Annotated in this window: 57 protein-coding genes and 3 riboswitches (2 of these 60 only partly in view); of the genes, 37 read left to right on the top strand and 20 right to left on the bottom strand. The window is 67.3% G+C overall.

Annotated elements, in window-relative coordinates; all coding sequences use genetic code 11:
* Positions 1-401, top strand: the final stretch of a protein-coding gene (locus tag QO207_RS05780; protein ID WP_301531558.1) for a 3-deoxy-7-phosphoheptulonate synthase. The gene continues 697 nt to the left of window position 1, outside the view; 401 of the gene's 1098 nt are visible here — the last part of the coding sequence; its start codon lies beyond the left edge, outside the window; it ends in the stop codon at positions 399-401.
* 209 nt (positions 402-610) lie between these two features.
* On the opposite strand, the gene cobN is transcribed toward QO207_RS05780, so the two are convergent.
* Both cobN and cobW read right to left on the bottom strand, forming a co-directional pair.
* Complete coding sequence (gene cobN / locus QO207_RS05785) at positions 611-4342, bottom strand: cobaltochelatase subunit CobN (RefSeq protein WP_301531559.1); 3732 nt, start codon at positions 4340-4342, stop codon at positions 611-613.
* 104 nt (positions 4343-4446) lie between these two features.
* The gene (gene cobW, locus QO207_RS05790) at positions 4447-5499 is read right to left on the bottom strand and encodes a cobalamin biosynthesis protein CobW (protein WP_301531560.1); all 1053 of its coding nucleotides are present in this window, start codon (positions 5497-5499) and stop codon (positions 4447-4449) included.
* A gap of 94 nt (positions 5500-5593) precedes the next feature.
* Positions 5594-5789, bottom strand: a riboswitch (cobalamin riboswitch).
* A 60-nt stretch (positions 5790-5849) separates the two neighbouring features.
* A riboswitch (cobalamin riboswitch) is annotated at positions 5850-6069 on the top strand.
* A gap of 100 nt (positions 6070-6169) precedes the next feature.
* Here cobW and QO207_RS05795 point away from each other — a divergent pair.
* The 4 genes from QO207_RS05795 to cobM all read left to right on the top strand — a co-directional run bounded on the left by QO207_RS05795 (position 6170) and on the right by cobM (position 8483).
* The gene (locus QO207_RS05795) at positions 6170-6358 is read left to right on the top strand and encodes a CbtB-domain containing protein (RefSeq protein WP_301531561.1); all 189 of its coding nucleotides are present in this window, start codon (positions 6170-6172) and stop codon (positions 6356-6358) included.
* Between the two features lie 163 nt (positions 6359-6521).
* On the top strand, positions 6522-7232 hold the full coding sequence (locus tag QO207_RS05800) for a CbtA family protein (RefSeq protein ID WP_301531562.1): 711 nt from the start codon (positions 6522-6524) through the stop codon (positions 7230-7232).
* Positions 7233-7308: 76 nt separating this feature from the next.
* Positions 7309-7725 (top strand): cobalamin biosynthesis protein, encoded by a 417-nt coding sequence (locus QO207_RS05805; protein ID WP_301531563.1) that lies wholly within the window; start codon positions 7309-7311, stop codon positions 7723-7725.
* Positions 7722-8483 (top strand): precorrin-4 C(11)-methyltransferase, encoded by a 762-nt coding sequence (cobM, locus tag QO207_RS05810; protein WP_301531564.1) that lies wholly within the window; start codon positions 7722-7724, stop codon positions 8481-8483. Before QO207_RS05805 ends, cobM begins: the two co-directional genes overlap by 4 nt.
* A gap of 121 nt (positions 8484-8604) precedes the next feature.
* On the opposite strand, the gene QO207_RS05815 is transcribed toward cobM, so the two are convergent.
* From QO207_RS05815 to ccoG, 3 genes are all read right to left on the bottom strand, one after another.
* On the bottom strand, positions 8605-10386 hold the full coding sequence (locus tag QO207_RS05815; protein WP_301531565.1) for a hybrid sensor histidine kinase/response regulator: 1782 nt from the start codon (positions 10384-10386) through the stop codon (positions 8605-8607).
* 293 nt (positions 10387-10679) lie between these two features.
* On the bottom strand, positions 10680-12089 hold the full coding sequence (gene mapR, locus QO207_RS05820; RefSeq protein WP_301531813.1) for a GntR family transcriptional regulator MpaR: 1410 nt from the start codon (positions 12087-12089) through the stop codon (positions 10680-10682).
* An 86-nt stretch (positions 12090-12175) separates the two neighbouring features.
* Positions 12176-13585 (bottom strand): cytochrome c oxidase accessory protein CcoG, encoded by a 1410-nt coding sequence (ccoG, locus tag QO207_RS05825; protein ID WP_301531566.1) that lies wholly within the window; start codon positions 13583-13585, stop codon positions 12176-12178.
* A gap of 345 nt (positions 13586-13930) precedes the next feature.
* On the opposite strand from ccoG, the gene QO207_RS05830 reads away from it, so the two are divergent.
* The 4 genes from QO207_RS05830 to QO207_RS05845 all read left to right on the top strand — a co-directional run bounded on the left by QO207_RS05830 (position 13931) and on the right by QO207_RS05845 (position 18138).
* Positions 13931-15595: a nitrite/sulfite reductase gene (locus QO207_RS05830; RefSeq protein ID WP_301531567.1), complete on the top strand. Its 1665-nt coding sequence runs from the start codon at positions 13931-13933 to the stop codon at positions 15593-15595.
* Positions 15592-16173, top strand: coding sequence for a DUF934 domain-containing protein (locus QO207_RS05835; RefSeq protein ID WP_301531568.1), 582 nt, complete (start codon positions 15592-15594; stop codon positions 16171-16173). Before QO207_RS05830 ends, QO207_RS05835 begins: the two co-directional genes overlap by 4 nt.
* Positions 16174-16313: 140 nt before the next feature.
* Positions 16314-17198: a sugar nucleotide-binding protein gene (locus tag QO207_RS05840; RefSeq protein WP_301531569.1), complete on the top strand. Its 885-nt coding sequence runs from the start codon at positions 16314-16316 to the stop codon at positions 17196-17198.
* Positions 17191-18138, top strand: a complete 948-nt coding sequence (locus QO207_RS05845; protein ID WP_301531570.1) for an NAD-dependent epimerase/dehydratase family protein — start codon at positions 17191-17193, stop codon at positions 18136-18138. The genes QO207_RS05840 and QO207_RS05845 overlap by 8 nt, the downstream gene beginning before the upstream one ends.
* Here the strand turns inward: QO207_RS05845 and QO207_RS05850 are convergent.
* The 6 genes from QO207_RS05850 to QO207_RS05875 all read right to left on the bottom strand — a co-directional run bounded on the left by QO207_RS05850 (position 18119) and on the right by QO207_RS05875 (position 22519).
* Positions 18119-18475: a SirB2 family protein gene (locus tag QO207_RS05850; protein WP_301531571.1), complete on the bottom strand. Its 357-nt coding sequence runs from the start codon at positions 18473-18475 to the stop codon at positions 18119-18121. The genes QO207_RS05845 and QO207_RS05850 overlap by 20 nt on opposite strands.
* A gap of 56 nt (positions 18476-18531) precedes the next feature.
* Positions 18532-19236, bottom strand: coding sequence for an OmpW family outer membrane protein (locus tag QO207_RS05855; RefSeq protein ID WP_301531572.1), 705 nt, complete (start codon positions 19234-19236; stop codon positions 18532-18534).
* Positions 19237-19373: 137 nt separating this feature from the next.
* Entirely contained in the window at positions 19374-19907 is a 534-nt protein-coding gene (locus tag QO207_RS05860) for a DUF3299 domain-containing protein (RefSeq protein WP_301531573.1), read from the bottom strand.
* 24 nt (positions 19908-19931) lie between these two features.
* On the bottom strand, positions 19932-21197 hold the full coding sequence (locus tag QO207_RS05865) for an ABC transporter permease (protein WP_301531574.1): 1266 nt from the start codon (positions 21195-21197) through the stop codon (positions 19932-19934).
* Between the two features lie 2 nt (positions 21198-21199).
* Positions 21200-21907, bottom strand: a complete 708-nt coding sequence (locus tag QO207_RS05870) for an ABC transporter ATP-binding protein (protein WP_301531575.1) — start codon at positions 21905-21907, stop codon at positions 21200-21202.
* A gap of 15 nt (positions 21908-21922) precedes the next feature.
* Positions 21923-22519, bottom strand: a complete 597-nt coding sequence (locus tag QO207_RS05875; protein WP_301531576.1) for a DUF2796 domain-containing protein — start codon at positions 22517-22519, stop codon at positions 21923-21925.
* A 124-nt stretch (positions 22520-22643) separates the two neighbouring features.
* Here QO207_RS05875 and QO207_RS05880 point away from each other — a divergent pair, with 124 nt between their 5' ends.
* Positions 22644-23000 (top strand): hypothetical protein, encoded by a 357-nt coding sequence (locus tag QO207_RS05880; RefSeq protein WP_301531577.1) that lies wholly within the window; start codon positions 22644-22646, stop codon positions 22998-23000.
* A gap of 234 nt (positions 23001-23234) precedes the next feature.
* On the opposite strand, the gene trxA is transcribed toward QO207_RS05880, so the two are convergent.
* The 3 genes from trxA to QO207_RS05895 form a co-directional block, all read right to left on the bottom strand.
* Complete coding sequence (gene trxA, locus QO207_RS05885) at positions 23235-24104, bottom strand: thioredoxin (RefSeq protein ID WP_301531578.1); 870 nt, start codon at positions 24102-24104, stop codon at positions 23235-23237.
* Between the two features lie 208 nt (positions 24105-24312).
* A complete protein-coding gene (locus QO207_RS05890; RefSeq protein ID WP_301531579.1) occupies positions 24313-24969 on the bottom strand; it encodes a methyltransferase in 657 nt (218 codons plus the stop codon).
* Positions 24966-25433: a YbaY family lipoprotein gene (locus QO207_RS05895; RefSeq protein WP_301531580.1), complete on the bottom strand. Its 468-nt coding sequence runs from the start codon at positions 25431-25433 to the stop codon at positions 24966-24968. Before QO207_RS05895 ends, QO207_RS05890 begins: the two co-directional genes overlap by 4 nt.
* A 137-nt stretch (positions 25434-25570) precedes the next feature.
* Between QO207_RS05895 and nrdR the strand changes: the two genes are divergently transcribed.
* From nrdR to QO207_RS05960, 13 genes are all read left to right on the top strand, one after another.
* Positions 25571-26035: a transcriptional regulator NrdR gene (nrdR, locus tag QO207_RS05900; protein ID WP_169888447.1), complete on the top strand. Its 465-nt coding sequence runs from the start codon at positions 25571-25573 to the stop codon at positions 26033-26035.
* Positions 26032-27132, top strand: a complete 1101-nt coding sequence (gene ribD / locus QO207_RS05905) for a bifunctional diaminohydroxyphosphoribosylaminopyrimidine deaminase/5-amino-6-(5-phosphoribosylamino)uracil reductase RibD (protein WP_301531581.1) — start codon at positions 26032-26034, stop codon at positions 27130-27132. The genes nrdR and ribD overlap by 4 nt, the downstream gene beginning before the upstream one ends.
* A 122-nt stretch (positions 27133-27254) precedes the next feature.
* Positions 27255-27417, top strand: a riboswitch (FMN riboswitch).
* Between the two features lie 154 nt (positions 27418-27571).
* Entirely contained in the window at positions 27572-28240 is a 669-nt protein-coding gene (locus QO207_RS05910; RefSeq protein ID WP_301531582.1) for a riboflavin synthase, read from the top strand.
* Between the two features lie 16 nt (positions 28241-28256).
* Complete coding sequence (gene ribBA, locus QO207_RS05915) at positions 28257-29354, top strand: bifunctional 3,4-dihydroxy-2-butanone-4-phosphate synthase/GTP cyclohydrolase II (protein WP_301531583.1); 1098 nt, start codon at positions 28257-28259, stop codon at positions 29352-29354.
* A gap of 97 nt (positions 29355-29451) precedes the next feature.
* Positions 29452-29928: a 6,7-dimethyl-8-ribityllumazine synthase gene (gene ribE / locus QO207_RS05920; RefSeq protein WP_138216901.1), complete on the top strand. Its 477-nt coding sequence runs from the start codon at positions 29452-29454 to the stop codon at positions 29926-29928.
* Positions 29925-30407, top strand: a complete 483-nt coding sequence (nusB, locus tag QO207_RS05925; protein WP_152220013.1) for a transcription antitermination factor NusB — start codon at positions 29925-29927, stop codon at positions 30405-30407. Before ribE ends, nusB begins: the two co-directional genes overlap by 4 nt.
* 3 nt (positions 30408-30410) lie before the next feature.
* Positions 30411-31370, top strand: a complete 960-nt coding sequence (gene thiL / locus QO207_RS05930; RefSeq protein WP_301531584.1) for a thiamine-phosphate kinase — start codon at positions 30411-30413, stop codon at positions 31368-31370.
* A 2-nt stretch (positions 31371-31372) separates the two neighbouring features.
* On the top strand, positions 31373-31888 hold the full coding sequence (locus QO207_RS05935; RefSeq protein ID WP_081517128.1) for a phosphatidylglycerophosphatase A: 516 nt from the start codon (positions 31373-31375) through the stop codon (positions 31886-31888).
* A gap of 9 nt (positions 31889-31897) precedes the next feature.
* Positions 31898-32665, top strand: a complete 768-nt coding sequence (locus QO207_RS05940; RefSeq protein WP_301531585.1) for an ABC transporter substrate-binding protein — start codon at positions 31898-31900, stop codon at positions 32663-32665.
* Positions 32666-32669: 4 nt separating this feature from the next.
* Positions 32670-33317 carry a TIGR02281 family clan AA aspartic protease gene (locus QO207_RS05945; RefSeq protein ID WP_301531586.1) on the top strand — a complete coding sequence of 216 codons (648 nt, stop codon included), beginning with the start codon at positions 32670-32672 and terminating at the stop codon, positions 33315-33317.
* 137 nt (positions 33318-33454) lie between these two features.
* Positions 33455-34084 carry a GTP cyclohydrolase II gene (gene ribA / locus QO207_RS05950; protein WP_301531587.1) on the top strand — a complete coding sequence of 210 codons (630 nt, stop codon included), beginning with the start codon at positions 33455-33457 and terminating at the stop codon, positions 34082-34084.
* Positions 34081-34497, top strand: a complete 417-nt coding sequence (locus QO207_RS05955; protein WP_301531588.1) for an MFS transporter — start codon at positions 34081-34083, stop codon at positions 34495-34497. The genes ribA and QO207_RS05955 overlap by 4 nt, the downstream gene beginning before the upstream one ends.
* Positions 34497-35303: a cobalamin-binding protein gene (locus tag QO207_RS05960; protein ID WP_301531589.1), complete on the top strand. Its 807-nt coding sequence runs from the start codon at positions 34497-34499 to the stop codon at positions 35301-35303. Before QO207_RS05955 ends, QO207_RS05960 begins: the two co-directional genes overlap by 1 nt.
* A gap of 207 nt (positions 35304-35510) precedes the next feature.
* Here QO207_RS05960 and QO207_RS05965 read toward each other — a convergent pair whose 3' ends face one another.
* Together QO207_RS05965 and QO207_RS05970 are read right to left on the bottom strand one after the other, a co-directional pair.
* On the bottom strand, positions 35511-36524 hold the full coding sequence (locus QO207_RS05965) for a zinc-binding alcohol dehydrogenase family protein (protein ID WP_301531590.1): 1014 nt from the start codon (positions 36522-36524) through the stop codon (positions 35511-35513).
* 9 nt (positions 36525-36533) lie between these two features.
* The gene (locus QO207_RS05970) at positions 36534-36821 is read right to left on the bottom strand and encodes a putative quinol monooxygenase (protein WP_184594089.1); all 288 of its coding nucleotides are present in this window, start codon (positions 36819-36821) and stop codon (positions 36534-36536) included.
* Positions 36822-36924: 103 nt separating this feature from the next.
* Between QO207_RS05970 and QO207_RS05975 the strand changes: the two genes are divergently transcribed.
* Positions 36925-37839, top strand: a complete 915-nt coding sequence (locus QO207_RS05975; RefSeq protein ID WP_301531591.1) for a LysR family transcriptional regulator — start codon at positions 36925-36927, stop codon at positions 37837-37839.
* 7 nt (positions 37840-37846) lie between these two features.
* On the opposite strand, the gene QO207_RS05980 is transcribed toward QO207_RS05975, so the two are convergent.
* Together QO207_RS05980 and QO207_RS05985 are read right to left on the bottom strand one after the other, a co-directional pair.
* Positions 37847-39163 carry a bifunctional DedA family/phosphatase PAP2 family protein gene (locus QO207_RS05980; RefSeq protein WP_301531592.1) on the bottom strand — a complete coding sequence of 439 codons (1317 nt, stop codon included), beginning with the start codon at positions 39161-39163 and terminating at the stop codon, positions 37847-37849.
* Positions 39160-39879 (bottom strand): DNA-3-methyladenine glycosylase, encoded by a 720-nt coding sequence (locus QO207_RS05985; RefSeq protein WP_301531593.1) that lies wholly within the window; start codon positions 39877-39879, stop codon positions 39160-39162. The genes QO207_RS05980 and QO207_RS05985 overlap by 4 nt, the downstream gene beginning before the upstream one ends.
* Before the next feature lie 63 nt (positions 39880-39942).
* On the opposite strand from QO207_RS05985, the gene QO207_RS05990 reads away from it, so the two are divergent.
* Complete coding sequence (locus QO207_RS05990) at positions 39943-40797, top strand: class I SAM-dependent methyltransferase (protein WP_301531594.1); 855 nt, start codon at positions 39943-39945, stop codon at positions 40795-40797.
* A gap of 315 nt (positions 40798-41112) precedes the next feature.
* Here the strand turns inward: QO207_RS05990 and QO207_RS05995 are convergent, their stop codons facing one another.
* Positions 41113-42339 (bottom strand): alpha/beta fold hydrolase, encoded by a 1227-nt coding sequence (locus QO207_RS05995; RefSeq protein ID WP_301531595.1) that lies wholly within the window; start codon positions 42337-42339, stop codon positions 41113-41115.
* A 345-nt stretch (positions 42340-42684) separates the two neighbouring features.
* On the opposite strand from QO207_RS05995, the gene QO207_RS06000 reads away from it, so the two are divergent.
* The 12 genes from QO207_RS06000 (at position 42685) to lipA (ending at position 53968) form a co-directional block, all read left to right on the top strand.
* Complete coding sequence (locus QO207_RS06000) at positions 42685-43950, top strand: glutamate-5-semialdehyde dehydrogenase (RefSeq protein WP_301531596.1); 1266 nt, start codon at positions 42685-42687, stop codon at positions 43948-43950.
* On the top strand, positions 43950-44606 hold the full coding sequence (gene nadD, locus QO207_RS06005; protein WP_301531597.1) for a nicotinate-nucleotide adenylyltransferase: 657 nt from the start codon (positions 43950-43952) through the stop codon (positions 44604-44606). The genes QO207_RS06000 and nadD overlap by 1 nt, the downstream gene beginning before the upstream one ends.
* A gap of 19 nt (positions 44607-44625) precedes the next feature.
* Positions 44626-44979: a ribosome silencing factor gene (gene rsfS, locus QO207_RS06010; RefSeq protein WP_301531598.1), complete on the top strand. Its 354-nt coding sequence runs from the start codon at positions 44626-44628 to the stop codon at positions 44977-44979.
* Between the two features lie 7 nt (positions 44980-44986).
* Positions 44987-45454, top strand: coding sequence for a 23S rRNA (pseudouridine(1915)-N(3))-methyltransferase RlmH (rlmH, locus tag QO207_RS06015; RefSeq protein WP_015475414.1), 468 nt, complete (start codon positions 44987-44989; stop codon positions 45452-45454).
* 15 nt (positions 45455-45469) lie between these two features.
* Positions 45470-47359 carry a penicillin-binding protein 2 gene (mrdA, locus tag QO207_RS06020; protein WP_301531599.1) on the top strand — a complete coding sequence of 630 codons (1890 nt, stop codon included), beginning with the start codon at positions 45470-45472 and terminating at the stop codon, positions 47357-47359.
* Positions 47360-47403: 44 nt separating this feature from the next.
* A complete protein-coding gene (rodA, locus tag QO207_RS06025; protein WP_088421436.1) occupies positions 47404-48507 on the top strand; it encodes a rod shape-determining protein RodA in 1104 nt (367 codons plus the stop codon).
* 8 nt (positions 48508-48515) lie between these two features.
* Positions 48516-49538, top strand: coding sequence for a lytic murein transglycosylase B (gene mltB, locus QO207_RS06030; RefSeq protein ID WP_301531600.1), 1023 nt, complete (start codon positions 48516-48518; stop codon positions 49536-49538).
* Positions 49535-50578, top strand: a complete 1044-nt coding sequence (locus QO207_RS06035) for a septal ring lytic transglycosylase RlpA family protein (protein ID WP_301531601.1) — start codon at positions 49535-49537, stop codon at positions 50576-50578. The genes mltB and QO207_RS06035 overlap by 4 nt, the downstream gene beginning before the upstream one ends.
* 96 nt (positions 50579-50674) lie before the next feature.
* Positions 50675-51832 (top strand): D-alanyl-D-alanine carboxypeptidase family protein, encoded by a 1158-nt coding sequence (locus QO207_RS06040; protein WP_184594118.1) that lies wholly within the window; start codon positions 50675-50677, stop codon positions 51830-51832.
* 191 nt (positions 51833-52023) lie between these two features.
* Positions 52024-52323, top strand: coding sequence for a DUF493 domain-containing protein (locus QO207_RS06045; RefSeq protein ID WP_301531602.1), 300 nt, complete (start codon positions 52024-52026; stop codon positions 52321-52323).
* Positions 52323-52976: a lipoyl(octanoyl) transferase LipB gene (lipB, locus tag QO207_RS06050; RefSeq protein WP_301531603.1), complete on the top strand. Its 654-nt coding sequence runs from the start codon at positions 52323-52325 to the stop codon at positions 52974-52976. Before QO207_RS06045 ends, lipB begins: the two co-directional genes overlap by 1 nt.
* The gene (gene lipA / locus QO207_RS06055; RefSeq protein WP_301531604.1) at positions 52973-53968 is read left to right on the top strand and encodes a lipoyl synthase; all 996 of its coding nucleotides are present in this window, start codon (positions 52973-52975) and stop codon (positions 53966-53968) included. Before lipB ends, lipA begins: the two co-directional genes overlap by 4 nt.
* A gap of 48 nt (positions 53969-54016) precedes the next feature.
* Here the strand turns inward: lipA and QO207_RS06060 are convergent, their stop codons facing one another.
* On the bottom strand, positions 54017-54588 hold the end of the coding sequence (locus tag QO207_RS06060; RefSeq protein WP_301531605.1) for a lytic murein transglycosylase. 691 nt of this gene lie beyond the right edge of the window; the window shows 572 of its 1263 coding nt (coding positions 692-1263); the start codon falls outside the window, past its right edge; the stop codon is at positions 54017-54019.

The following is a 54588-nucleotide window of genomic DNA, read 5'->3' on the forward strand; positions in this document are numbered from 1 at the left end:
TGGGTCGCCCGTCGCTGGTGCAGACCCAGGGCAACCCGGACACTCATCTGGTATTGCGCGGCGGCCATGCCGGCCCGAACTTCGACGCGGCCAGCGTGCAGCAGATTCGCCAGGGGCTGGAGAAGCTCGGTCTTGACCCGAGCATCATGGTGGACTGCAGCCACGCCAACAGCGGCAAGGACCCGCTGCGCCAGCCGGCCGTGCTGGACAGCGTGCTCGACCAGCGCCTGGCCGGCGATGCCGCGCTGCGCGGCGTGATGCTGGAGAGTCACCTGTTCGACGGCTGTCAGCCGCTGACCGGCGAGCTGCGCTACGGTGTATCGATCACCGATGGTTGCCTGGGCTGGACCGGCACCGAGGCGCTGCTGCTGAATGCGGCGGAGCGCCTGCGCAGGGGCTGACGCCGAGCGTCTGGCGCTTTTCGTAGGAGCGAGCTTGCTCGCGAACATTGCTCCGCTGCTGAGGCGGGTTCGCGAGCAAGCTCGCTCCTACACGCAACCCTGTCGCAGGGTGCGGAGACAATGTAGGAGCGGACTCTGTCCTCGATAGGTCTGCATCGCGCCGGACACCATCGCGGACGAAGTCCGCTCCTACGCGCGCTGGAATTCCGTCACTGTTCTTCGCTATCCACCAGCAGGTTTTCCAGCGTCTCGCGGTACTCCCCCGGTTCTTCCCACAACCCACGCTGCTGCGCTTCCACCAGGCGTTCGGCGATGTCGTGCAGGGCTTCGGGGTTGTGCTGGCGGATGAACTCGCGGGTGTCGTCGTCGAGCAGATAGGCGTCGGCCAGCAGGCGGTACTGGTGGTCGTCCACCAGTTCGCTGGTAGCGTCGAAGGCGAACAGGTAGTCCACCGTCGCCGCCAGTTCGAAGGCGCCCTTGTAGCCGTGGCGCTTCATGCCGGCGATCCATTTCGGGTTCACCGCGCGGGCGCGTACCACGCGGCCGAGTTCTTCCTTCAGGGTGCGGATGCGCGGGTTGTCCGGCTGGCTGTGGTCGCCGTGGTAGCTGGCCAGCGATTGCCCCTGGATGACCTCGGCGGCGGCGAGCATGCCGCCCTGGAACTGGTAGTAGTCGTTGGAATCGAGGATGTCGTGCTCGCGGTTGTCCTGGTTGTGCAGCACCGCCTGCAGGCCGGACAGGCGCTGGGCGAAGCGTTCGCGCGCCGGAGTACCGTCGTCGCTGGCGCCATAGGCGTAGCCGCCCCAGTTCAGGTAGGCCTCTGCGAGATCGGCGCGGCTGTCCCACTGGCGTGATTCGATCACGCCCTGCACGCCGGCACCGTAGGCGCCGGGCTGGGCGCCGAAGATGCGCCAGCCGGCCTGGCGGCGGGCTTCATCCCGCTCCAGTCCCTCGGACTGCAAGCGTGACTGGTCGGCGCGTACGCGAGCGGCCAGCGGGTTCAGGTCGTCCGGCTCATCCAGCGCGGCGACGGCCTGCACGGCGGCGTCGAACAGGCGGATCAGGTTGGCGAAGGCATCGCGGAAGAAGCCCGAGACGCGCAGCGTCACGTCGACCCGCGGGCGGTCGAGCAGGGTGATCGGCAGGATCTCGAAGTCTTCCACGCGCTGGCTGCCGGCCTGCCACACCGGGCGCACGCCGAGCAGCGCCAGGGCCTGGGCAATGTCGTCGCCGCCGGTGCGCATGGTCGCCGTGCCCCACACCGACAGGCCGAGCTGGCGCAGGTGGTCGCCGTGGTCCTGCAGGTGRCGTTCGAGCAGGCGGCTGGCGGACTGGAAGCCGAGGCGGAAGGCGGTGGGCGTGGGCAGGTTGCGCACGTCCACGGTGAAGAAGTTGCGCCCGGTGGGCAGCACGTCGACCCGCCCGCGGCTGGGCGCGCCGCTGGGGCCGGGCGGGACGAAGCGACCGTCGAGGCCGGCAAGCAGGTGGCCGATTTCGCTGGCGCCGCAGGCGTCCAGGGTCGGAGCGATCTGCTGGTGAAGTTGCGCGAGAACCGCCGCGCTGGCGCTGCCCGGCGCGCCGGCCGAGCCGTCGATCAGGCGCAGGGCGAACAGTTCCAGGCGCTCGCGGGTGTCGCCATTGCTGCGCCAGGGTTCGTCGCTCACGCCGAGCAGCACGTCCGGGCGCGGACCTTGCCAGGCTTCGGCGAAGGCTTCGTCCAGCGGATCGCGCCCCAGTTGCAGGTCCTCGCCCAGTGCGCGCAGCAGGCTGGCGTTGCTGCCACGCCCATCGCCGCGCGGGAGGCGCACCAGAGAGAGCAGCGTGTCGCGGCGCAGCTCGCCCAAGGGCGACTCGCCGAACACATGCAGGCCATCGCGAATCTGTGATTCCTTGAGGTCGCACAGGTAGGCGTCCAGCTGCGGCAGCCAGCTTTCTGCATCGTCGCTCAGCTGCAGGCCCAGCTCGCGGTCCAGCGCGGTTTCGCGCACCAGCGTGAGGATGTCGCCGCGCAATTCGGCGGCGCGGCGCGGGTCGAGCAGGGAGGCGTCGTAGTACTCGTCGGCCAGGCGTTCGAGGTCGCGCAGCGGGCCGTAGTTTTCCGCGCGGGTCAGCGGCGGCATCAGGTGGTCGATGATCACCGCCTGGGCGCGACGCTTGGCCTGCGCGCCTTCGCCGGGGTCATTGACGATGAACGGGTAGAGGTTCGGCAGCGCGCCGAGGATCGCGTCCGGCCAGCATTCCTCGGAGAGCCCGACACCCTTGCCCGGCAGCCATTCGAGGTTGCCGTGCTTGCCGACGTGGATCACCGCGTCGGCGCCGAACACTTCGCGCAGCCAGAAGTAGAAGGCGAGGTAGCCGTGGGGCGGCACCAGCGACGGGTCGTGGTAGATCGCCGCGGCGTCGAGCTGGTAGCCGCGCGCCGGCTGGATACCGACGAAGCCGAGGCCGAAGCGCAGGCCGGCGACCATCATGCGGCCGCTGCGGAACATCGGGTCCTGCTGCGGTTCGCCCCAGCGTTCGCGTACCGCCTGCTGGTTGGCTTCGGGCAGGCGTGCGAAGCAGGCGAGGTAGTCGTCCAGCGCCAGGCTCTGCGCGCAGGGGCGCAGGTCGAGGCTGTCGAGGTCGTTGCTGACGCCGCCGAGTAGTTGCTGGATCAGCGCGGTGCCGGAATCGGGCAGGCCGGCGACCGGATAACCCTGGGTCTCCAGCGCGCGCAGGATGTTCAGCGCGGCGGCCGGCGTGTCGAGGCCGACACCGTTGCCGATGCGCCCGTCGCGGGTCGGGTAATTGGCCAGGATCAGCGCCACGCGCTTGTCGGCGTTGGCCTTGCGCGCGAGCAGCATCCAGCGTCGCGCCAGCTCGGCGACGAAGTCCATGCCTGGCAGGTGCGGCAGGTAGCAGACCACGTCGCTCTGGCTGCGCTCGCTGCGCCAGGCCAGGCCCTTGAAGCTGATCGGCCGGGTGATGATGCGGCCGTCCAGCTCCGGCAGCGCGATGTGCATGGCCAGGTCGCGCGGGCCGAGGCCCTGCGGGTTGGCACGCCAGAGGTCGTGGTTGTCCAGCGAGCAGATGGCTTGCAGCACCGGCACGTCGCGGCGGAACGGCCGGTCCTGCGGCGCCTCCGGGTTCGACTGGGCGAAGCCGGTGGTGTTGATGATCAGCTCGGTGTCAGCGCTGTCCAGCAGGCTTTCCACCGCTTCCAGGCAGGCGGCTTCCTTGAGGCTGGCCACGGCGATGGGCAGCGGGTTGATGCCCTGGGCCTGCAGGCGTTCGCAGAAGGTGTCGATGAAGCCGGTGTTCGCCGCCTGCAGGTGGGTGCGATAGAACAGCAGCGCGGCGACCGGGCACTCGGGGTTCCAGTCGGCCTGCCAGCGGGCGAGCTCACAACTGCCAACTTGCGGGTGATAGACCGCCACGCGCGGCAAGGTCTGTGGCTCGCTCCAGGCGTAGTTGCGCTGCAGGTGACGGTTGGCCAGGCAGGCGAAGAACTGCCGGGCGTTGTCCATGCCGCCCTGGCGCAGGTACTGCCAGAGGCGCTCGGCATCCTGCGGCGGGACGCTGCACAGGGCGCTGAGTTCGGGGTCGGGCTTGTCGTCGCCGGGCACCGCGATCAGCGTGACGTCGCGCTCGGCCAGCGCCGCCAGTTGCTCCATGCCGTAGCGCCAGTAGCCGACTCCGCCGTGCACCGAGATCAGGATGACTTTGGCGTGTTGCAGCACCTCGTCGACGTAGAGGTCCACCGAGGCGTGGTTCTGCAGCTGCATGGGGTTGGCCAGGCGCAGGCTCGGGTAGTCCTCCGGCAACTCGCGCGCGGCCTCGGCGAGCAGCGCCAGGTGCGAGTCGCCGCTGCAGAGGATCACCAGTTCGGCGGGCGTCTGGGCCAGGTGGGCGATGCCGTCGTCGGGGACGAAGCCGCCGGGTTGGGTGCGCAGCAGGTGCATGGGCGTGCTCGGTTTAGGTTCTTCGTAGGAGCGAGCTTGCTCGCGAACCAACCTCCGCAGCGGGGCCAGGTTCGCGAGCAAGCTCGCTCCTACAGGTCTGGTGCTTACGCCAGGGCGGTGTGCAGCTCGTTGGCGATGGTGGCCTGGTCCAGCTCCTGGCCGATCACCACCAGACGGGTGCTGCGGGTTTCGTCGCTGCGCCAGGCGCGGTCGAAGTGCTTGTCGAAGCGCTTGCCGACGCCCTGCACCAGCAGGCGCATGGGCTTGCCGGGGATGGCGACGAAGCCCTTGATGCGCAGCACGGCGTGACGTTCGACCAGCGCGTTCAGTGCATCGAACAGGGCACGCTCTTCCACTTCCGGCAGGTCGACGTGGAAGGAGTCGAACTCGTCGTGGTCGTGATCTTCATGGCCTTCGTGGTCGTGATGAGTCGGACGGCTGTCGATGTGCAGCTCGGCCTCGGCGTTCAGCCCCAGCAGTACCGAGAGCGGCAGCTGACCGGAATTGGCTTCGACGATCTTCACCGCCGGCGGCAGCTCCTCGGCGACTTCGGCGCGCACGCGGGCCAGCGCTTCGGCATCGAGCAGGTCGGCCTTGTTCAGCACCACCAGGTCGGCGCTGGCCAGCTGGTCTTCGAAGAGTTCGTGCAGCGGCGATTCGTGGTCCAGGTTCGGGTCCTGCTTGCGCTGCTCGTCCACCTGCTCGGGGTGGGCGGCGAAGGTACCGGCGGCTACCGCCGGGCTGTCGACCACGGTGATCACCGCGTCGACGGTGCAGGCGTTGCGGATTTCCGGCCACTGGAAGGCCTGCACCAGCGGCTTGGGCAGGGCCAGGCCGGAGGTCTCGATGAGGATCTGGTCGAGGTCGCCACGGCGCGCCACCAGCTCGCGCATCACCGGGAAGAATTCCTCCTGCACGGTGCAGCACAGGCAGCCGTTGGCCAGCTCGAAGACGCGGCCGACCGCTTCTTCTTCGCTGCAACCGATGGAGCACTGCTTGAGGATTTCGCCGTCGATGCCCAGCTCGCCGAACTCGTTGACGATCACCGCGATGCGGCGGCCTTCGGCGTTGTCCAGCATGTGCCGGAGTAGGGTGGTCTTACCGGCACCGAGGAAGCCGGTGACGATGGTGACGGGGAGTTTGGCCAGGGTTTTCATGCGCGCCTCGCAAGCGAATTAGGGCGGGCGGATGAAGGGCGCGCGCGCGGGTTCGCCGCGCAACGAAGGTCGCCACCGGATCACCCCGCCCGGTTGTCTTGATGCTGCTCGAGGCAGGTCTCCTGGCTCACAGCCCTTTGTCGTCTCTTCGCCTTCCCGCCCGAATCGGCAGTGGCGCGTGAAGAGACAGGCTGTTCACAGTTGCGGGGGCAGCCGTGGCGCATCCGAAGATTTCCACGTTCCCTCTTAGCTCCGGCCAGCGCCGGAGAACCTCGAAGTGAGGAAGGCTACGCAGCGCGGCCGGGGCGGTCAATCGCCGGGGATCGGTTGACGCCTGCCGGAAGCCGTGGTCAGCTAGCGCGGTTTCAGGTGTCTCGCGCCGACGCGCGCGAGGTGAAACGGGAAGCCGGTGCGTCCGCAAGGACCAGTCCGGCGCTGCCCCCGCAACGGTAAGCGCATCGAGGGTCGTCAGTAGCCACTGTGCCTAGGCATGGGAAGGCTGACCCATCCGGCGAGAGTTTCTCGCTGGCGTCGCAAGCCCGGAGACCGGCCTGGAATCCTCATATTTTGGCAAACCCGCGGTGGGCGGGCGCAGGCCGTGGCGCGACCGATCCGGCGCGTTCGAATGCGTTCAACCTCTGCGTTCTCACTCTTTTCAGAGGGAACGTTCATGTCCAGCAGCATCCTGACGCAACCGGCGTCGAGCACTTCCATTCCCCTTTCCAAGCGCATCAGCCTGGCCGTTGGCGCCAGCCTGCTCGGTGCGCTGCTGGTGTATTTCGCCGGCTTCTCGCACATCGACGCGGTACACAACGCCGCCCATGACACGCGTCACAGCGCCGGCTTCCCCTGCCACTGATGCGGTTCTGAGTCCAATCGGCTGCGCGTCGGCCAGGCTGCGTTGGAGAATCGCCGTGGACTGCTCATGGACAACAGTCCACTCCGCGTCCCCGGCGATCCTCCGCCTTGCCTGGCTCTAGCTCGCTCGATTCGATGGCTCGGAGACGGAAAGGAAAGAACTCATGATCAAACGTATCGCCCAGACCGCCGGTTTCGCCGGTCTGATTGCCGCGCTGGTGCTCACCGTGGTCCAGCTGCTGTGGGTATCCCCGCTGATCCTCAAGGCGGAAACCTACGAGAAGGCCGAGCCGGCCGCTGCACTGGTTGAGGAGCACGCCCACGAGCATGCCGATGGCGCCGCCGCCGGGCATCACCATGACGCGGAAGCCTGGGAGCCGGAAGACGGCTGGCAGCGCATCCTCTCCACCACCGGTGGCAACCTGGTGGTCGCGGTGGGCTTCGCGCTGATGCTGGCCGGCCTGTTCACCCTGCGCGAGCCGGGCAGGACCTCCGAGGGCCTGCTCTGGGGCCTGGCCGGTTTCGCCGTGTTCACCTTGGCGCCGTCCCTCGGCCTGCCACCGGAAGTCCCCGGTACCGCCGCCGCCGACCTGAGCCTGCGGCAGACCTGGTGGATCGGCACTGCTGCGGCCACCGCCGCCGGCCTCGCGCTGCTGGTGTTCGGCCGCCACTGGGCGCTGCGCATCGTCGGCCTCGCCCTGCTGGTGGTGCCGCACTTGATCGGCGCGCCGCAGCCGGAAGTGCATTCCAGCCTGGCGCCGGAAAGCATCGCCCACGAGTTCATCGTCGCCTCGCTGGTCACCAACGCCGTATTCTGGGCCGCCCTGGGCCTGGTCGCCGCCTGGCTGTTCCGCCGCTTCGCGCCGTCGACCTGATTCGCCGCTATGCTCGACCCCGCAGCCGGCCCGACCGTCTGCGGGGTTTTTATTTGGATCTGCAAGGAGAGCGACCATGACACTGGTTGCCGGCCTCGGTTGCCGCCGGGGTTGCCCGCTCGATGAACTGCGCGCCCTGCTGCGCGATACGCTGGCCGAAGCCGGGCTGGACGAGTCGAACCTCACCGCGCTGGCCAGCGCCACGCTGAAGGCCGACGAGGAAGGGCTGACGGCCCTGGCCGCCGCCCTCGATCTGCCGCTGGCGCTGTTCACTCCACAACAGCTGGCTGCCTGCGAAAAGCGCCTGGGCGAGCCCTCGGAAAGGGTGCGCACGGCCACCGGCAGCGCCAGCGTAGCCGAGGCCGCCGCGCTGCTGCAGGCCGATGTCCAGGGCGGCGCCTCGGCGCGTCTGCTGGTGGGCAAGCGGCGCAGCGAGCAGGCCACCTGCGCGCTGGCCTTCATTCCCGTCGAATCCGCACAGGAGCCGTCATGACCGTCTACTTCATCGGCGCCGGCCCCGGCGATCCCGAGCTCATCACGGTCAAGGGCCAGCGGCTGATCCGCAGCTGCCCGGTGATCCTCTACGCCGGCTCGCTGGTGCCGCCGGCGGTGCTGGAAGGCCACAGCGCCGAGCGCGTGGTGAACACCGCCGAACTGAACCTGGACGAGATCGTCGCGCTGCTGGCGCAGGCCCACGGCGAGGGCAAGGACGTGGCGCGGGTGCACTCCGGCGACCCTTCGCTTTACGGCGCCATCGGCGAGCAGATTCGCCACCTGCGCGAACGCGGCATCGCTTACGAGATCGTCCCCGGTGTCACCGCGACTTCGGCCTGCGCGGCAATCCTCGGCTGCGAGCTGACCCTGCCGGATATTTCCCAGACGCTGATCCTCACTCGCTATGCCAGCAAGACGCGGATGCCCGAAGGTGAGTCGCTGGCCGAACTGGCGCAGCACCGCGCGACCCTGGCGATTCACCTGGGCGTCGGCCAGTTGGCGAACATCGTCGCCGAGTTGCTACCCCACTATGGCGCGGACTGCCCCATCGCGGTGATCCACCGCGCCAGCTGGCCGGACCAGGACCAGGTCACCGGCACCCTCGGCGATATCCTGCCGAAGGCGCAGGCCAAGGGCTTCAAACGCACGGCGCTGATCCTGGTGGGCAAAGTGTTGGGGGCGGAGGGCTTTGCCGATTCGTCGCTGTACAGCGCGGGGCATGCGCATCTGTATCGGAGCAGCTCTTCAACAGAGTGAGGAGCAGCTTTTCGTAGGACCGAGGGGGACGCCCAGTCCTTGCTCGCGAACCGCCTCAGCTTCGGTATCGCCGGGTAACTCAGTTCGCGAGCAAGCTCGCTCCTACAGGCAAGACTTGGCCTCAGTCGTCCAGCGGTTCCAGCTCGCTCAGCTGCTCATCGATCATCGCCTTCAACTGCTCCGCCGCCAGCGGCTTGTGCAGCAGCGGCCAGCCGTGGGCGGCGGCCTGGGCGAGCAGGCGCGGGTCGGTGTCGCCGGTGACCAGCATGGCGGCGATCCAGTCGTCCTCGTAGTGCCGGTGCAGGCGCTCGATGGCGTCGAGGCCGGTCTGGTGGTCGCGCAGGCGGTAGTCGCTGATGATCAAGTCGGGCTTCTCGCGCGCTGCCGCCGGGTCGTTCAGCAGGTCAGCCACGTCGGCGACGATGCGGTGGCGGTAGTCCCAGCTGTGGAACAGCAGGCGCAGGCCTTCGCGGTTCTCGGCGTCGTCCTCGATCACGTAGATCAGCTTGTCGCTGCCCACCACGCTGCGCAGCGCGGGGATTTCCACCTGACGCGGCTGCACGGCGGTGGCGCGCGGCAGGCTGAGCATGAAGGCACTGCCGTGGCCTTCGCGCGAATGCAGCACCAGGGGATGGTCGAGCAGGGCGGAGGTGCGCTGGACAATGGCCAGGCCCAGACCGAGACCCTTGCTGCGGTCGCGCTCGGGGTTGTTCAACTGGTGGAATTCCCAGAACACCTTTTGCCGTTCGCTGGCGGGAATCCCCGGGCCGCTGTCCCAGACTTCCACCCGCACCTGCCGGCCACGGCGGCGCCAGCCGATCAGCACGCCGCCGCGGTCGGTGTAGCGGATGGCGTTTTCCACCAGGTTGCGCAGGATGCGTTCGAGCAGTGCCGGGTCGGATTTCACGAAAGGCGCGCCGGCATGTACGCGCAGCTTCAAGCCCTTATCGGTGGCCTGTACGCGGCAGTCCTCGGCGATGCGTTCCAGTAGTTCGGCGAGGGAGAAGGGCTGCAGGCTGGGCTGGACGATGCCGGCGTCCAGCCGCGAGATGTTCAGCAGCGCATCGAACAGTGAACCCTGCGCCGCCAGGGCGCGGGAGATGTGCTCGACGAGGTTGCGGCTGGCCTCGTCCAGCGGCTGTTTCTGCAGTGCGCCGAGGTACAGGCCGAGGGCATAGGTGGGCTGGCGCAGGTCGTGGCTGGCGGAGGCGAGGAAGCGGGTCTTGGCCTGGTCGCTACGCTCGGCGGCTTCCTTCTCGACGCTGAGTTTCTGCAGCAGTTCGATGTTCTCGAAACGCAGCAGCAGCGAATCCACCAGGGTCGCGTGGAAGCGGTAGGCGAAGGCGCAGATGGTGAAGGCGTAGACCAGCGCCGCCGCGCCGAGGGTCTTGCTCAGCGCGTCCGGCAGCAGCACCAGCAGGCTGGCGAAGGGCAGGGTGAAGGCCGGCACGATGAACAGGTAGAACAGTGGCAGGACGATGCTGTAGGCGTTCATCACGCCAGTGCCCAGGCCCAGCAGGACGACCACCACGTACATCTGCAGCGACGCCGGCAGCACCGTCACCCAGTAGGCGGCCGGCAGCCCCCAGAGCAGGCCCGAGACCCCGGTGGTAACCATCACCTGGATCAGCCAGCGGCGCCGGGCACCGGTATCGTCGTTTCGCAGCTGGTCATGGCGGCGCAGCAGCCACAAACGCAGGGCGCCGAGCACGGTCTGTGCGGCGAACCAGGCGAGCAGGAGTGGCAGCGGCTGGGCATCGCTGAGTACCCAGGTGGTCAGGCCGGCGACGAGGTAGGCGGCGATGATGGAGAACGGCGAGTTGCGCCGCAGCACGTCGAACTGTTCGGCGCGCACCGCTTCGGCGTAGGGGGAGTGGCTGAGGTCGCGCTGCCAGAGGTTCATCGGGCCTTCCATGGTGGGCGGTGATCGCTGTCTGTATAGCAACCGCCGCTCGCCGCGCCCAGTATTTTCAGGCCAGCCAGGGCTCCGCGCGCGGTGTCATCCCTCGGCGCAGGTACCAGCGCACCCACAGGTGCACGCCGAGTGCAGCGCACACCGTCAGGAGGATCGTCAGGCCTTCCGCTTCCATGGCAGCTTCCCTCGTCCGGGTTTCCTGCCTGACAGGGTATTCCTGCGACAACTTGCCGCATAGATACAGAGCGTTTCCGAATGTGCGGATCAGTCCTGCGGCCCTTCTACAGCGAATGAATGATCCGCCCGAGGGTTTCCATGGCCTGCTCGCTGGTGGTGGTCCACGGGTGGCCGTGGTTCAGCCGCAGGCAGTGGCCGAAGCGCCGGGTGGCCGAGAAGATCGGCCCCGGCGCGAGGCTGATGCCCTGGGCCAGGGCAAGCTGGAACAGCTTGAGCGCGTCGATGTGCTCGGGCAGTTCCAGCCACAGGAAGTAGCCGCCGCTGGGGCGGGTGACGCGGGTGGCGGCGGGGAAGTGCCGGGCCACGGCGGCGAGCATCGCGTGCTGCTGGCTTTCCAGCGCGTGGCGCAGCTTGCGCAGGTGGCGGTCGTAGCCGCCGTGCTGCAGGTAGTCGGCGATGGCCGCCTGGGCCGGCACCGAGGCCGACAGGCTGGTCATCAGCTTGAGTCGCTCGATCTGCTCGGCGTAGCGCCCACCCGCCACCCAGCCGACCCGGTAGCCCGGCGCCAGGCTCTTGGAGAAGGAACTGCAGTGCATCACCAGCCCTTCGCTGTCGAAGGCCTTCACCGGCTTGGGCGCCTGGGCGGCGAAGTACAGCTCGGCGTAGACGTCATCCTCGATCAGTGGCACCTGGTGCTTGGCCAGCAGGCCAGCGAGGGCGCGCTTCTTGTCCTCGGCCATGCTGGCGCCCAGCGGGTTCTGGAAGTTGCTCATGAACCAGCAGGCCTTGATCGGCAGGCGCGCCAGGCTGTCGGCGAGCACGTCGAGATCGATCCCTTCGCGCGGGTGCACAGGGATTTCCACCGCCTTGAGTTTCAGGCGTTCGAGCACCTGCAGGCTGGCGTAGAAGGCTGGCGCCTCGATGGCGACGAGATCGCCAGGGCGGGTGACCACCTGCAGGCACAGGTTCAGCGCTTCCAGCGCGCCATTGGTGACCACCAGCTCCTCCACTGGCAGCGGCATGCCGCCGACCATGTAGCGCAGGGCGATCTGCCGGCGCAGCGAGTGGCTGCCGGGTGCGAGGTCGGAAATCGTCGCACGCGGGTCCATGTCGCGCACCGCGTGGGCCATGGAGCGCGCCAGGCGCGGCAGAGGGAACAGCTCCGGCGCCGGGAAGGCCGAGCCGAAGGGTACGGTGTCCGGGTCCTTGATCGAGCTGAGCACCGAGAACACCAGTTCGCTGACGTCCACCTCGGTGGTCTGCGCGTCGTGGCGGGCGATTTCCGGTTCGGCCAGGGCGCGCTGCACGTGCTCGCGGACGAAGTAGCCGGAGCGCGCGCGGGCGACGATCAGCCCGCGATCCTCCAGCAGGTAATAGGCCTGGAACACCGTGGAAGCGCTGACCCCGTAGGTGCGGCTGGCGTGCCGCACCGAGGGGACTTTCTGGCCGGGAGCGAGCACGCCGCTGCGGATCAGGCCGGCGATCTCGTCGGCGAATTTCTCGTAGCGCTTCATCTTGTCCTGCACGGCGGCCTGAGGGGCGGAAGAATCCGCCCACTCTAGGCGCTGCGCCGAGGTCACGCCAAGCTCCCTGGCCATGCTCAGCGCCTCGGCGAGACGAAGGTGCTGGCGGCGTCGAGCTCCTCGTTGCCGTCACTGACCCTGAAGTGCAGCGGCACCGAACCCCCGGCGCTGCTCTGCGCCAGGCTTGCCACCGAGATGGCGAAGTCGCGGATCTCGCCCGGCTGCAGCATCAGCTCCGGCACGCCCTGCAGGCGGTAGCCGGCGTCGTCGGCGAGGCTCAGGTGGTAGTGCTGCGGCTGCTGGGTCTTGTTGATCAGCTTGAGGTTGTAGATGTTCTCGATCTCGCCGGCGGCGTTCTCGCGGAACAGGCCCCGGTCGCGGGCGACGTCGAGGTTGATCAGCGGCCGTGCCTCCAGCGCCCAGATGAACGCACCGATCATCACCAGCAGCACCGCCGCGTAGCCGATCAGGCGCGGGCGCAGCAGGTGGGTCTTGCCGCCTTCCAGCGCGCTTTCCGAGGTGTAGCGCACCAGACCACGGTCGTAGCCCATCTTGTCCATCACCGAGTCGCAGGCGTCGATGCAGGCGGCGCAGCCGATGCAGGCGATCTGCAGGCCGTCGCGGATATCGATGCCGGTAGGGCAGACCTGCACGCACTGCTGGCAGTCGATGCAGTCGCCCAGGCCGAGGGCCTTGGGATCGGCGTCCTTCTTGCGCGCGCCGCGGGATTCACCGCGCGCCGCGTCGTAGGAAATGATCAGGGTGTCCTTGTCGAACATCACGCTCTGGAAGCGCGAGTACGGGCACATGTGGATGCACACCTGCTCGCGCAGCCAGCCGGCGTTGGCGTAGGTGGCGGCGGCGAAGAAGGCGACCCAGAAGGCGCTTTCCAGGTCGAGCCTGAAGGTGAACAGGTCCGCCACCAGCGGCCGCACCGGGGTGAAATAGCCGATGAAGGTGATCGCCGTGACCAGGCTGATCAGCAGCCAGAGGCCGTGCTTGGCGCCCTTGCGCAGGACTTTCTCGGTACTCACCGGGCCCTGGTCGCGCTTGATGCGCTGGTTGCGGTCGCCCTCGGTGACCTGCTCGGCCCACATGAACACCCAGGTCCACACGCTCTGCGGGCAGGTATAGCCGCACCAGACGCGGCCGGCGAACACCGTGATGAAGAACAGGCCGAAGGCGGCGATGATCAGGATCGCCGACAGCAGGATGAAATCCTGCGGCCAGAAGGTCGCGCCGAAGATGTAGAACTTGCGCTCGGGCAGGTCCCAGAGCACCGCCTGGCGGCCGTTCCACTGCAGCCACAGGGTGCCGAAGAACAGCAGGAACAGCAGGCCGCCGCCGAGGCGCCGCAGATCGCGGAAGCGACCGGCGAAGCGCTTGGTGTAGACCGTCGGGGTCACCGCCGACAGCGGTTTGGGCGGCGGGGTGAAACGTTGCGGGGCGTCGATCTCGATGATCTTCGCTTGGATTCTTTCGCTCATTGTCGTGGCCCATCAGGCAGAAGAGGCGCCGCGACTGTACGAATCGGTCTGCACCCGAAACAGATTCAGGTTCGCCGGAAAAAACCATATCAGATGGCTAAAAATGCTCCGCCCCGCGTCGCCACAGGCCTGGCGTCCTGCGCGATGGAACGGCTGATCGGGCCTGTTGCGGCAACCGGTCGCAGGCCTGCCGGGGCAGGGGTGGGGCGCATCTGATCCGGTTTTTCCCGCGTGATCTGCCGCTGTTTTGCACAGCAGGCGCCGGCCATAGTTCGGTCATCCCTGAAGTAGCGCGCTCGACGACAGAAGCAGGCCGCTACGCAACGTCCCGAAGGTGGCCTGGCGATGTACCGATACGATGATTACGACCGCGCCCTGGTGCGCGAACGGGTGGCGCAGTTCCGCGACCAGGTGCAGCGGCGCCTGAGTGACGAGCTGAGCGAAGAGGAATTCCTGCCGCTGCGCCTGCAGAACGGCCTGTACCTGCAGAAGCATGCCTACATGCTGCGGGTGGCGATTCCCTACGGCACCCTGTCCAGTGAACAGATGCGTACCCTGGCCTGGATCGCCCGCGAGCACGATCGTGGCTACGGCCACTTCACCACGCGGCAGAACATCCAGTTCAACTGGGTGGAGCTGGCGCGGGTGCCGGACATCCTCGAGCGCCTGGCGGAGGTCGAGATGCACGCCATCCAGACCTCCGGCAACTGCGTACGCAACATCACCACCGAGGCCTTCGCCGGCGTCGCCGCCGACGAATTCCTCGACCCGCGCCCGCTGGCGGAAATCCTCCGCCAGTGGTCGACGGTGAACCCCGAATTCCTCTTCCTGCCGCGCAAGTTCAAGATCGCGATCTGCGCCGCCGAGGAAGACCGCGCGGCGGTGATGATGCACGACATCGGCCTCTACCTGCGCCGCGCCGAAGACGGCGAGCTGCGCCTGAAGGTGCTGGTGGGTGGTGGGCTGGGGCGCACGCCGATGCTCGGCCAGGTGATTCGCGAGGRCCTGCCCTGGTGGCACCTGCTGTCCTATGTCGAGGCCATCCTGCGCGTGTATAACCGCCACGGCCGGCGTGACAACAAGTACAAGGCGCGGATCAAGATCCTGGTGAAGGCGCTGGGCATCGAGGCGTTCTCCCGCGAAGTGGAGGAGGAGTGGCAACACCTGCGCGATGGCGAGGCGCAGCTGACCCTCGATGAGTACCAGCGGGTTGCGGCGGCGTTCGATCCGCCTGTTTATGAGGCAGCCGACGAGTTGGCCTACGGCAGCGCACTGGCGGCCGACCCCGCCTTCGCCCGCTGGGTTTCGCGCAACGTGCGCCCGCATCGGGTGCCCGGCTATGCCAGCGTGGTGCTGTCCACCAAACCGGGCGCCGAGGCGCCGCCGGGGGATGCCACCGCCGAACAGATGGAGCAGGTGGCTGATTGGGCCGAGCGCTTCGGCTTCGGCGAAATCCGCGTCGCCCACGAACAGAACCTGGTGCTGCCGGACGTGCGCAAGTCCGATCTGCATGCGCTCTGGCTGGAAGCCTGCGCGGCCGGTTTGGGCACGCCGAACCAGGGCCTGCTGACTGATATCATCGCCTGCCCCGGCGGCGACTTCTGCGCGCTGGCCAACGCCAAGTCGATCCCCATCGCCCAGGGCATCCAGCAGCGCTTCGAGGACCTCGACTACCTGCACGACCTGGGCGACCTCAGCCTGAACATCTCCGGCTGCATGAACGCCTGCGGCCACCACCACATCGGCAACATCGGCATCCTCGGCGTCGACAAGAACGGCAGCGAGTGGTACCAGATCACCCTCGGCGGCGCGCAGGGCGTGAAGAGCGCGCTGGGCAAGGTAATCGGCCCGTCGTTCAGCGCCGCCGAAGTGCCGGATGTGATCGAGGCGCTGGTGCATACCTATGTGGAGCAGCGCGGCGCCGGTGAGCGCTTCGTCGAAACGGTCGAGCGCATCGGCCTGGAACCGTTCAAGGCGCGGGTCTACCGCCAGGCGGAGGTGCCGGCATGAAGAACCTGATTCGTCTGCGCGATGGCGTGGCGCAGTTCGACGCCGAGGATGCATGGATGCTGCTGCGCGAGGTGCCCGAGACGTTACCCGAGGGCCAGCTGATCCTGCCGCTGGGATCGTGGTTGGCTGATGCGCCTTGTAGGAGCGAGGGGGACGCCATCGTTATTGCTCGCGAACAGAAATTCCCAGAGGCGCCGGAGCTGGGGGACGGTTCGCGAGCAAGCTCGCTCCTACAGAAAAGCGGCGTCTGGTTGGGGCCGGATGATGATCCGTACCAACTGGAGGGGCTGATGGACCAACTGCCCCTGATCGCCATCGACTTCCCCAGCTTCCGCGACGGTCGTGGCTACAGCCTGGCCTACCTGCTGCGCAGTCGCCTCGGCTGGCGCGGCGAGTTGCGCGCGGTGGGCGATGTGCTGCGCGACCAGTTGGCGCACCTGCGCCAGTGCGGTTTCGACGCCTTCGCCGTGCGCGAGGACAAGTCCGTGGAGGACGCCCTGAAGGGCCTGGCCGGCCTCAGCGTGCTCTACGGCCGTTCGGTGATAGAGCCGCGCCCGCTGTTCCGCCGGCGCTCCTGAAGCGTCACTGCCGCGAGCGGCAAAGGCTGCAGCGGGTCGGCCAAGCTTGACGCTGTGCCGGGGCACAGGAAAAATGCGGGCATCATCCCCGGCGCCGTGCGCGCCGGCGGTAACCCACGGATTCGAGTGACCCCCCGAATATGCGCATGCGCCTGATGCTGCTGGGTGGCGGTAATGCCCTTGGACAGGCGCTGATCCGCCTCGGCGCCGAGGAAGACATCGGCTTCCTCGCCCCCCGGCCGCCCGACCAGGGCTGGGACGCTTCCAGCCTCACCGTCCTGCTGGACGAGACCCGCCCCGACGCGGTGATCAACCTCGCCTACTACTACGACTGGTTCCAGGCCGAAGCCGTCGACGCGGCCCGCCTGGCCAGCCAGGAGCGTGCGGTCGAGCGTCTGGCCGAACTCTGCCAGCACCACGAAATCCTGCTGATCCAACCGTCCAGCTACCGCGTGTTCGATGGCGCCCGCGCCACCGCCTACAGCGAGAAGGACGAGCCGCTGCCTCTGGGCCCGCGTGGCCAGGCTCTGTGGCGCATGGAGCAGTGGGTGCGGGCGACCTGCCCGCGGCATGTGCTGCTGCGCTTTGGCTGGCTGCTGGATGACAGCGCCGAGGGCGTGCTCGGGCGCTTCCTCGAACGGGCCGAGAAGGAGCAGGTGCTGTTCCTCGCCGACGACCGCCGCGGCAACCCGACCCCGATAGACGACGCCGCGCGGGTAATCCTCTCCGTGCTCAAGCAGCTCGACTGCCAGGCGCCGCTGTGGGGCACCTATCACTACGGCGGCCTGGAGGCGACCACCACCCTGTCCCTGGGCCAGGTGGTACTCGGAGAGGCTCGCGCCTTCCACACCCTGGCCGTCCAGGAACCGAGCCCGCAGGCCCACGCCGCGCGCCCGGACGCCGGCGACGAACCGCAGCACGCGGTGCTCGCCTGCAAGAAAATCCTCCATACCTTCGGCATCAAGCCGCGCGCCTGGCGCGCCGGCCTGCCCGCCCTGCTGGACCGTTACTACCGCCATGTCTGATCGTCTTTCCCCCTCTGCGCAGCCCATCCTCATCACCGGCGGCGCGGGGTTCATCGGTTCCCACCTGGCGGATGCGCTGCTGGCGCAGGGCTTTGCCGTGCGCGTGCTGGACGACCTGTCCACCGGCAAGCGCGAACACCTCGATCCGCGCGTCGAGCTGATCGTCGGCAACGTCGCCGATGAAGCCGCCCTGCGCGGCGCGCTGAGCGGCTGCCAGGGCGTCGTGCACCTGGCCGCCATCGCCTCGGTGCAGGCTTCGGTGGAAGACCCGGTGGGCACCCACCGCGCCAACTTCATCGGCACCCTGAACCTCTGCGAGGCCATGCGCCAGGAAGGCATCCAGCGGGTGCTGTTCGCTTCCAGCGCGGCGGTCTACGGGCAGAACGGCGAAGGCAGCGCCATCGACGAAGACGTGGTCAAGGCGCCGCTGACGCCCTATGCCGCGGACAAGCTGGCCAGTGAGTACTACCTCGATTTCTACCGTCGCGAGCATGGCCTGGAGCCGGCGATCTTCCGCTTCTTCAACGTCTATGGCCCGCGCCAGGACCCGTCCTCGCCGTACTCCGGGGTGATCAGCATCTTCGCCCGGCGCGCCGAGCAGGGCCTGCCGATCACCGTGTTCGGCGATGGCGAGCAGACCCGTGATTTCATCTACGTCGGTGACCTGGTCAAGCTGCTGGTGACCGCGCTGCTGGCGGACGAAGTGGCCGAGTCGGCGATCAACGTCGGCCTCGACCAGTCCACCAGCCTCAACCAGTTGCTGGCCGAGATCGGCAAGCTGACGGGCGGCCTGCCGGAGATTACCTACCAGCCGGCACGCCATGGCGATATCCGTCATTCCCGCGCCGACAACCGCCGCCTGCTGGCGCGCTACAGCCTGGATGAGCCGACGCCGCTGGCCGAAGGCCTGGCGCAGCTGATCACCACCAGGGTTTGTTGAGCGCCAGGTAGAAAACGCCGGCCAGCGAGGTCAGCGCCAGGACGCTGAAAATCGCCTTGGGTGCCCGCGCGGCGCTGCGCATGGCAAAGGCGGCCAGCACGATGTAGAGCACCAGCAGGCCGATCTTCACCTGCAGCCACACCGGCAGCGGCCAGGGCATCGCCAGGTGCACCAGGCCCAGGGCGCTGAGCAGCAGCAGGGTGTCGATCAGATGGGGCAGCCCGCGCTGCCAGCCGGAGGGGCGCCTGCCCCACCAGCTGAGCCCCAGGCGCAGCAGGAAAAGGGCGGTGCTGATGATGGCGAGGCTGACGTGCAGTGCTTTGAGTTCGAGATACATACCGGTTCCCTGAAAATGAAAAAGGCGCCCTTGGGCGCCTTTTCACGTTTGCTCCGTCAGAAACGGTAGCCGAAACCGACCATGTAAACCCAGGGGTCGACGTCAACATCGACCTTGGTCTTCTGGATGCCCAGTGCGGACGGGCCGTCGACGCTGGCCTTGGTGTCGATGTCCATGTACCAGACCGCGGCGTTGACGAAGGCGTGCTCGTTGAGCATGTAGTCCATGCCCAGTTCGGCGGCCAGGCCCCAGGAATCCTGCAGCTTCAGGTTGCTGAAGCCCTGGTCCTTGCGGGAGCCGGTGAGGTCTTCGTCGAAGAAGGTGGTGTAGTTGACGCCGATGCCGCCGTAGGGCTGGAAGGCGGAGTTGGTACCACCCATGGGGTAGTACTGCAGCAGCACGGTCGGCGGCAGCTGCTTGATGTCGGCGAGCTTGCCGTCCAGACCGCCGCCCAGACCCTTGACGTCGACCTGGTGCTTGAACGGAGTGGCGGCGACCAGCTCGATACCGATCTTGTCGGTGAGCAGGTAGGCGAAGGTCAGGCCCAGCTGGGTGTCGCTGTCCACGGTGGCCTTGGTGCCGCTGGCTTTCACGCCGTCGAACTTGAGGGCGCTGCTGCTATCGTCGGGCGCAACGGTGGCGATACCGCCGCGTACCAGGAAGTCGCCAGCCTGGTGGCCGCGGATGTCGGCGGCCTGGGTCACGGCGGGAATGGCTGCGGCGAGTGCGAGAAGCGAGGGGGCGATCCAGGACTTACGCATGATGAGCTCCAATATCTCTTTGGTATAAGTGTTGGTGCCCAGAATAGTAGACAGCACTAAAAGAGCTCTTTTGACCTGGCTCAATAAAGCCCCCAGGCTTTGTAGGAATCGGGGGTGCGGCAAAGCGCCGCGCCCGATCACTGCCCGGTGTATTCGTAGGGTTCGATGCTGCTGGCCTGCATCTGGTAGCCGGCGTCGGCGAGGTCGCTTTCCATCGCCTTCACGCTCATCCTGCCGGTGATCCAGAAGGGCTGATAAAGCTCATCGACCTTTACGCCCTTGCCGCCTCGAACATAGACGATCTGGTTGGACGGCGGTGCTGGCACGTGGATGCAGGCGCCGTAATAGGGTACCAGCAGGAAGTCGCGCACGGTCTGGCCGTCTTCCTCGACTTCCAGCGGCACGATGTAGCCCGGCATCTTCACTTCCTGGCCGTCCAGCTGCTGTACCACGGGTGCGTTGGGTATCTGCTGCTTCACTGCCGGACCGCTCTCCGAATTGAGTACATCGGAAAGCTTGGACATGTCGTGCAGCGGCACCGGCGGCGGGGGCGGCGGTGCGCCTTCGGGGATCAGCTCGGGCCAGGTCAGTTCGCGCGGCGCAGCCCAGGCGGCGGCGCTGGCGAGCATCAGCAGGAGGAACAGCAGACGGCGCAGGGGGCTTTCTTTCATGAGGCTGGCTCGCAGGGGGCTGGCTCAGAGACGGATCGACAGGCCATCGGCCAGCGACTGCCGATAGGCGCGCCAGGCCGGCACACAGCCGATCAGCAACGCGGCCAGGAGTATGCCGCCGAGCAGGGACCATTCATAGGCGCTGGGCAGCGCCAGCGGCAGGAATATGCCGTAGTTCGCCTGTACGTAGGCCTGGCTGCCGGCGATACCGGCGTAGAGCAGGCCGACGCCCAGTGCCACCCCAGCCAGCGCCAGGGCGAAGGCTTCGGCCACCAGCAGGCTGAAGATGTGCCAGGGCCGCGCGCCCACCGAGCGCAGGATGGCCATTTCGCGGCGGCGTTCATTGAGGCTGGTGAGGATCGCCGTGAGCATGCCGATCAGGCCGGTCAGCACGACGAACAGCGAAACCACGAACAGTGCCTTCTCCGCCGTGCCCATCAGCCCCCACAACTCCTGCAGTGCCACACCCGGCAGGATCGCCATCAGTGGCTCACCGTCGTATTCGTTGATCTGCCGCTGCAGGGTGAAGGTCGCTACCTTGCTCTTGAGGCCGAGCAGGAAGGCGGTGATCGCCTTGGGCTGCAGGTCCATGCTGCGCGCCTGGTCTTCGCTGATGCGCCCGGCGCCACGGGCCGGGACGCCGTTCTTCCAGTCGACGTGCAGCGCTTCCATGCCCTGCAACGAGATGTGCAGGGTGCGGTCCACCGGGGTGCCGGTGCGCTTGAGGATGCCGACCACGGTGAACGGCTTGTCGTCGTGCTGCACCAGGCTGATGGTGCTGACGCCGTGGGCGAGGACGATCTTGTCGCCGAGCTTGTAATGCAGCGCCTGCGCGACTTCGGCGCCGAGCACCACGTCGAACAGGTCCTGGCCGAAGGGCTTGCCCTCGGCCAGCTCCAGTTCCTGGCCACGGCCGAAGCGGTAGTGCTCGAAGTAGCCGGTGTCGGTACCCATGACGCGGTAGCCGCGGTGCGAGTCGCCCAGGGAAATCGGGATGGCCCATTTCACCAGCGGGCTGTGGGTGACCGTCTCGTAGCTTTCCCAGCGGATGTTGTTGGTGGCGTTGCCGATGCGGAACACCGAGTAGAGCAGCAGGTTCACCGAACCGGAGCGGGCGCCGACGATCAGGTCGGTGCCGGAGATGGTGCTGGCGAAGCTGGCCTTGGCTTCGGTGCGCACGCGCTCCACCGCCAGCAGCAGGCAGGCGGAGAGGGCGATGGCGAAGATCGTCAGCAGGGCGGTGAAGCGGCGGTTGGACAGGCTGGCCAGCGCCAGGCGCAACAGGTACATGCTCAGATTCCCGGAGCGCGGGCGGCGCGGTTGAGGTCGCTCAGCGACAGGCTGCGGTCGAACAGGGTGGCAAGGCTCTGGTCATGGCTGACGAACAGCAGGCTGGCGCCGGCCTCGCGGCATTCGGCGAACAGCAGCTGGAGGAAGGCTTCACGGGCGTCGGCGTCGAGCGCCGAGGTTGGCTCGTCGGCGATCACCAGTTCCGGCTGGCCGATCAGCGCGCGGGCGGCGGCGACGCGCTGTTGCTGGCCGATGGAGAGGCTGTCGGCGCGGCGCTCGATCAGCGCCGCATCGCCCAGCCCCAGGTGCCCCAGCAGCGCCTCGGCGGCCTTGGCCACGCTGCCGTGGCGCAGGGTCGCGCGCTCGGCGCGGCTGTGGGAGAAATGACAGGGCAGCTCGACGTTCTCGCGCACCGAGAGGAACGGCAGCAGGTTGAACTGCTGGAAGATGTAGCCGGTGTGGTCGACGCGAAAATGATCGCGGCGCGCCGACTTCATCTGCGCGATGTCCTCGCCGAGCAGCTTCACGCTGCCACGCTGCGGGCGCTGCACGCCGCCGAGCAGGCCGAGCAGGGTGGTCTTGCCGCTGCCGGACGGGCCCTTGAGGAACAGGGTTTCGCCACGGGCCAGCGTGAAGGCAGGGATATCCAGCAGCTCCCCCTGGCCGGGCCAGGCGAAGCCGAGGTTGTCGAGTTCGAGCAGTGCGGTCATTTCAACGGGTCGATATCAGAATGTCAGGGTCGGGTTGGCAGCGGTCAATTCTGCACCTTGCTGACCGCTCGGGCCGATCAGTTGTACCTGAATTTTCTGGGTTCCCGGGAAACGCTTGAACAGCGGCGCGAAATCGACGCTGGCGAGGTCCTGCGGCTGTTCGCAGCTCAGCTGGTAGTGGGCGTCGATGTCGGCGTGGTGATGGCCTTCGTGCTCGTCGTGGTCGCCATCGGCGTGCTCGTGGTCATGATCATGCTCGTGATCATTGCCGTCGTCGGCCTTCGGCGCATCGCCGAACAGCGGGCTGGAAAGCTCCACCGACTGCACGCTGCACTTGGCGGAGGCGGGCAGGGCGAGCAGTTGCAGCGGCTGCTTGAGCTGGGCCTGGGCGGCGGCGACGGTGGCCTTGTCGGCGTCGCTGGTGGCGGCGTGCTCGAAGCCGACGAAGTTCATCGCCGGGCTGTCCATCTCCAGCTCCAGGGTCTTGCCGTCGAGGGCGACGTTGAGCTGGGCGACGCCATGCTCGTGCTTGCCGAGGCTGCCGTGTTCATGTTCGTCGTGGGCTTGGGCGGCGAGAGGCAGCAGGGCGACAGCGAGGAGCAGGGGGCGCATGGAGGAACTCCGGTCGGTTGGATTAATTTGTTACGTTATAACAGATGAAATATTAACGCCAGCTTAGCGTGCGTTTGCCCAGGGGCCGTGGGAGCATGCGCGAAAGGCCGCGAGGAGAAGGGCGATGCTGAGAATCAAGGGCACCATCGGCGACTGGCCGGTGGACCTCACCGTGGAGATGGATGACGCCGACTGGGCGCGGCTGGCGCAGAACCTGCCGGCTGCTGCTGGCGCAGCGCCGGCGAGCGTGGCTGCACCGGCGCCTGTTGCGGGCGCGCCGGTGGATCAGCTGTGGCTCGCGGCGCAGGACCTGCTGCGCCGAAGTGGCAGCAGTGAAGGGCCGCAGTTGCTGGATGAGCTGGCGGCGCTGGCGGGCAGTTCCGGGGCGGCGAAGGGCTTGCTGGTGCGCTTGCGGCACAGCCCGAAGGTGAAGATCGAGGTGCGCGACGGCGTGCAGCTGTTCAACTGGGTCGAGGAGTAGAAGCCGTCTCGGCTCGCCCTGGTAGGGCAAATAGCGCGCCAGGGTTATCCACCGCGAGCGGATACGGCGGATAACCTGTTCCAGGTTATCCGCCCTACGAAACCAGCTCCTCTGCCGTGCGGTTCGCGAGCAAGCTCGCTCCTACAGGTTTCAGCTTGGCCGAATGCCGCACGGCTCTTCGTAGGAGCGAGCTTGCTCGCGAACATGCGGGCGTGGCCCGCGTATGGCCGGCGATCAGTAGAGAACGTTCGCCAGCTTGCGCCGGTAGGCAAGCACCAGCGGATGGTCGTTGCCCAGCAGGTCGAACACTTGCACCAGCGTCTTGCGCGGCAGGTCTTCGCCGTAGCTGCGGTTGCGCACGAACAGCTTGAGCAGGGCGTCCAGCGCCGCCTCGTACTGCTGGCGGGCCAGTTGCTGGACGGCCAGCTGGTAGGTGGCTTCGTCGTCGTTGGCGTCAGCGGCCAGGCGGGTCTTCAGCGTGGCGGCGTCGGGCAGGTCGGCGGCCTGGCGGAGGAAGGTCAGCTGGGCCTTGGCGGCGGCCAGCGCCTGCTTGTGATCAGCGCCTTTCACCGCGTCGAGCACGGTCTCGGCTTCACCCAGCTCGCCGCGCTCGGCGAGGCAGCGGGCGTAGAGGATCAGCGCGGCGGCGTTGGTGTTGTCCTCGCCCAGCAGCGCTTTCAGCTGCGCCTCGGCTTCGGCGAAGCGGCCTTCGTTGAAGGCGGCCTGCGCCAGTTCCAGCGGGTTGCCGGCGGCGGGGGCGGGCGGTTGCACGTGCTGTTCGAGCATCTGGCGAATCGCCGATTCGGGCTGCGCACCGGCGAAGCCGTCGACCGGCTGGCCGTCCTTGAACAGCACCACGGTGGGCAGGCTGCGGATGCCGAAGCGCATCACGATGTCCTGCTCGACGTCGCAGTTGACCTTGGCCAGCAGCAGCTCGCCCTGGTAGGACTCGGTGATCTGCGTCAGCAGCGGCATCAGCGCCTTGCACGGGGCGCACCAGTCGGCCCAGAAGTCCACCAGGACCGGCTTGTGGAAGGAGTTCTCGATGACGACCTGATCGAAGTTGGCGATGCTGGCGTCGAAGATGTAGGGCGTATCGCTCATGGGGAATCTCGAATCGAGTGGGGCGATGAAGGTGGTTGCCACTATAAGTGGGGGCGCTCTGGAACGGAAACAACCCAATCCGGCCAGGCTGTGGTGTGGCCGGAAAGCCATCGCGGACGGAGTCCGCTCCTACGCGCGTCCCGCGTCGCGCTCGCCGGTTACGTAGGAGCGGACTCCGTCCGCGATCGTCCCACCCAATGCGCCGATGTCACCCGCGGCGCGCGTGGTACAGGCTGACATGGCGGAATTCGGCCGGCTCGGCCAGGTCCGGCCAGGTGCAGCCGTCGAGAATTCCCAGGCGCTGGTACAGCGGATGGCGGAAGTCGCGGACCCGCGAGTCGGCCACCAGGGCTTCGCGGCCGCGGCTGAGGAATTCGTCCAGCAGCGGCAGGTTGGCACGGTCGTAGAGCACGTCGGCGACGATGATCAGATCGAAACGATCTGTTTCCTGGAAGAAGTCCGCCGAATAGCTCAGCTCCACGCCGTTCAGTTCGGCGTTGGCGCGGCAGGCGTCCAGTGCCAGCGGGTCGAGGTCGCAGGCCACCACTTCGGCGGCGCCGGCCTTGGCCGCGGCGATGGCGGCGATGCCTGAGCCCGCGCCGAAATCCAGCACGCGCTTGCCGCGCACCCATTCGGGCTTCTCGGCCAGCCAGTGCGCCAGCACCAGGCCGCTGGCCCAGCAGAAGCACCAGTAGGGCGGTTCTTCGAGGATGCGCCGGGTTTCGTCGGGGCTGAACTCGCGGTCCATGTTCTGCGCGTCGATCAGCCACAGGCGGATATCGGTGCCGGGCAGGGTTTCCGCGCTCAGGCGTGCATCGCCCAGCAGTTCTCCCAGCGCCTGCTGCAGGGACAGCGGCGGCATCACGGCGCGCGCACCAGGTGCAGTTCGCCGAGGGCGCGGTTGTCCGGCTGGGTGATGCGCACCGGCGGCAGGCGCCAGGCCAGTTGGCCGGACTGCGAGACGCGGCCGTGCAGTTCGACGCGGGCGCCGGCCGGGAAGGCTTCCGGGTTGAACACCACGCGGAACGGCAGGGCCTGGCCGGTGGCGGTGAATTTCTCGCTGGAGAGCAGCTGCTGCGGGCGATCACGCTGGTCGATCACCAGCAGCGCCAGCTCCACTTCGCTGCCTGCCGGCAGGAAGCCCTGGGCGCTGCTGATCTGGCCGGTGAGGGCGCGCAGGTTGGCCGGCACCGGCTCGTCGAGCCTGGAGGTCGATGGCTTTGCCACGGCGACCGGCTGGGTGGCTGGCGCGGGCTTCTCGCTGGCGCAGGCGGCCAGCAGGACGGTGAGGGACAGGCAGAGCAGGCGGGCGAACATGGCGGACTCCATCGCGGCAGGTTCCAGGCGGGCGCCTGTATAGCCTAATGCCTGCGGCTTGTCTCGTGGGAGCGGGGTTTCTTCGGCCAGTCGATGCGCTACCATAAGCCTCTTACCCTTTCTTCCGACAAGACTGCCCAAGACTCGCCATGCACTGTCCTTTCTGCGGCGCCCACGACACCAAAGTCATCGATTCGCGCCTGGTCGCCGAGGGCGACCAGGTCCGCCGGCGCCGTGAGTGCCTGGCCTGCGGCGAGCGTTTCACCACCTTCGAGACCGCCGAGCTGGTCATGCCGCGGCTGATCAAGCAGGACGGCAGCCGCCAGCCCTTCGACGAGGACAAGCTGCGCGCCGGCATGCAGCGCGCGCTGGAGAAGCGCCCGGTGAGCATCGAGCGGCTGGAGGAAGCCATGGCGCACATCAAGCACAAGCTGCGCGCCACCGGCGAGCGCGAGATCAAGTCGCGGGTGCTCGGTGAGCTGGTGATGGCCGAGCTGCAGAAGCTCGATGAAGTCGCCTATATCCGCTTCGCCTCGGTCTACCGCCGCTTCCAGGACCTCAACGAATTCCGCGAGGAAATCGAGCGCCTGGCCCGCGAGCCGGCGAAGGAATGAGCGGCGTGGACGAGCTGTGGATGGCCCGCGCCATCGAACTGGCGCGCAAGGGCTGGTACAGCACCCATCCCAACCCCCGCGTCGGCTGCGTCATCGTCCGTGATGGCGAGGTGGTCGGCGAAGGCTGGCACGTGCGCGCCGGCGAGCCTCACGCGGAAGTCCACGCCCTGCGCCAGGCCGGTGACAAGGCCCGTGGCGCCACCGCCTACGTCACCCTGGAACCCTGCAGCCACTTCGGCCGCACGCCGCCCTGCGCCGATGCGCTGATCGGCGCTGGCCTCGCCCGCGTGGTCGCGGCCATGCAGGACCCGAACCCGCAGGTTGCCGGTAGCGGGATGAAGCGCATCGCTGAAGCTGGCATCGAAATACGCTCCGGCGTGCTGGAGAACGAAGCCCGCGCGCTGAACGTCGGCTTCCTCAAGCGCATGGAAACTGGCCTGCCGTTCGTCCGCGTGAAGCTGGCGATGAGCCTGGACGGCCGCACCGCCATGGCCAGCGGCGAAAGCCAGTGGATCACCGGCCCGGCCGCGCGCAGCGCCGTGCAGCGCCTGCGCGCGCAGTCCAGCGTGGTGCTTTCCGGCGCCGATACCGTGCTGACCGATGACGCCCGCTTGACCGTGCGCGCGGACGAGCTGGGCCTGGATGCCGAACAGACCGAGCTGGCCTCGCAGCGCCAGCCGCTGCGCGTGCTGATCGACGGCCGCCTGCGCGTGCCGCTGACCGCCACCTTCTTCCAGGCCGGCGCTGCGCTGGTGGTGAGCACCCAGGACGACCCGAACTACGCCGTGGTCGGCCACGAATTGCTCAACCTTGCCGGCCTCGACGGCCAGGTCGACCTGATGGCGCTGCTGACCGAACTCGGCCGCCGTGGCGTCAACGAAGTGCTGGTGGAAGCCGGCCCGCGCCTGGCCGGCGCCTTCGCCCGCCTCGGGCTGGTGGACGAATACAGCATCTTCATGGCGCCCAAGCTGCTCGGCTCCTCCGCGCGCCCGTTGCTGGAGCTGCCGCTGGAGCGCATGAGCGAATCCCGCGAACTGAAGATCGTCGACATCCGCGCGGTCGGAGACGACTGGCTGGTCACCGCCAGACCGCTGTGATGGCGCGCTGGCGCTGGCGTTTTGTGCCTGCCGGCGGGCGCGGAGCGATCAATAGGAAGCTTCCGAGTTGCGCCGGCCTGTGGTAAAACGCCACACGCGGTCGACGCTGTAACGACCGCGATTGACGTTCTCAGGGCGGGGTGCAAGTCCCCACCGGCGGTAATGGCGCGCAATGCGTCTAGCCCGCGAGCGCCTGTCCAGACCGGTTCGCCGGATGGTCAGGGTCAGCAGACCCGGTGTGATTCCGGGGCCGACGGTCATAGTCCGGATGAAGAGAGAACGGGATGAGCCATCGGGGCGTGCCTGCGCGCGTCCGTGAAATCCCTTCGATCGATACGCCCTGTTTTTTAACCAAAACAGGAGTTCGCCACATGCATCATCTTTCCCAGTTGGCTACGCGGCCTACCCGGCCAGCGGCCTTCGCCGTGCGGGAGGCCCCATGTTCACCGGCATAATCGAATCCATCGGCACTATCGCCGCCATCACTCCGAAAGGCGGTGACGTACGTCTGTACGTGAAGACCGGCAAGCTCGACCTTGCCGACGTCAAGCTCGGCGACAGCATCGCCGTCAACGGCATCTGCCTGACCGCGGTGGAACTGCCCGGCGACGGCTTCTGGGCCGACGTCAGCCGCGAGACCCTGGCGCGCACCGCCTTCGCCCAGCTCAAGATCGGCAGCCGGGTGAACCTGGAAAAAGCCCTGACCCCGACCACCCGCCTGGGCGGCCATCTGGTCAGCGGCCATGTCGACGGCGTCGGCGAGATCGTCAAGCGTGAGGAAAACGCCCGCGCCATCCAGTTCACCGTGCGCGCCCCGCGCGAGCTGGCCAAGTACATCGCGCTCAAGGGCTCGATCACCGTGGACGGCACCAGCCTGACGGTGAACGCGGTCAACGGCGCCGAGTTCGAGCTGACCATCGTCCCGCACACCGTGCAGGAGACGATCATGGCGGACTACCGCGGTGGTCGCCTGGTCAACCTCGAAGTCGACCTGCTGGCGCGCTACCTGGAGCGTCTGCTGCTCGGCGACAAGGCGGCGGACCCCGCGGCCGGCGCTGGCGGCATCACCGAAGCATTCCTGGCCGACAACGGCTTCATGAAACACTGATAAGGCTCTTCCCCGTATGGCACTCAACAGCATTGAAGAACTGCTCGACGACATGCGTCAGGGCAAGATGGTCATCCTCATGGATGACGAGGACCGCGAGAACGAAGGCGACCTGATCATCGCCTCCGAGTGTGTCCGCACCGAAGACATCAACTTCATGGCCCGCTTCGCCCGCGGCCTGATCTGCATGCCGATGACCCGCGAGCGCTGCGAGCGCCTCGGCATCCCGCTGATGGTGCAGCGCAACGGTTCCGGCTTCGGCACCAAGTTCACCGTCTCCATCGAGGCCGCCGAAGGCGTCACCACCGGCATCTCCGCCGCTGACCGCGCCCGCACCGTGCAGGCCGCCGCGGCGAAGAACGCCGTCGCTGCCGACATCGTCAGCCCCGGTCACATCTTCCCGCTGATGTCCCAGCCCGGCGGCGTACTGGCTCGCGCCGGCCATACCGAAGCGGCCTGTGACCTGGCGCGCATGGCCGGCTTCGAGCCGTCCGGGGTGATCTGCGAGATCATGAACGACGACGGCACCATGGCCCGTCGTCCGGAACTGGAAGAGTTCGCCCAGCAGCACGGCATCAAGATCGGCACCATCGCCGACCTGATCCACTACCGCCTGATCCACGAGCGCACCGTCGAGCGCCTCGCCGAGCAGCCGCTGGATACCGAACTGGGCCAGTTCAACCTGATCACCTACCGCGACTCCGTGGAAGGCGACGTGCACCTGGCGCTGACCCTGGGCAACGTCTGCCCGGAAGAGCCGACCCTGGTGCGCGTGCACAACCCCGACCCGCTGCGCGACCTGCTGATGGTCAACCAGGCGGGCCGCTGGAGCCTGCGCGCGGCCATGGCCAAGGTGGCCGAGGCCGGCACTGGCGTGGTCCTGCTGCTGGGCCATCAGGTCGGCGGCGACGACCTGCTGGCGCATGTGCGCGAGATCACCAACGCCCCGGCGCCGGCACAGAAGCCGACCACCACCTACAGCACCGTGGGTGCCGGTTCGCAGATCCTGCGCGACCTGGGCGTACGCAAGATGCGCCTGATGTCGGCACCGATGCGCTTCAACGCGATATCCGGTTTCGACCTGGAAGTTGTAGAATACCTGCCCGCTGAATGAACCTCGCCGCCGTGCCCTGGCACGGCGGTGCCGTTCTTCTACCCTATTTGCGGAGCGCCACTGTGACGCTCCGGCTCTTTAACAGTGAGACTTGTCCATGACCCTGAAGACCATCGAAGGTACCTTCATCGCCCCCAAAGGCCGCTTTGCCCTGGTGGTTGGCCGCTTCAACAGCTTCGTGGTGGAAAGCCTGGTGGAAGGCGCCGTTGACGCGCTGGTACGCCACGGCGTTGCCCAGAGCGACATCACCGTGATCCGCGCTCCGGGCGCCTTCGAAATCCCGCTGGTAGCGCAGAAAGTCGCCCAGCGCGGTGAGTTCGACGCCATCATCGCCCTCGGCGCGGTGATCCGTGGCGGCACCCCGCACTTCGAATATGTGGCGGGTGAGTGCACCAAGGGTCTGGCACAGGTTTCCCTGCAGTTCGGCGTGCCGGTTGCCTTCGGCGTGCTGACCGTCGACTCCATCGAACAAGCCATCGAGCGCTCCGGCACCAAGGCCGGCAACAAAGGCGCCGAAGCTGCCCTGTCCGCCCTGGAAATGGTGAGCCTGCTGTCGCAGCTGGAGGCCAAGTGAGCACCCAGGACGGCAACAACACCCCGGCCAAGCCCGCCAAGCCGAACAAGATCGCCATGCGTCGCAAGGCCCGCAGCCTCGCGGTGCAGGCCCTGTATTCCTGGCAGATGGCCGGCCAGCCGCTCAACGAGATCGAGGCGAGCTTCCGCACCGAGAACGATTTCAGCGATGTCGACGGCGCCTACTTCCACGAGATCCTGCACGGCGTACCGCGTCTGAAGACCGATCTGGACGAGGAGTTCACTCCCTGCCTGGACCGCGCGCTGGAAGAGGTCGATCCGGTGGAGCTGGCCATTCTGCGCCTGGCCACCTACGAGCTGCGCAACCGCCTGGACGTGCCGTACAAGGTCGTCATCAACGAAGGTATCGAGCTGGCCAAGACCTTCGGCGCCACCGACGGACACAAGTTCGTCAACGGCGTGCTGGACAAGCTCGCTCCGCGCCTGCGCGCCGCCGAACTGCGTGGCGCCAAGCGCTGAGGCATGGGTGAGTTCGAGCTGATCCGTCGCTACTTCGCCTCGGCCGCCTGTGCGGCCGGCGGCGAGGCAGTGGCATTGGGGATCGGCGACGACTGTGCACTGCTGGCGCCCAAAGCCGGCGAACAGCTGGCGATCTCCACCGATACCCTGGTTGTCGGCGTGCATTTCCCCGCCGCCTGCGATCCCTTCCTGCTCGGCCAGCGCGCCCTGGCGGTGTCCGCCAGCGACCTGGCAGCCATGGGTGCCGCGCCTATCGGTTTCACCCTCGCCCTGACCCTGCCCGAAGCCGATCCGGCCTGGCTGGAAGGCTTCGCCCGTGGCCTGAACCAGAAGGCGCAGGAATGCGCGCTGGCGCTGATCGGCGGCGATACCACCCGTGGCCCACTGGCGATGACCGTTACCGTGTTCGGCGGCGTGCCCGCCGGGCAAGCGCTGACCCGCGCCGGTGCGCGACCGGGCGACCTGCTCTGCGTCGGTGGCCCGCTGGGCGAGGCGGGCGGGGCGCTGCCGCTGGTGCTGGGCGAAATGACTGCCGAGCCGGCCGTCGCCGAGCCGCTGCTGGCGCGCTACTGGTCGCCGCAGCCGCAGTTGGACTTCGGCCAGGCGCTGCGCGGCAAGGCCAGTGCGGCGCTGGATATCTCCGACGGGCTGCTCGCCGACTGCGGGCACATCGCCCGCGCCTCAGGCGTGGCGCTCGTCGTCGAGGCCGACAGGCTGCCCGCCAGTCCCGCCCTGGAAGCCTTGCTCGGTGCCGAGCGCGCGCAGCAACTGAAACTGGGCGCGGGCGATGATTACGTCCTGGCCTTTACCCTGCCACCCGAGCACCTGCCGGTACTTTCGGCGAACTGGCCGCAACTGTGCGTGGTCGGTAGGGTGGAAGCTGGCTGCGGCGTGCGCGTGCTCGATGGCGCCGGCGCCGACATCACGCCGCGTCAGGGCGGCTACCTGCATTTCATGGAGTGACCGTGACAGAACACCCCAACCAGGCCCCGGCCCAACCCGTACCCCATTCGGTATGGAGCAACCCCTGGCACTTTCTGGCCTTCGGCTTCGGCTCGGGCACCCTGCCCAAGGCGCCGGGCACCTGGGGTTCGCTGGTTGCGCTACCCTTCATACCACTCTGGCAGATGCTGCCGGACTGGGGTTACTGGCTGATGCTGGGCGTCACCATGCTGTTCGGCTTCTGGCTGTGCGGCAAGGTCGCCGACGACCTGCGGGTCCATGACCACGAAGGGATCGTCTGGGACGAGATGGTCGGCATGTGGATCACCCTCTGGCTGGTGCCGGAAGGCTGGTGGTGGCTGCTGGTCGGTTTCGTGGTGTTCCGCATCGTCGACATCTCCAAGCCCTGGCCGATCAGCTGGATCGACCGCAACGTCCATGGCGGCGTCGGCATCATGCTCGACGACGTGCTGGCCGGGGTGTTCGCCTGGCTGGTCATGCAGGGCCTGACATGGGGTTGGGCCCACTGGCTGATCTGAGGAAGATCGATGCGCCGACTGCTGTGCCTGCTCTGTTGCGTGTGGGGTCTAACGGCCTTCGCTGCTGAAAAGCCTGCCGACAAGCCCGCTGAAAAGCCCAGCGAAATCCGCGTCGCCAGCGAAGTCTGGGTCAACTACACGCAGGCCGACGGCCGCGGCCTGGCCTGGGACCTGCTGCGGGCCATCTACGAGCCCGAAGGCGTGCGCCTGAGTCTGCGCAGCGAGCCCTATGTGCGCTCGGTCGGCCTGGTGCAGCGCGGCGAAGCCGACGCCTGGGTCGGCTCCTACCGCAATGAAATCGACAACATCGTCTATCCCCGCTGGCCCTACGACGTCGATCCCATCGGCGCACTGGGCCTGAAGACCTCGCCCGCGCCGACCCTGGCCGCCCTCGACGGCTACCGCCTGGCCTGGATGCGCGGCTACGCCTTCGACCGCTACCTGGATCACCTCAAGCAGCGCAACGAGCTGCAGCGGCGCAGTTCGGCGCTGCCGATGCTCGACGGTCACCGCATCGACTACTTCATCGACGCGCGTCCGGAGCTGGAGGAAATGATCGAGGCCAAGGGCGTCGACGCCAGCGTCTACCGCATCACCGATGTCGGCTCGATTCCCCTGTATCTTGGCTTCGCCAACAGCGAACATGGCCGCGCCCTGGCGCGGATCTATGACGCGCGCATGCAGATGCTCTACCGCTCCGGCGAGCTGGAGCGCATCTTCGCCCGCTGGCACTGGCCCTACGCCCCGTTGAAACCGCTGCTGCCGCCCAAGGAGTGACCCGATGCTGCGCCTGTCCGTGCTTCTGAGCCTGAGCTTGTGCGCCTCTGCTGCCATGGCAGCGCCGCAGGTGCAGGTGGTCGGGCTGTTCCCTGGCGCTGCGGTGCTCAACATCGACGGCCAGCGCAAGCTGGTGAAGGTCGGCCAGACCGGCCCGGAAGGCGTGCAGGTGGTCAGTGCTGACAGCCACAAGGCGGTGCTGCGAGTCGGCGGCGTCGAGCAGACCTACGAGCTGAGTCGCGAGTACAGCAGCGGTGGCTATGCCGCGCCCTCGGCCCGCACGGAAATGAGCATCGCCCGCGGCACCGGCGGCCATTACTGGGTGGCCGGCAGCATCAACAACCAGAACGCGCAGTTCCTGGTCGACACCGGCGCTACCACCGTGGCGATGAACGAAGGCCAGGCCCGCCGCCTGGGCATCGACTACCGGGTCGGCGGCACGCCGATGATGGCTTCCACCGCCAGCGGCACGGCCAAGGGTTGGCGGGTCACGCTCAACAGCGTCAAGCTCGGTGGCGTCGAGGTGCTGGGCGTCGAGGGCATCGTCCTGGAAGGCGACTTCCCTACCGAAATTCTTCTCGGCATGAGCTACCTCAATCGCGTCGGCTGGCGCGAGGACCAGGGCATGATGTACATCCAGGCCAAGCACTGAGCCGCCAGCCTGCACTCCCCGTGACTTCTATCAACCGCATCGATGCTTATCTTGCAGAATTCGCAATGACGGTGCGGCCGGCGCAGCTGTTACAATCCCGGTCCTCCTTCCATAGATAAATCTTTCAGGAGTTTCCGGTGTCTGTCGTTTTCGTCGCCGCCTCCAAGCTGCCCACCCCCTTCGGCGAATTCACCATGCATGGCTTCCTCGACGAGGAAACCGGCAAGGAACACGTCGCCCTGACCATGGGCAAGCTCGACGACGGCCTGCCGGCGCTCGGGCGTCTGCATTCCGAATGCCTCACGGGCGATGCGCTGTTCAGCCTGCGCTGCGACTGCGGCTTCCAGCTCGAAGGCGCGCTCTCGGCCATCGCCAAGGAAGGTCGCGGCGTGCTCCTGTACCTGCGCCAGGAAGGCCGTGGCATCGGCCTGCTCAACAAGATTCGCGCCTACGCCCTGCAGGATGAAGGCGCGGATACCGTGGAGGCCAACCTGGCCCTGGGCTTTGGCGCCGACCAGCGCGACTACGCCATGTGCCTGCCGATGCTGCAGCACCTGGGTGTCTGCTCGCTGAAGCTGATGACCAACAACCCGCGCAAGGTGAAGGCGCTGGAAAGCTACGGCCTGACCGTCGCCGAGCGCGTGCCGCTGCAGAAGGGTCTGAACCCGCACAACAAGCGTTACCTGCAGACCAAGGCCGGCAAGCTCGGCCACATGCTGGGCAACATGCACCAGGGCGAAGCCGAGGCCGAGGCATCTGCTTCGTGAATCGCGCCGCTGCCCGGCGCCGGCTGAATCTGCTCTGGTGGCTGCTGCTGGCCCTCGCGCTGGCGCCGCAGCACCTGATGCTGGCGCTGGTGGGTGATGCGCCCTGGCCGGAATCGCTGGCCACGCCGGTGTTCGTCGTCGGCCTGCTGTCGATGTTCCTCACCCTGCCGCTGTTCCGCCGCTACAAGCACGCGCTGATTGCCACCGGCAAGGCCCGCGACAGCGCGGATGAGCCCGCCGCCTGGCAGGCCCTGGGCGCAGCGCAGCGCCGCGGTGCGCTGGTCGGCAGCCTGCCGGCCTGGATCGGCGCCCTGGCGGTGCTGGTTGACCTGCATGGCGTGCCGATCCTGCTGCTGGGCTTCGCCAGCCTGGTCATCCTCTGGCTGTATCGCCTGCCGCGCCAACTGGCCTGATGCGCCGCTTCCTCTGCCTGCTTCTGCTGCTTGCCGGTCTGCCCGTCGCCGCAGCGGAGCGGGTGGTCAGTCTTGCGCCTTCGCTAACCGACATGGTCCTCGAACTGGGCGCTGCCGACCGGCTGGTGGGCGTGCTCGATGGCGGCCCGCGCCCGAAGCCGCTGGAAGGCCTGCCGTCCGTCGGTCATTACGGACAGGTCAACCTCGAACAGATTCTGGCCCTGCGGCCCGACCTGCTGCTGGTTTGGCCCGGTGCCGTGCCGGACGCGCAATTGCAGCGCCTGAAGGCCGTGGGCATTCCGGTTTATGTGACCGATCCGCACCGTCTGGAGGACATCTCCCGGCAGTTCCGTGAACTGGGCGAGCGCCTGGGGCAAGCGGAGAAGGGCCGTGAACTGGCGGAAAACTTCGATACGGGCATGGCGCAGCTGCGGGCGCAGTATCGCCGCGAGCAGCCGCTCAAGGTGTTCTATCAGGTCTGGGATCGCCCGCTGTATACCGTCGGTGGGCGGCAGATCATCAGCGAAGCGCTGGACGTCTGCGGCGGCGTGAACCTGTTCGCCGATCTCGACCTGCCGGCGCCGCAGGTTGGCCAGGAGGCCGTGCTGGCGCGCGATCCGCAGGTGATCCTGGCAGCCAGCGAAGACCAACTGCGCAGCTGGAGCGGCATGCAGCAGCTCAGCGCTACGCGGCTTGGGCAGTTGTGGGTGGTGCCGGATCGAAATCTGGAGAAGCCGAGCTTTGCGATGCTCGCAGCTACCGGGAAGCTCTGCCGGTTGCTGGCCGGGGCCAAGGCTGGCGACTGAGCTGGCCGGGGTTCGCGAGCAAGCTCGCTCCTACCAAAAGCCACTCCGGTGCGCCCGGCAGACTGTAGGAGCGAGCTTGCTCGCGAACAGCCGTGCCCAGGTGCTTCCCCTGACGCCACCCTGTAGGGCGGATAACGCCTAAGGCGTTATCCGCCGCGGCGGCGGCGGATAACCCGTGCCGGGTTATGCGCCCTACGAGGCGGCGGCTCAGAAGCCTTCCAGCACGATCTTGCCCTTGGCCGTGTTGCTTTCCAGCAGCGCGTGGGCACGGCGCAGGTTGGCGGCGTCGATCCTGCCGAAGTGCTCGCCCAGGGTGGTCTTCAGTACGCCGCTGTCGATCAGCCCGGCCACGCGCTGCAGCAGCTTGTGCTGCTCGATCATGTCGTCGGTCTGGAACATCGAGCGGGTGTACATGAACTCCCAGTGCAGCGACAGGCTCTTCTGCTTGAGCAGGCGCACGTCGAGGTTCAGCGGGTCGTCGATCAGCGCCAGGCGGCCCTGCGGACGCAGGCTGGCGACGATCTCGGCGAGGTGCTCCTCGGTCTGGTTGAGGCTGGCCACGTGGGTGACCTCGGAGATGCCAATGCGCTTGAGCTCTTCACTCAGCGGCTGGCGGTGGTCGATCACATGGTGCGCGCCGAGCTTGCGTACCCACTCCTGGGTTTCCGGGCGCGAGGCGGTGCCGATCACGGTCATGCCGGTGAGCTGGCGCGCCAGCTGGGTGAGGATCGAGCCGACACCGCCGGCGGCGCCGACGATCAGCAGGCTCTGCCCGGCGCTGGCCTTGCCCTCGGCCACCTGCAGGCGGTCGAACAGCAGTTCCCAGGCGGTGATGGTGGTCAGCGGCAGCGCGGCGGCGTTGGCGAAGTCCAGGCTCTGCGGCATCGGCCCGACGATGCGCTCGTCCACCAGTTGCAGCTCGGCGTTGCTGCCGGGGCGGGTCAGGTCACCGGCGTACCAGACCTTGTCGCCCGGCTTGAACAGGCTGACTTCGCTGCCCACCGCGCGGACCACGCCGGCGGCGTCCCAGCCGAGCACCTTGTGCTGGCCTTCGGCGGGCTGGGCGCGCTGGCGCACCTTGGTGTCGACCGGGTTGACGGAGATGGCACGCACTTCCACCAGCAGGTCGCGCGGGCCGGGCGTGGGCTCGGGCAGCTGGATGTCGAGCAGGGAGTTGGCGTCGCTGCTGGGCAGGCTCTGGGTGTAGCCGATGGCTTTCATGGGATTTCCTTAATCAATTCGGTTCATCAGGCGGATATCGAGTTCCGCCAGGTCAGCTTGGGCAGCCTTCACGAAGGCCTGGAAATGCGGGCTGGCCTCGTGCTCGGCCAGGGCTTCCTCATCGCGCCACTGCTCGATCATGTAGATCAGCTCGGCGTCCTTGATGTCGCGATGCAGGTCGTACTGCAGGCAGCCGGCTTCGGCGCGGGACGGCGCGAGCATGCCGTGCAGGCGCTCCTGCAGGCTGTCGGCGCGGCCGGGCTTGGCGCGAATGATGGCGATCAGGGTCAGGCTCATCCGGGTATCTCCAGTAGGGCGGGGAAGGTGAGGGCATGCTGCTCTCTTTCGCCAGGAAGAAAAACCGCGTAAGTAGAGAGTCTCTTTCAAAGGATTTTTGAAAATGCTGCGTTTCGACGACCTGCAGATCTTCGTTCGCACCGCCGAGCGTGGCAGCCTCTCGGCCGCCGCCCGCGAACTGGAACTGTCGCCGGCGGTGGCCAGTGCGGCGCTCAAACGTCTGGAAAGCGAGCTGGATGTGCGCCTGTTCGCCCGCTCCACCCGCAGCCTGCGGCTGACCGCCGAGGGCGAGCTGTACCTGGCCCATGCCCGCGCCGCCTTGCAGAGCCTGGACGACGGCCGCCAGCTGCTGGCCGGTGGCAAGAGCGAGATTGCCGGCAACTTCCAGGTCTCCGCACCTTCGGACTTCGGCCGCAACGTGCTGCTGCCCTGGCTCGACGAGTTCCAGTCGCTGCACCCACGGATGAACCTGCGCCTGCTGATCAGCGACCGCCAGGCCGATCTCTACCGGCAGCCGGTGGATGTGGCCTTCCGTCTCGGCCAGCCGGGTGATTCGAACCTGGTGGCGCTGCCGTTGGCCCCGGACAACCGCCGCGTGCTCTGCGCCGCGCCGGAATACTTCGCCCGCCACGGCAGGCCGACGCACCCGGACGAGCTGCAAAAGCACAATTGCCTGCTCTACATGCTGGGCGGGCGCGCCCATGAACGCTGGAGCTTCAGTGACAGCCGCAAGCAGCACGTGGTGACGGTGCGCGGCGACCGCCTCTGCGACGACGCAGACGTGGTGCGGCGCTGGGCCGTGGCAGGGCAGGGGCTGGTCTACAAGTCCTGGCTGGACGTCGCGGCCGACGTGCGCGCCGGCAGGCTGGAAGTGGCGCTGACGGACTACCTGGGTGAAGCCACGCCGATGAACCTGTTCTGCACCCACCGCGCCCAGCTCAGCCGGGCGGTGACCCAGCTGCGCGAGTTCGTCCAGTTGCGCTGCGCCGAGCTGATGCGCGAGCGCCCCTGGGCCTGATGCCGCGTCAGAGCGGCGTGTAGCGGTGGATCGCCGCCGACAGGCCCCAGGCGCTGGCTACGGCCAGCAGCACCATGGCGGTCGGCAGCAGGCTCCACCAGATGCGCGGCGCCAGGGCCGGCAGTTCGCTGCGGCGCTGGCTTATCCACAGGCTGGCAGCACACACCGACGCGCCGAGCAGGGCGCCGGCGATGATGTCGCTGGGCCAGTGGGCACCCAGGTACACGCGGGACATGGCGATGCTGGCGGCGGGGATCACCGCCAGCAGCATCCAGGTCAGCCGTACGCGCGGGGATTTCTCGCGGCTGGCCAGTACGCCAAGCACCAGGAAGAAGGCGAAGGACGCCGAGCTGTGGCCGCTGGGCATGCTGAAGGCGGACAGCGGGTCGGCGATCACTTCCGGGCGCGCGCGGCTGAACAGGTGCTTGAGTGTGTTGTTCAGCAGCGCGGTACCGACCATGGTGCCGGCGGCGAAGAAGGCGTGGCGCCACAGTCGCAACGCCGCCAGCAGCACGGCCAGCAGGGCGCCGGCGATGAACTGGGTGCGGAAGTCACCGATGCGGGTCACGGCTACCATCACATCGTTCAGCCAGCCCTGGCGGTGCTCCTGCACCAGAGCCATCAGGCCCTTGTCCAGGGCGTCGAGGTGCGGCCAGCCGATCAGCATGGCGATCAACAGGGCAAAGCAGCCGACGGCGCCGATCAGCGCGGCGTTGCGTTCCTTGCGCAGCTCGGCGTGGATGATCAGCGCGAACACGGCGGCGACACAGGCAGCAACTACCCCGGCCTCGGGCCAGAAGCCTTCCGGCAGTGGCAGGCGCATGGCCGCACCGGTGGCCCAGCCGGGCACCAGGTAGGCAATCGACCAGCCGGCAGCAGCGACGATGGAGACCGCCAGGAAGCGCCCGAAAGGCATGTCGAGCATGCCGGCGACCATCGGCAGGAACGGCCGCAGCGCGCCGATGAAGCGGCCCACCAGCAGGCTGGCGACGCCGTAGCGGTGGAAGAAGCCCTCGGCACTGGCCATCCATTCCGGATGGTGGCGCAGCACCGGCAGGCGGCGGATGTCCTGGTGGAAGTGGCGGCCGATCCAGTACGACGACAGGTCGCCCAGCAGGCCGCCGAAGAATGCCAGCGCCAGGGTTTCCCCCAGGCCCAGGGCGCCGCTGCCGGCCAGCACGGCGATGGCGAAGAGCATCACCACACCGGGCAGGAGGATCCCGACCACGGCGGCGCATTCGAGGAAGGCGACCAGGAAGAGGGTCAGGGCGAGCCATTGCGGATGGGTGGCCATCCAGGTGTTGAAGGCGGCGAGATCGATCATCGGAAGGTGGCGTCCTGGGTTCCGAGCAGGTGGTAGTCATGGCCTTCGACCTGCCCGCGGCGCAGTGGGTTGCGCGTGCAGAAGCTGGCGAAGGCGGCATCGACGAAGCGGTATTGCAGGTGTTCGTCGCGGCCGTGGGGAATGCCCAGGCGCGCGGCCTGGATGACCAGCGAGGGCTGCTCGTCGAGGTCGTCGACGAACAGCCGCTGCGGGTCGAAGCGCCGGGCGTCCCAGTCCGGCACTTTCAGGCCGAGCGAGCGGCAGAGCAGGGTCTGGCCGGAGCACAGCTTGCCCAGTGGACGTTCGCTGCCGTCGGCGGCGGGGTTGAGCTGGCGCATGCAGGCCAGGGCGGCGTCACCGGAGATGCGGTCGAGCCAGGGGTGGCCGGACTTGATCAGCACCGCGTTGCCCGGCCCGCCGGCGCTGAAGTTCAGCGAGTCGCCGCCGCGCGCGTAATACATGTAGATGTGCCCGCCATCGAGGAACAGCGCCTTGCGTTTCTCGGTATAGCCCAGCGAGGCGTGGCTGCCTTTCTCGGCGAGGTAATAGGCTTCGGTCTCGATGATTCGTGCGGATAGCCAGAGGTCGCCGACCCGGTGACGGATCACCTTGCCTAGCAGCTCGCGGGCGACGGTCAGGGCGTCGCGGTTGAAGAAGGCGTCGGGCAGGGGACGGGCGTCGGGCCAGGGCAAACTTAGGTTGGGTTCGGCGGGCATCGGATTGTCGTGCTTCTCGGGCCGGTCTTAGGCTGGGGAATCATAACAACAAGATTCTTAAGCATGGCTGAACGGATCCGGGCCGACAGCGCCCACATCACCCCCAGCGCGCACTACACCGGTTACGTCTGGTACCGCCACCAGCTGGCTGATCCGGCCTTCGCCACCACGCTCGGCCGCTGGGTGCACGGCTGCGTGGCGCCAATCAACTGGGGCGCGCGGATCGGCTTCGGCCTGAATATCGAAGACTTCCTGTTACAACGCCACCTGCTGATCGATGCCCGGCTGACCCAGGCCATCGAATCGCGCGGTGTTACCCAGGTGGTGGAGATCGCCTGCGGGCTTTCGCCCCGTGGCCGGCGCTTCCGTGAGCGCTATCCCCAGCTGACCTACCTCGAAGCCGACCTGCCGCCGATGGCTGCGCGCAAGTCGGCGCTGCTGCAGGAGCAGGGCTGGCTGGACGGCAAGCACCGCGTGCGGGCTGTGGATATCCTCGCAGAGCAGGGCGAGCAGAGCCTGGCGGCGCTGCTTTCCGAACTGGACCCGGATCGCCCGGTGGCGGTGATCACCGAGGGGCTGGTGAATTACTTCCAGCGCCCGGTCATCGAGGGCTTCTGGCGCCGGCTGGCGGCGGGCCTGCGGGTGTTCCCGGAGGCGACCTACCTGACCGAACTCTATCCCGACCTGCGCGAGCACCCGCGCTACCGCCAGATCCGCTGGGGCGTCGGGCTGATCGGCCGGCTTACCCGTGGTGGTTATCCGCTGCATTACCGCAGTGCCGAGGAGATCGAGCAGGCGTTTGTCGACTGCGGGTTCGGCCGGGTAGGGGTGCTCGATCCGCAGGTGGATGGCGCGGGGCTGGGCTTGCCCAGGGGGCGGATGCCGAGCCTGGTGCGGGTGATCGAGGCGCGGGTTTAGCTCCCGAGTTGGGCGGTTCGCGAGCAATAACGATGGCGTCCCCCTCGCTCCTACAGGTCAGCGGATACGCCGGAGCTGCTTTTTGTAGGAGCGAGCTTGCTCGCGAACAGTCGGGCTTCGTGCCAATGCGTGGTGAGGGTGCTGGGGCTTCCCTCTCCTCCCGCCCTGGCTGCGCGCCCCGCTCCGAAGGGAGAGGGAGCTGTCCGTGCCGGCTGACGCTGCAGTTTCATCTCGCGCCGAACGGCCCCCTCGCCCTTCAGGGAGAGGGTTAGGGAGAGGGAATGCGACAGAGCGCAGGATTCGCCGATCACGCGCTCAAGCCGCACAAGCCCCCTGCTGCATCGGCACCACCATCGCCGCCAGCGCCGCGCTGGCCTGCGGGTCGCCGTGGGCGAAGATGAAGGCCAGGCCGTCGCCGCTGTAGCGCAGCGGCAGGATATCCAGTTCCGGCAGGCCGGCGGCGGCCAGCTTCCAGCCGCGCGACGGACGCTCGGTCGGCAGCTCGACGCGGATCAGTCCGCCGAAATACCCCAGCTCCGCCAGCTCGCAGCGCCATTCGCCGCCTTCTTCGTTGCGCAACATGGCGCGGGTGTCCGCTGGTGCCAGGCGTGGTTCGAAGCGACGCTCCAGGTGCAGCAGTTGCTGGCGCTGGAAGCGCGTGCTGCCGGCGGCGCTGCGCGGCAGCGGTTCGCCAAGGAGGAACGGGTTGTACAGCCGCGCGCAGGCGTCGCGGCGTTCGAACTGGGCCAGATGGTCGGCGTTGTGGATCAGCGCGAACTCGGCGTCGGCGCAGGCGTGGGCGAATTCGGCGTGTTCCCACGGCTGGGTGAAGTGGTCGTATTCGCCAGCCAGCACCAGGGTCGGGCACTGCGGGTGGCGGTCGAAGCCGCCGAAGGCCAGCAGGCGCTGGCTGTTCTGCCGGTAGCGCTCGATTTCCGCTGGAGTCAGGCGTTGCAGCTGGCGCAGCAGGGCCTTGCGGAACACCGGGGATACGCCGGTATCGGCCAGCCGCAGCGGGTTGATCAGCCCGGTCAGTACGCCATGGGCGAAAGGCGTCTGCTCGCCCAGTTCCAGGCGCGCCAGGGCTTCCACCAGCAGGGCGCGGGCGCCGGGGCGGCCGAAGGCGGTGATGCCGGCCAGCAGCAGGCGCCCGCAGCGCGCCGGGTGGCGGGCGGCGAACAGCGCGGCCAGGGCCGAGCCGTAGGACAGCCCGATGGGCATCAGCGGCGGCAGCTGCAGGGTTTCGGCAAAGGCAGCTATCAGGTCAGCCAGGTCCTCCAGGCTCAGCTGCGGCGCCAGTTGCAGGTTGCCGCCCTGGCTGGGCAGGTCGAGCAGGATCACCGGGTGCCCGGCGAGCAGCTCGGAGACCTCGCTGGCGAACGAGCGGAAGCTCTGGAATGCGCCGCCCAGCAGCAAGACGGGCGGGCGTGGATCATCTTCCCTGGAGGAAAAGGCCTGGTAGTGCAGTTGCCAACCGTCCAGTTCCAGCACCGCCGGGGCGGCGGTCAGGGACTGGGCGCTGTAATCGGTGCGATAGCGCATGGCAGTTCTCCGGCGGTGGCCGCCTCTTGTTGTTCTTCCCTGGCGTGGCTCCCTGGCAACGCGAGTACTGCGGGGGCAATAAGCCGCGTGGTCCGTTGCCCTTTATTCATGGCCAAGGAAAGTGGCAACGGCCCCCGGGCAAGGTAACCAGCCGATACGAATTTGTTCACCCAACCTTCGGGCGGCAAACAGGGGCGGGGAGCGGCGACTGTCACCGGCGGACGGGGGATTGCGGGCTGGAGCGTTACGCGAAGCGCGTCGCTGACCGGCCGGCTGCTGTGGCTGGCCGCTGGAGGCGCGCTCCCGCTATACTTGCGCATTTCCCTCACGCAGACGCGTTTGATCATGACCGAGTCCGTTCTCGACTATATGAGCCGCCTGGGCCGCGCCGCCCGTGAAGCGTCGCGCGTCATCGCGCGCGCCACGACCGCGCAGAAGAACAAGGCCCTGCTGGCTGCAGCCGATGCCCTGGACGCCGCTCGCGCCCAGCTGACCGAAGCCAACGAACAGGATCTGGCCAACGGCCGTGCCAACGGTCTGGAGCCAGCCATGCTCGACCGCCTGGCCCTGACCCCGGCGCGCATCGACGACATGATCGAAGGCCTGCGCCAGGTCGCTACGCTGCCCGACCCGATCGGCGAGATCCGCGACATGCGCTACGTGCCATCCGGCATCCAGCTGGGCAAGATGCGCGTGCCCCTGGGCGTGGTCGGGATCATCTACGAATCCCGTCCGAACGTGACCATCGACGCCGCCAGCCTGTGCCTGAAGTCGGGCAACGCGACCATCCTGCGCGGTGGCTCCGAGGCGATCCACTCCAACCAGGCGATTGCCGCGTGCATCCAGACCGGCCTGGCCGCAGCTGGCCTGCCGGCCAGCGTCGTGCAGGTGGTGGAAACCACCGACCGCGCCGCCGTCGGCGCGCTGATCACCATGCCCGAGTTCGTCGACGTCATCGTCCCGCGCGGCGGCAAGGGCCTGATCGAGCGCATCAGCCGTGACGCCAAGGTCCCGGTGATCAAGCACCTGGACGGCATCTGCCACGTCTACATCGACGTCGCCGCCGACCTCGACAAGGCCATCCGCGTCGCCGACAACGCCAAGACCCATCGCTACGCCCCGTGCAACGCCATGGAGACGCTGCTGGTTCACGCCGGCATCGCTGACCGCGTGCTGCCGCCGCTGGCCGCCATCTACCGCGACAAGGGCGTGGAGCTGCGCGGCGATGCCGCCACCCGCGCGCTGCTGGGCGCCGATGTGCTGGAAGCCACCGAGGAAGACTGGCGCACCGAGTACAACGCACCGATCCTGTCGATCCGTATCGTCGACGGCCTCGCTGCCGCCATCGAGCACATCAACACCTACGGCTCGCAGCACACCGACGCGATCGTCACCGAGAACTTCACCGACGCCCGCCGCTTCCTCACCGAAGTGGACTCGGCCTCGGTCATGGTCAACGCCTCGACCCGCTTCGCCGATGGCTTCGAGTACGGTCTGGGCGCCGAGATCGGCATTTCCACCGACAAGCTGCACGCCCGCGGCCCGGTCGGCCTGGAAGGCCTGACCAGCGAGAAATACGTAGTGTTCGGCGACGGACACGTGCGGACCTGATGAACAAGGCGCGTTCCCGGCGGATCGGTCTGTTCGGCGGCACCTTCGATCCGGTGCACATCGGCCACCTGCGCAGTGCGGTGGAGATGGTCGAGCAGTTCGACTTCGACGAGTTGCGCCTGATCCCCAACTTCCGCCCGCCGCACCGCGACACCCCCCAGGTGAAACCGGAGCAGCGGCTGGCGATGGTCGAACTGGCGGTAGCCGGGGTGACCCCGCTGGTGGTCGATGACCGCGAGCTGAAGCGCGACAAACCCTCCTACACCATCGACACCCTGGAGTCGCTGCGTGGGGAGCTGGATGAGCAGGACCAGTTGTTCCTGCTGGTCGGCTGGGACGCATTCTGCGGCCTGCCGGCCTGGCATCGCTGGGAAGAGTTGCTGGAGCACTGTCATATCGTCGTGCTGCAGCGCCCGGATGCCGACAGCGAGCCGCCGGAAGACCTGCGCGACCTGCTGGCGGCGCGCAGTGTTGCCGACCCGAAGGCGATGTCCGGCCCCGCCGGGCAGATCACCTTCGTCTGGCAGACGCCGCTGGCAGTATCCGCCACCCAGATCCGCCAACTCCTGTCGCAGGGGCGCTCGGTGCGCTACCTGGTGCCGGACGCGGTATTGAACTATATCGAGGCGCACGGCCTGTACCAGGCGCCCCACTGATCAAGCTAGAGAGTCATACATGCAAACCGAACAACTGGTCGAACTGACCATCGCTGCCCTGGAAGATCTCAAGGCGCAAGACATCGTCGTCATCGACGTGCGCGAGAAGACCAGCATCACCGACACCATGGTGATCGCCACCGGCGCCTCCAGCCGTCAGGTCAAGTCGCTGGCCGACAACGTCCTGGAGAAGGTCAAGGAACAGGGCGTGCGCCCGATCGGCAGCGAAGGCCAGGAAGGCGGTGAGTGGGTCCTGATCGACCTCGCCAACGTCGTGGTCCACGTCATGCAGCCGGCCACCCGCCAGTTCTACGACCTCGAGCGCCTGTGGCAGGGCGCCGAGCAGAGCCGCGCCCAGCACAGCGCCGAGTAAGCCTGTCGTGCGTCTGCGTCTGATCGCGGTCGGCTCGCGCATGCCGCGCTGGGTGGAAGAGGGCTGGGCGGAGTACGTCAAGCGCCTGCCCTCGGAGCTGTCCCTGGAGCTGGTGGAAATCCCGTTGAACACGCGCGGCAAGAATGCCGACGTGGCACGGCTGATCCGCCAGGAAGGCGAGGCCATGCTGAGCAAGGTCCAGCCTGGGGAACGCATCGTCACCCTGGAAGTCGAAGGCAAGCCCTGGAGCACCCCCCAGCTGGCGCAGGAACTCGACCGCTGGCGCCTGGACGCGCGCACCGTCAACCTCATGGTCGGCGGGCCGGAAGGCCTGGCGCCGGAGGTCTGCGCGCGTAGCGAACAGCGCTGGTCGCTGTCGCCGCTGACCCTGCCGCACCCGCTGGTGCGGATCCTGGTCGGCGAGCAGATCTACCGCGCCTGGACGGTCCTGTCCGGGCACCCCTACCACAAGTAGTCGTAGCCGCTTTCGATGCCGCAGCCGATACAGCTCAAGGACCACGAGAAGGACGCCCGTCAGGTCCGTACCCGCGTCATCGTCGGCGGGGTGGCGATCTTCCTGCTCGCGCTGGTGCTGGTTGCGCGCATGTTCCATCTGCAGGTGACGCAGTACGACTATCACTCGACGCTGTCGGAGAACAACCGCGTCCACGTGCAGCCGATTCCGCCCAATCGCGGGCTGATCTTCGACCGCAACGGGGTGATCATCGCCGACAACCGCCCCAGCTTCAGCCTGACCATCACCCGCGAGCGCACCGAGAACCTGCAGGAAACGCTCAAGACCCTGGTGGATATCCTCGGCCTCACCGAGGAAGACAAGGCCATCTTCGAGAAGCGCATGAAGCAGGGTCGCCGGCCGTTCGAGCCGGTGCCGATCATGTTCGAGCTGTCCGAGGAGCAGATCGCCCGCATTGCGGTCAACCAGTACCGCCTCAATGGCGTGGACGTGGCCGCGCAGTTCGTCCGCCACTACCCGCTGGGCGAACACTTCGCCCACTCGGTCGGTTACGTCGGGCGGATCAACGAGGCGGAGCTGAAGAAGCTCGACCCGGTGGCCTATTCCGGCACCCACCACATCGGCAAGACCGGCGTGGAAAAGTTCTACGAGGACTCGCTGCACGGCACCGTGGGCTACGAGGAAGTCGAGACCAACGCCCGTGGCCGCGTCCTGCGCGTGCTCAAGCGCACCGAGCCGATTTCCGGCCGCGACATCGTGCTGAGCATCGACAGCAAGCTGCAGGCTGCCGCCGAGACCGCACTGGCCGGCCGCCGTGGCGCCATCGTGGCGATCCAGCCGTCCACCGGCGATGTGCTGGCGATGGTCAGCCAGCCGAGTTATGACCCGAACCTGTTCGTCACCGGCATCAGCTTCAAGGATTACGCAGCCCTGCGCGATTCCGAGGACCGCCCGCTGTACAACCGCGTACTGCGCGGCCTGTACCCGCCGGGCTCGACGGTGAAGCCGGCGGTGGCCATCGCCGGTCTCGATGCCGGTGTGGTGACCCCGGCGAGCCGGGTGTTCGACCCCGGCTACTACCAGTTGCCGAACTACGACCACAAGTACCGCAACTGGAACCGCATGGGCGACGGCTGGGTGAACCTGGAAACCGCGATCATGCGCTCCAACGACACCTACTTCTACGACCTGGCGCATAAGCTGGGGATCGACCGCCTGCACGACTACATGAGCGAGTTCGGCTTCGGCCAGCGCGTCGCCCTGGACATGTACGGCGAGGCCGAAGGCCTGATGCCCTCGCGCCAGTGGAAGCGCGCGGTGCGCCGGCAGGTCTGGTACCCCGGCGAGACGCTGATCCTCGGCATCGGCCAGGGCTACATGCAATCCACGCCGCTGCAGCTGGCGCAGATGGTCGCGCTGATCGCCAACAAGGGTAAGTGGATTCGTCCACACCTGGCCAAGACCATCGACGGCAAGCCGCCAACCGACCCCGATCCGATGCCGAACATCCTGCTCAAGGACCCGAACAACTGGAACCTGGTGGACAACGGCATGCAGCAGGTGGTCCACGGCGCCCGCGGCACCGCGCACCGGGTCGGCGCCACGGCCGCCTATCGGATCGCCGGCAAGTCCGGTACCGCGCAGGTGGTGGCGATCAAGCAGGGCGAGAAATACGATCGCTCCAAGCTCAACGAGCGTCACCGCGACCACGCGCTGTTCGTCGGCTTTGCCCCGGCGGACAACCCGCAGATCGCCGTGGCGGTGATGGTGGAGAACGGCGAGTCCGGCTCCGGCGTCGCCGCCCCCGTACTCAAGCAGGTGCTCGATGCCTGGCTGCTCGACGAGAGCGGCAAGCTCAAGCCCGAATACGCACCGCAGACCACGGCGGAGGCGCCCAGACCATGACCATGAACGGCAATTTCGACCGCACCCTGTCCAACGAGGACGTGATGAAGCGGCGCTCCAGCCTGCTGCAGCGTCTGCACATCGATGGCCTGCTGCTCCTGCTGCTGCTGACCCTGGGCTCGGCCGGCCTGTTCGTCCTGTATTCCGCCAGCGGCAAGAGCTGGGACCTGCTGATCAAGCAGGCGTCGTCCTTCGGCATGGGCCTGGGCGCGATGTTCGTGCTGGCGCAGATCGAGCCGCGCTTCCTCGCGCGCTGGGTGCCGCTGGGCTACCTGATCGGCGTCGCCCTGCTGGTGGTGGTGGACGTGATGGGCCACAACGCCATGGGCGCCACCCGCTGGATCAACATCCCCGGGGTGATCCGCTTCCAGCCGGCGGAATTCATGAAGCTGCTGATGCCCATGACCATCGCATGGTACCTGTCCAAGCGCTCGCTGCCGCCCGGCTTCAAGCACAGCGTGGTGGGCCTGGCGCTGATCGTGGTGCCCTTCGTGCTGATCCTCAAGCAGCCGGACCTGGGTACCGCCATGCTGGTGCTGGCCTCCGGCGCCTTCGTGCTGTTCGTCGGCGGCCTGCGCTGGCGCTGGATCATCATGGCGGTATCGGCGGCGGTGCCGGTCGCGGTGGGCATGTGGTACTTCGTCATGCACGACTACCAGAAGCAGCGCGTACTGACCTTCCTCGACCCGGAAAGCGACCCGCTGGGCAGCGGCTGGAACATCATCCAGTCAAAAGCGGCCATCGGTTCCGGCGGCGTATTCGGCAAGGGCTGGCTGCTCGGCACGCAGTCCCATCTGGATTTTTTGCCCGAAAGCCATACGGACTTTATCATTGCGGTGCTCGGCGAAGAGTTCGGCCTGGTCGGGGTATGCCTCCTGCTGGTGCTGTACCTGCTGGTGATCTACCGGGGGCTGGTGATCACCGCTCAGGCCCAGACGCTGTTCGGCAAGCTGCTTGCCGGCAGTATCACCATGACCTTCTTCGTGTATGTATTCGTCAACATTGGTATGGTCAGCGGATTGTTGCCAGTGGTGGGGGTACCGCTGCCCTTCATTAGTTACGGCGGAACTTCGCTGGTGACCCTGATGTCAGGGTTCGGCGTCTTGATGTCGATCCACACCCATCGGAAGTGGATCGCCCAGGTTTGATGACAAGAGTGAAGAAAGGAATGCAAGTACTGCGCGCCTGGGCTTCCAGGGGGGTGCATTGGGTCGGAATCGCGGGGGCGATCGGCATGTCCGGTGCTGCCCATGCGGGCGACTACGATGGTTCGCCCCAGGTGGCCGAGTTCGTCAGCGAGATGACCCGTGACTACGGCTTCGCCGGCGAACAGCTCATGGGCCTCTTCCACGATGTGGAGCGCAAGCAGTCCATCCTCGACGCCATTTCCCGCCCGGCCGAGCGGGTGAAGACCTGGAAGGAATACCGGCCGATCTTCGTCACCGACGCGCGCATCAACCGCGGCGTGGACTTCTGGAACCAGAATGCCGAGGCCCTGGCCCGCGCCGAGCAGGAATACGGCGTGCCGGCCCAGTACATAGTCTCGATCATCGGCGTGGAGACCTTCTTCGGCCGCAATACCGGCAACTTCAAGGTGATGGACGCACTGTCCACCCTGGGCTTCGACTACCCGCCGCGCGCCGAATTCTTCCGCAAGGAGCTCAAGCAGTTCCTCCTGCTGGCCCGCGAGCAGCAGGTCGACCCGCTCAGCCTGACCGGCTCCTACGCCGGCGCCATGGGCCTGCCGCAGTTCATGCCGAGCAGCTTCCGCGCCTACGCCGTGGACTTCGACGGCGACGGCCACATCAATATCTGGAGCGACCCCACCGATGCCATCGGCAGCGTCGCCAACTACTTCAAGCAGCACGGCTGGCACACCGGCGAGCCGGTGGTGTCGCAGGCCGAGATCGGCACCTCGACCGCCGAGGACGCCCTGACCCAGGGCCTGGACCCGCAGATGAACCTCGGTCAGCTGCGTGCCCAGGGCTGGCGCACCCACGACGTGATCCGCGATGACCTGATGGTGACCGCCATGCGCCTGGAAGGTGCCCAGGGCACCGAGTACTGGGTCGGCCTGCCGAACTTCTACGTGATCACCCGTTACAACCGCAGCGCCATGTACGCCATGGCGGTCCATCAGCTGGCCGGCGAGATCGCCAAGGCACGAGGTGTCCATTGAACAAGCGAATCGCAAGTCCCGGCCTCTGGTCGCTGGCCGCCTGCGTTGGCCTGAGCACCGTGTTCCTCGCCAGCTGTACCGGCAACCGCGCGCCGCAACAGCAGCAGCCGGTGGCCAGCAGCGGCATTTCCGGGCCCTATGACTACAACCGCCCGCACCGCGACGGCGCGCCCTGGTGGGACGTCGACGTCTCGCGCATCCCCGATGCCGTGCCGATGCCGCACAACGGGCCGTTCAAGAACAACCCCTACACCGTGCTGGGCAAGACCTACTACCCGCTGAACAACGCGAGCGCGTACAACGTCGTCGGCACCGCCTCCTGGTACGGCACCAAGTTCCACGGCCAGGCCACCGCCAACGGCGAGCAGTACGACCTGTACGGCATGACCGCCGCGCACAAGACCCTGCCGCTGCCCAGCTACGTGCGCGTCACCAACCTGGACAACGGCAAGAGCGTCATCGTCCGCGTCAACGACCGCGGCCCGTTCTACTCCGACCGGGTGATCGACCTGTCCTTCGCCGCCGCCAAGAAGCTCGGCTACGCCGAGACTGGCACCGCCCACGTCAAGGTCGAGGGCATCGACCCGGATCGCTGGTGGGCCGCGCAGAACAAGCAGCCGCCGATGATCATGGCCCTGCCGAAGATGGCTACACCGCCCGCTGCCGCGCCGGCGTCCGGCGTGCAGACGCAGGGTGTGGCCATGGCCCAGCCGATCGAAACCTACACCCCGCCGCCTGCGCAGCACGCAGCGCCCATGGCGCCGGTCCAGATCGACTCAAAAAAAAACGCTTCATTACCAGCCGATGGCCTGTATCTCCAGGTGGGTGCCTTCGCCAACCCGGACGCTGCGGAACTTCTCAAGGAGAAGGTCGGCGGCCTGACGGGGGCGAAATCCTTTATCAGCTCGGTCGTGGTCAACCAGCAGACCTTGTACCGGGTACGCCTGGGGCCGATCGGAACGCCGGTTGAAGCAAGCCGGATGCAGGACAGCATCCGCGTGGCCAATCTTGGCCAACCCAAGCTCGTGCGCCTGGACTGAGATTCCACCGCACGCGCCGCAGCGGCACGCAGAGGCCGCGGCAACGAGTGTCCCCCCAGGGGATTGTTTGACCATTAGTGAACCCCAGAGAGACGGATGAACATCTTCAACTTCGCCAAACGCCTGTCCTTGCTCGTGTTGTTCAGCGCCCCCGTGGCTAGCTGGGCAGCGGAAGTCGTTCCAGCCGCCCCGCAGCTCGCCGCCAAGGCCTGGGTGCTGATGGACGGCGCCAGCGGCAACATCCTGGTCGAGAACGCCGGTGACGAGCGCCTGCCGCCCGCCAGCCTGACCAAGCTGATGACCGCCTACATCGCCACCAAGGAAATCGAAGGCGGCCGCATCGCCGAATCCGACCTGGTTACCGTCAGCGAACACGCCTGGCGCACCGGTGGTTCGCGCATGTTCATCAAGGTCGGCTCCCAGGTATCGGTGAGCGACCTGCTGCACGGCATCATCATCCAGTCCGGCAACGACGCCTCGGTCGCCCTGGCCGAGCACATCGCCGGCAGCGAAGACGCCTTCGCCGACATGATGAACACCACCGCGCAGAAGCTGGGCATGAGCAATTCCCACTTCATGGACGCCACCGGCCTGCCCAACCCGGACCACTACTCGTCCGCCAAGGACATGGCGATCCTGGCCCGCGCCATCATCTACGGCGAGCCGACCCACTACGCCATCTACGCGCAGAAAGAGTTCTTCTGGAACAACATCAAGCAGCCCAACCGCAACCTGCTGCTGTGGCGCGACAAGACCGTCGACGGCCTGAAGACCGGCCACACCGACGAAGCCGGCTACTGCCTGGTGGCTTCCGCCGTGCGTGACGGCCAGCGCATGATCGCCGTGGTGTTCGGCACCAACAGCGAGCAGGCCCGCGCCGCCGAGACCCAGAAGCTGCTGACCTACGGCTTCCGCTTCTTCGAATCGCAGACCTTCTACAAGAAGGGCGCCGAGCTGACCAAGGCCATGGTCTGGAAAGGCTCCGAGCACGAAGTCAAAGCCGGCCTGTCCGAAGACCTGACCATGACCGTGCCGCGCGGCCAGCTCAAGCAGCTGCAGGCCAACATGGTCGTCGAGCCGAACCTGATGGCGCCGATCCAGCAGGGCCAGGTGATCGGCAAGGTCGAGGTCAAGCTGGGTGACAAGGTCGTCCGCACCTCCGACCTGGTCGCACTGAACGCTGTGGAAGAGGGCGGCTTCTTCCGCCGTATCTGGGATAGCATCCGCCTGTTCTTCTACGGTCTGTTCAACTGACCGCCGATCCCGGTCTTGCACTTTTGTATACAAGACCGGGATTGACCTGCCCGCGCGGTCGCAAACTCGGGTAAAATGCCCCGCCTGCGACTGCACGGTCCCCCCGTGGCCCGGCAGCCGTCGTCCGATCCACCCGGAGCGTCCCCATCCCGGACGCTCATGCGGAGGCGGGCCACCCGCCCGCGAATGCCATGACTGATACCCCCGAATCCATCGACACCAGCGAACAGCCCGCACCGAAGATCGAGTTCCCCTGCGAACGCTACCCGATCAAGGTCATCGGCGACGCCGGCGAAGGCTTCCCCGACCTGGTCGTCGAAGTCATCCAGCGCCACGCTCCGGATCTCGACATCACCACCCTGGTCACCCGTGACAGCCGCAACGGCCGCTTTCTCTCCGTGCAACTGCTGATCACCGCGACCGGCGTCGACCAACTGCAGAACATCCATAAAGACCTGCGCGCCACCGGCCGCGTCCACATGGTGCTCTGATGGGCGAAACGCTGGGCTTTCGTGAGCTGGGCATCCTCCCTTACGAGCCGACCTGGCACGCCATGCAGCGCTTCACCGCCGAGCGCGGCCCGGTCACGCCCGATGAAGTCTGGCTGCTCGAACACGAACGCGTGTTCACCCAGGGCCAGGCCGGCAAGGCCGAACACGTGCTGTTTCCCGGCGACATCCCGGTGGTCCAGGTGGACCGCGGCGGCCAGGTGACCTACCACGGCCCCGGCCAGCTGGTGGCTTACCTGATGCTCGACGTGCGCCGCTCGGGCATCGGCGTGCGCGACCTGGTTTCGCGCATCGAGCAGAGCCTCATCGGCCTGCTCGACAGCTACGGCGTCAACGCTGTGTCCAAACCCGACGCTCCGGGCGTCTATGTGGACGGCGCGAAGATCGCATCCCTCGGCCTGCGCATCCGCAACGGCCGCTCCTTCCATGGCCTGGCCCTGAATGTGGACATGGACCTGGAACCCTTTCGACGCATCAATCCCTGCGGTTACGCAGGCATGGCCATGACCCAGCTGACCCAGCTGGCCGGCCCCATCGCATTGGCCGATGTGCGCGAGCGCCTGCGTGGCGAGCTCGTCGAACGCCTTGGCTACGCGGCACAGAAGACCCTAACGGGCGGGATCCAACCCAGATGAGCACTGTTGTGGAGAATGCAGGTACCGCTGCCCCGGCCGCAAAGCCTGGCAAGGTCGAAGTCGGCGTCAAGCTGCGCGGCGCCGAGAAGGTCGCGCGCATTCCGGTGAAGATCATCCCCACCGACGAATTGCCGAAGAAGCCCGACTGGATTCGCGTGCGCATCCCGGTCTCCCCCGAGGTCGACCGCATCAAGCAACTGCTGCGCAAGCACAAGCTGCACAGCGTCTGCGAAGAAGCCTCCTGCCCGAACCTGGGCGAGTGCTTCTCCGGCGGTACCGCCACCTTCATGATCATGGGCGACATCTGCACCCGCCGCTGCCCGTTCTGCGACGTCGGCCACGGCCGTCCGAAACCGCTGGATACCGATGAGCCGACCAACCTGGCCATCGCCATCGCCGACCTGCGCCTGAAGTACGTGGTGATCACCTCGGTAGACCGCGACGACCTGCGCGACGGCGGCGCCCAGCACTTCGCCGACTGCCTGCGTGAAATCCGCAAGCTGTCCCCCGGCGTGCAGCTGGAAACCCTGGTCCCGGACTACCGCGGCCGCATGGACATCGCCCTGGAAATCACCGCCAACGAGCCGCCGGACGTGTTCAACCACAACCTGGAAACCGTCCCGCGCCTGTACAAGTCCTCGCGTCCGGGCTCCGATTTCGAGTGGTCGCTCGACCTGCTGCAGAAGTTCAAGCAGATGGTCCCCCACGTACCGACCAAGTCCGGCCTGATGCTCGGCCTGGGCGAGACCGACGAGGAAGTCATCGAAGTCATGCACCGCATGCGCGAGCACGACATCGACATGCTGACCCTCGGCCAGTACCTGCAGCCCTCGCGCAACCACCTGCCGGTGCAGCGCTTCGTCCACCCGGACACCTTCGCCTGGTTCGCCGAGGAAGGCGCGAAGATGGGCTTCAAGAACGTCGCTTCCGGCCCGCTGGTACGCTCCTCGTACCATGCCGACCAGCAGGCGCACGGGACCAAGATCGGCTGAACAGCTGGTCCTTGAATTGAAAAAGGCGCCTTGGGGCGCCTTTTTCATTCAGGTCTTCTGTCGGAGCAGGCCCAGCAAGTCCTGCGTGGGGTAGCCGTCCGCCGGCGAGCCGACCGATTGCTGGAAGGCGCGGATCGCCTTGCGCGTATTGGCGCCGATGATTCCGTCCGCAGTGCCCGGCTGGTAACCGCGCTTGACCAGCAGCTCCTGCAGCTCGATACGTTCCGAGCGGCTCAGCGGCGTTTCGCCTACCGGCCAGCTTCCCGCCAGCTGTCCGCCGCCCTTGAAGCTGTCAGCCAGCAGGCCAACGGCCAGGGCGTAGGACGTCGAGTTGTTGTACTTGAGGATGGCGCGGAAGTTGTCCGTCACCAGGAAGGCAGGGCCGCGATAGCCGGCCGGCAGCAGCAGCGAAACGCTGGCTTGCGGGTCGCTGGGCAGGTTCCCGCTGGCCACCTTGATGCCCTGGCGCAACCACTCGTTCATCGGCTTGCGGATGTCCATGTCGGCCTGGGCGTAGTCGAAGCCCTGCGGCAGACGCACCTCGAAGCCCCAGCTCTGGCCGCGTTGCCAGCCGGAAGTCTTCAGGTAGTTGGCGGTGGAGGCGAGGGCATCGGGGGAAG

It is taken from the genome of Pseudomonas sp. CAN1 (genome assembly GCF_030462585.1).
Taxonomy (GTDB): Bacteria; Pseudomonadota; Gammaproteobacteria; order Pseudomonadales; family Pseudomonadaceae; genus Pseudomonas.

Excerpts from the sequence above, each read along its gene's own strand:
- cobW (WP_301531560.1), bottom strand. The coding sequence starts at position 5,499 with ATGAAAACCCTGGCCAAACTCCCCGTCACCATCGTCACCGGCTTCCTC.
- QO207_RS05795 (WP_301531561.1), top strand. The coding sequence starts at position 6,170 with ATGTCCAGCAGCATCCTGACGCAACCGGCGTCGAGCACTTCCATTCCC.
- QO207_RS05800 (WP_301531562.1), top strand. The coding sequence starts at position 6,522 with ATGATCAAACGTATCGCCCAGACCGCCGGTTTCGCCGGTCTGATTGCC.
- QO207_RS05805 (WP_301531563.1), top strand. The coding sequence starts at position 7,309 with ATGACACTGGTTGCCGGCCTCGGTTGCCGCCGGGGTTGCCCGCTCGAT.
- cobM (WP_301531564.1), top strand. The coding sequence starts at position 7,722 with ATGACCGTCTACTTCATCGGCGCCGGCCCCGGCGATCCCGAGCTCATC.
- QO207_RS05815 (WP_301531565.1), bottom strand. The coding sequence starts at position 10,386 with ATGAACCTCTGGCAGCGCGACCTCAGCCACTCCCCCTACGCCGAAGCG.
- mapR (WP_301531813.1), bottom strand. The coding sequence starts at position 12,089 with ATGAAGCGCTACGAGAAATTCGCCGACGAGATCGCCGGCCTGATCCGC.
- ccoG (WP_301531566.1), bottom strand. The coding sequence starts at position 13,585 with ATGAGCGAAAGAATCCAAGCGAAGATCATCGAGATCGACGCCCCGCAA.
- QO207_RS05835 (WP_301531568.1), top strand. The coding sequence starts at position 15,592 with ATGAAGAACCTGATTCGTCTGCGCGATGGCGTGGCGCAGTTCGACGCC.
- QO207_RS05840 (WP_301531569.1), top strand. The coding sequence starts at position 16,314 with ATGCGCATGCGCCTGATGCTGCTGGGTGGCGGTAATGCCCTTGGACAG.
- QO207_RS05845 (WP_301531570.1), top strand. The coding sequence starts at position 17,191 with ATGTCTGATCGTCTTTCCCCCTCTGCGCAGCCCATCCTCATCACCGGC.
- QO207_RS05850 (WP_301531571.1), bottom strand. The coding sequence starts at position 18,475 with ATGTATCTCGAACTCAAAGCACTGCACGTCAGCCTCGCCATCATCAGC.
- QO207_RS05855 (WP_301531572.1), bottom strand. The coding sequence starts at position 19,236 with ATGCGTAAGTCCTGGATCGCCCCCTCGCTTCTCGCACTCGCCGCAGCC.
- QO207_RS05860 (WP_301531573.1), bottom strand. The coding sequence starts at position 19,907 with ATGAAAGAAAGCCCCCTGCGCCGTCTGCTGTTCCTCCTGCTGATGCTC.
- QO207_RS05865 (WP_301531574.1), bottom strand. The coding sequence starts at position 21,197 with ATGTACCTGTTGCGCCTGGCGCTGGCCAGCCTGTCCAACCGCCGCTTC.
- QO207_RS05870 (WP_301531575.1), bottom strand. The coding sequence starts at position 21,907 with ATGACCGCACTGCTCGAACTCGACAACCTCGGCTTCGCCTGGCCCGGC.
- QO207_RS05875 (WP_301531576.1), bottom strand. The coding sequence starts at position 22,519 with ATGCGCCCCCTGCTCCTCGCTGTCGCCCTGCTGCCTCTCGCCGCCCAA.
- QO207_RS05880 (WP_301531577.1), top strand. The coding sequence starts at position 22,644 with ATGCTGAGAATCAAGGGCACCATCGGCGACTGGCCGGTGGACCTCACC.
- trxA (WP_301531578.1), bottom strand. The coding sequence starts at position 24,104 with ATGAGCGATACGCCCTACATCTTCGACGCCAGCATCGCCAACTTCGAT.
- QO207_RS05895 (WP_301531580.1), bottom strand. The coding sequence starts at position 25,433 with ATGGAGTCCGCCATGTTCGCCCGCCTGCTCTGCCTGTCCCTCACCGTC.
- nrdR (WP_169888447.1), top strand. The coding sequence starts at position 25,571 with ATGCACTGTCCTTTCTGCGGCGCCCACGACACCAAAGTCATCGATTCG.
- ribD (WP_301531581.1), top strand. The coding sequence starts at position 26,032 with ATGAGCGGCGTGGACGAGCTGTGGATGGCCCGCGCCATCGAACTGGCG.
- QO207_RS05910 (WP_301531582.1), top strand. The coding sequence starts at position 27,572 with ATGTTCACCGGCATAATCGAATCCATCGGCACTATCGCCGCCATCACT.
- ribBA (WP_301531583.1), top strand. The coding sequence starts at position 28,257 with ATGGCACTCAACAGCATTGAAGAACTGCTCGACGACATGCGTCAGGGC.
- ribE (WP_138216901.1), top strand. The coding sequence starts at position 29,452 with ATGACCCTGAAGACCATCGAAGGTACCTTCATCGCCCCCAAAGGCCGC.
- thiL (WP_301531584.1), top strand. The coding sequence starts at position 30,411 with ATGGGTGAGTTCGAGCTGATCCGTCGCTACTTCGCCTCGGCCGCCTGT.
- QO207_RS05940 (WP_301531585.1), top strand. The coding sequence starts at position 31,898 with ATGCGCCGACTGCTGTGCCTGCTCTGTTGCGTGTGGGGTCTAACGGCC.
- QO207_RS05945 (WP_301531586.1), top strand. The coding sequence starts at position 32,670 with ATGCTGCGCCTGTCCGTGCTTCTGAGCCTGAGCTTGTGCGCCTCTGCT.
- QO207_RS05960 (WP_301531589.1), top strand. The coding sequence starts at position 34,497 with ATGCGCCGCTTCCTCTGCCTGCTTCTGCTGCTTGCCGGTCTGCCCGTC.
- QO207_RS05965 (WP_301531590.1), bottom strand. The coding sequence starts at position 36,524 with ATGAAAGCCATCGGCTACACCCAGAGCCTGCCCAGCAGCGACGCCAAC.
- QO207_RS05970 (WP_184594089.1), bottom strand. The coding sequence starts at position 36,821 with ATGAGCCTGACCCTGATCGCCATCATTCGCGCCAAGCCCGGCCGCGCC.
- QO207_RS05975 (WP_301531591.1), top strand. The coding sequence starts at position 36,925 with ATGCTGCGTTTCGACGACCTGCAGATCTTCGTTCGCACCGCCGAGCGT.
- QO207_RS05980 (WP_301531592.1), bottom strand. The coding sequence starts at position 39,163 with ATGATCGATCTCGCCGCCTTCAACACCTGGATGGCCACCCATCCGCAA.
- QO207_RS05985 (WP_301531593.1), bottom strand. The coding sequence starts at position 39,879 with ATGCCCGCCGAACCCAACCTAAGTTTGCCCTGGCCCGACGCCCGTCCC.
- QO207_RS05990 (WP_301531594.1), top strand. The coding sequence starts at position 39,943 with ATGGCTGAACGGATCCGGGCCGACAGCGCCCACATCACCCCCAGCGCG.
- QO207_RS05995 (WP_301531595.1), bottom strand. The coding sequence starts at position 42,339 with ATGCGCTATCGCACCGATTACAGCGCCCAGTCCCTGACCGCCGCCCCG.
- QO207_RS06000 (WP_301531596.1), top strand. The coding sequence starts at position 42,685 with ATGACCGAGTCCGTTCTCGACTATATGAGCCGCCTGGGCCGCGCCGCC.
- nadD (WP_301531597.1), top strand. The coding sequence starts at position 43,950 with ATGAACAAGGCGCGTTCCCGGCGGATCGGTCTGTTCGGCGGCACCTTC.
- rsfS (WP_301531598.1), top strand. The coding sequence starts at position 44,626 with ATGCAAACCGAACAACTGGTCGAACTGACCATCGCTGCCCTGGAAGAT.
- mrdA (WP_301531599.1), top strand. The coding sequence starts at position 45,470 with ATGCCGCAGCCGATACAGCTCAAGGACCACGAGAAGGACGCCCGTCAG.
- rodA (WP_088421436.1), top strand. The coding sequence starts at position 47,404 with ATGAAGCGGCGCTCCAGCCTGCTGCAGCGTCTGCACATCGATGGCCTG.
- QO207_RS06040 (WP_184594118.1), top strand. The coding sequence starts at position 50,675 with ATGAACATCTTCAACTTCGCCAAACGCCTGTCCTTGCTCGTGTTGTTC.
- QO207_RS06045 (WP_301531602.1), top strand. The coding sequence starts at position 52,024 with ATGACTGATACCCCCGAATCCATCGACACCAGCGAACAGCCCGCACCG.
- lipB (WP_301531603.1), top strand. The coding sequence starts at position 52,323 with ATGGGCGAAACGCTGGGCTTTCGTGAGCTGGGCATCCTCCCTTACGAG.
- lipA (WP_301531604.1), top strand. The coding sequence starts at position 52,973 with ATGAGCACTGTTGTGGAGAATGCAGGTACCGCTGCCCCGGCCGCAAAG.